66 protein-coding genes, 2 tRNA genes and 2 pseudogenes (1 of these 70 only partly in view) are annotated in these 54062 nt (G+C 59.6%); 12 read left to right on the plus strand and 58 right to left on the minus strand.

Features of this window, described 5'->3' with window-relative positions; all coding sequences use genetic code 11:
- From ASC90_RS05965 to ASC90_RS06015, 11 genes are all read right to left on the minus strand, one after another.
- On the minus strand, window positions 1-197 hold the 5' portion of the coding sequence (locus ASC90_RS05965; protein WP_056536788.1) for a phosphoethanolamine--lipid A transferase. Its footprint begins 1465 nt before the window's first position; the window shows 197 of its 1662 coding nt (coding positions 1-197); it begins with the start codon at window positions 195-197; its stop codon lies beyond the left edge, outside the window.
- A gap of 127 nt (window positions 198-324) precedes the next feature.
- Entirely contained in the window at window positions 325-891 is a 567-nt protein-coding gene (locus tag ASC90_RS05970; protein ID WP_244480329.1) for a tyrosine-protein phosphatase, read from the minus strand.
- 110 nt (window positions 892-1001) lie between these two features.
- Window positions 1002-2516: a glycerol kinase GlpK gene (gene glpK / locus ASC90_RS05975; protein WP_056536794.1), complete on the minus strand. Its 1515-nt coding sequence runs from the start codon at window positions 2514-2516 to the stop codon at window positions 1002-1004.
- Between the two features lie 150 nt (window positions 2517-2666).
- Window positions 2667-4391, minus strand: a complete 1725-nt coding sequence (locus ASC90_RS05980; RefSeq protein WP_056536797.1) for an ABC transporter substrate-binding protein — start codon at window positions 4389-4391, stop codon at window positions 2667-2669.
- A gap of 76 nt (window positions 4392-4467) precedes the next feature.
- Entirely contained in the window at window positions 4468-4749 is a 282-nt protein-coding gene (locus ASC90_RS05985) for a DUF2160 domain-containing protein (RefSeq protein WP_056536800.1), read from the minus strand.
- 16 nt (window positions 4750-4765) lie between these two features.
- Window positions 4766-5593: a carbohydrate ABC transporter permease gene (locus ASC90_RS05990; RefSeq protein ID WP_056537139.1), complete on the minus strand. Its 828-nt coding sequence runs from the start codon at window positions 5591-5593 to the stop codon at window positions 4766-4768.
- 26 nt (window positions 5594-5619) lie between these two features.
- Window positions 5620-6486 carry a sugar ABC transporter permease gene (locus ASC90_RS05995; protein ID WP_056536803.1) on the minus strand — a complete coding sequence of 289 codons (867 nt, stop codon included), beginning with the start codon at window positions 6484-6486 and terminating at the stop codon, window positions 5620-5622.
- 3 nt (window positions 6487-6489) lie between these two features.
- Complete coding sequence (locus tag ASC90_RS06000; protein ID WP_056536807.1) at window positions 6490-7560, minus strand: ABC transporter ATP-binding protein; 1071 nt, start codon at window positions 7558-7560, stop codon at window positions 6490-6492.
- Window positions 7561-7571: 11 nt separating this feature from the next.
- On the minus strand, window positions 7572-8648 hold the full coding sequence (locus tag ASC90_RS06005; protein ID WP_056536810.1) for an ABC transporter ATP-binding protein: 1077 nt from the start codon (window positions 8646-8648) through the stop codon (window positions 7572-7574).
- Window positions 8649-8694: 46 nt separating this feature from the next.
- Entirely contained in the window at window positions 8695-10212 is a 1518-nt protein-coding gene (gene glpD, locus ASC90_RS06010; protein WP_056537142.1) for a glycerol-3-phosphate dehydrogenase, read from the minus strand.
- Window positions 10213-10354: 142 nt separating this feature from the next.
- Window positions 10355-11176, minus strand: a complete 822-nt coding sequence (locus tag ASC90_RS06015; RefSeq protein ID WP_244480320.1) for a helix-turn-helix transcriptional regulator — start codon at window positions 11174-11176, stop codon at window positions 10355-10357.
- A 96-nt stretch (window positions 11177-11272) separates the two neighbouring features.
- Here ASC90_RS06015 and ASC90_RS06020 point away from each other — a divergent pair, with 96 nt between their 5' ends.
- From ASC90_RS06020 to ASC90_RS06030, 3 genes are all read left to right on the plus strand, one after another.
- Window positions 11273-12499 (plus strand): MFS transporter, encoded by a 1227-nt coding sequence (locus tag ASC90_RS06020; RefSeq protein ID WP_280138313.1) that lies wholly within the window; start codon window positions 11273-11275, stop codon window positions 12497-12499.
- Between the two features lie 408 nt (window positions 12500-12907).
- Window positions 12908-13186 carry a hypothetical protein gene (locus ASC90_RS06025; RefSeq protein WP_056536814.1) on the plus strand — a complete coding sequence of 93 codons (279 nt, stop codon included), beginning with the start codon at window positions 12908-12910 and terminating at the stop codon, window positions 13184-13186.
- A 213-nt stretch (window positions 13187-13399) separates the two neighbouring features.
- Window positions 13400-14614 (plus strand): alpha/beta hydrolase, encoded by a 1215-nt coding sequence (locus tag ASC90_RS06030; protein ID WP_056536817.1) that lies wholly within the window; start codon window positions 13400-13402, stop codon window positions 14612-14614.
- A 51-nt stretch (window positions 14615-14665) separates the two neighbouring features.
- Here the strand turns inward: ASC90_RS06030 and ASC90_RS27835 are convergent.
- The 8 genes and pseudogenes from ASC90_RS27835 to ASC90_RS06070 all read right to left on the minus strand — a co-directional run.
- Window positions 14666-14838, minus strand: a pseudogene (locus tag ASC90_RS27835) (3,4-dihydroxy-2-butanone-4-phosphate synthase); the annotation flags it as partial.
- A gap of 234 nt (window positions 14839-15072) precedes the next feature.
- Entirely contained in the window at window positions 15073-15402 is a 330-nt protein-coding gene (locus tag ASC90_RS06040) for a cupin domain-containing protein (protein ID WP_056536823.1), read from the minus strand.
- A gap of 13 nt (window positions 15403-15415) precedes the next feature.
- Window positions 15416-16171 (minus strand): 2-dehydro-3-deoxy-D-gluconate 5-dehydrogenase KduD, encoded by a 756-nt coding sequence (gene kduD, locus ASC90_RS06045; protein ID WP_056536826.1) that lies wholly within the window; start codon window positions 16169-16171, stop codon window positions 15416-15418.
- On the minus strand, window positions 16168-17010 hold the full coding sequence (gene kduI / locus ASC90_RS06050; protein WP_056536829.1) for a 5-dehydro-4-deoxy-D-glucuronate isomerase: 843 nt from the start codon (window positions 17008-17010) through the stop codon (window positions 16168-16170). The genes kduD and kduI overlap by 4 nt, the downstream gene beginning before the upstream one ends.
- A 30-nt stretch (window positions 17011-17040) precedes the next feature.
- Complete coding sequence (locus ASC90_RS06055; RefSeq protein WP_056537147.1) at window positions 17041-17778, minus strand: ATP-binding cassette domain-containing protein; 738 nt, start codon at window positions 17776-17778, stop codon at window positions 17041-17043.
- Window positions 17778-18797 carry an ABC transporter permease gene (locus ASC90_RS06060; RefSeq protein ID WP_200950853.1) on the minus strand — a complete coding sequence of 340 codons (1020 nt, stop codon included), beginning with the start codon at window positions 18795-18797 and terminating at the stop codon, window positions 17778-17780. The genes ASC90_RS06055 and ASC90_RS06060 overlap by 1 nt, the downstream gene beginning before the upstream one ends.
- A gap of 70 nt (window positions 18798-18867) precedes the next feature.
- Window positions 18868-19818, minus strand: a complete 951-nt coding sequence (locus tag ASC90_RS06065; protein ID WP_056536832.1) for a substrate-binding domain-containing protein — start codon at window positions 19816-19818, stop codon at window positions 18868-18870.
- 123 nt (window positions 19819-19941) lie between these two features.
- Window positions 19942-21456: an aldehyde dehydrogenase family protein gene (locus ASC90_RS06070; RefSeq protein WP_056537151.1), complete on the minus strand. Its 1515-nt coding sequence runs from the start codon at window positions 21454-21456 to the stop codon at window positions 19942-19944.
- 126 nt (window positions 21457-21582) lie between these two features.
- Here ASC90_RS06070 and ASC90_RS06075 point away from each other — a divergent pair, with 126 nt between their 5' ends.
- Both ASC90_RS06075 and ASC90_RS06080 read left to right on the plus strand, forming a co-directional pair.
- Window positions 21583-22299 carry a GntR family transcriptional regulator gene (locus ASC90_RS06075; protein ID WP_056536835.1) on the plus strand — a complete coding sequence of 239 codons (717 nt, stop codon included), beginning with the start codon at window positions 21583-21585 and terminating at the stop codon, window positions 22297-22299.
- A 125-nt stretch (window positions 22300-22424) separates the two neighbouring features.
- Window positions 22425-23201, plus strand: coding sequence for a glucose 1-dehydrogenase (locus tag ASC90_RS06080; RefSeq protein WP_056537153.1), 777 nt, complete (start codon window positions 22425-22427; stop codon window positions 23199-23201).
- Window positions 23202-23423: 222 nt separating this feature from the next.
- Here the strand turns inward: ASC90_RS06080 and ASC90_RS29680 are convergent.
- From ASC90_RS29680 to ASC90_RS06095, 4 genes and pseudogenes are all read right to left on the minus strand, one after another.
- Window positions 23424-23648 (minus strand): annotated as a pseudogene (locus tag ASC90_RS29680) (hypothetical protein); the annotation flags it as partial.
- Between the two features lie 4 nt (window positions 23649-23652).
- Entirely contained in the window at window positions 23653-24858 is a 1206-nt protein-coding gene (locus ASC90_RS06085; RefSeq protein WP_244480331.1) for an adenylate/guanylate cyclase domain-containing protein, read from the minus strand.
- Window positions 24859-24892: 34 nt separating this feature from the next.
- Complete coding sequence (locus tag ASC90_RS06090) at window positions 24893-26509, minus strand: MDR family MFS transporter (protein ID WP_056536841.1); 1617 nt, start codon at window positions 26507-26509, stop codon at window positions 24893-24895.
- A gap of 99 nt (window positions 26510-26608) precedes the next feature.
- Window positions 26609-27787 carry an HlyD family secretion protein gene (locus ASC90_RS06095; protein ID WP_056536844.1) on the minus strand — a complete coding sequence of 393 codons (1179 nt, stop codon included), beginning with the start codon at window positions 27785-27787 and terminating at the stop codon, window positions 26609-26611.
- Between the two features lie 136 nt (window positions 27788-27923).
- Here ASC90_RS06095 and ASC90_RS06100 point away from each other — a divergent pair, with 136 nt between their 5' ends.
- Window positions 27924-28826, plus strand: coding sequence for a LysR family transcriptional regulator (locus ASC90_RS06100; RefSeq protein WP_056536847.1), 903 nt, complete (start codon window positions 27924-27926; stop codon window positions 28824-28826).
- A 567-nt stretch (window positions 28827-29393) separates the two neighbouring features.
- Here the strand turns inward: ASC90_RS06100 and ASC90_RS06105 are convergent.
- A tRNA-Arg gene (locus ASC90_RS06105) sits at window positions 29394-29470 on the minus strand.
- A 46-nt stretch (window positions 29471-29516) separates the two neighbouring features.
- Window positions 29517-29822 carry an ETC complex I subunit gene (locus ASC90_RS06110; RefSeq protein ID WP_056536850.1) on the minus strand — a complete coding sequence of 102 codons (306 nt, stop codon included), beginning with the start codon at window positions 29820-29822 and terminating at the stop codon, window positions 29517-29519.
- 422 nt (window positions 29823-30244) lie between these two features.
- On the opposite strand from ASC90_RS06110, the gene ASC90_RS06115 reads away from it, so the two are divergent.
- The 3 genes from ASC90_RS06115 (at window position 30245) to ASC90_RS06130 (ending at window position 31518) form a co-directional block, all read left to right on the plus strand.
- Window positions 30245-30321, plus strand: a tRNA-Pro gene (locus ASC90_RS06115).
- 154 nt (window positions 30322-30475) lie between these two features.
- Entirely contained in the window at window positions 30476-30727 is a 252-nt protein-coding gene (locus tag ASC90_RS06120; RefSeq protein WP_056536853.1) for a hypothetical protein, read from the plus strand.
- Window positions 30728-30927: 200 nt separating this feature from the next.
- A complete protein-coding gene (locus ASC90_RS06130) occupies window positions 30928-31518 on the plus strand; it encodes a hypothetical protein (RefSeq protein ID WP_056536859.1) in 591 nt (196 codons plus the stop codon).
- A 6-nt stretch (window positions 31519-31524) separates the two neighbouring features.
- Here ASC90_RS06130 and ASC90_RS06135 read toward each other — a convergent pair whose 3' ends face one another.
- From ASC90_RS06135 to ASC90_RS29060, 7 genes are all read right to left on the minus strand, one after another.
- Complete coding sequence (locus tag ASC90_RS06135) at window positions 31525-31875, minus strand: DUF982 domain-containing protein (protein WP_056536862.1); 351 nt, start codon at window positions 31873-31875, stop codon at window positions 31525-31527.
- Window positions 31876-31956: 81 nt separating this feature from the next.
- Complete coding sequence (locus ASC90_RS06140) at window positions 31957-32469, minus strand: hypothetical protein (RefSeq protein WP_156392850.1); 513 nt, start codon at window positions 32467-32469, stop codon at window positions 31957-31959.
- A gap of 38 nt (window positions 32470-32507) precedes the next feature.
- On the minus strand, window positions 32508-32771 hold the full coding sequence (locus ASC90_RS06145; RefSeq protein WP_056536868.1) for a hypothetical protein: 264 nt from the start codon (window positions 32769-32771) through the stop codon (window positions 32508-32510).
- Window positions 32737-33099, minus strand: a complete 363-nt coding sequence (locus tag ASC90_RS06150) for a hypothetical protein (protein ID WP_156392851.1) — start codon at window positions 33097-33099, stop codon at window positions 32737-32739. The genes ASC90_RS06145 and ASC90_RS06150 overlap by 35 nt, the downstream gene beginning before the upstream one ends.
- Window positions 33096-33374 (minus strand): hypothetical protein, encoded by a 279-nt coding sequence (locus ASC90_RS06155; protein ID WP_156392852.1) that lies wholly within the window; start codon window positions 33372-33374, stop codon window positions 33096-33098. Before ASC90_RS06155 ends, ASC90_RS06150 begins: the two co-directional genes overlap by 4 nt.
- A gap of 15 nt (window positions 33375-33389) precedes the next feature.
- Window positions 33390-33815: a M15 family metallopeptidase gene (locus tag ASC90_RS06160; protein ID WP_056536877.1), complete on the minus strand. Its 426-nt coding sequence runs from the start codon at window positions 33813-33815 to the stop codon at window positions 33390-33392.
- Window positions 33816-33841: 26 nt separating this feature from the next.
- Window positions 33842-34345 carry a hypothetical protein gene (locus ASC90_RS29060; RefSeq protein ID WP_056536881.1) on the minus strand — a complete coding sequence of 168 codons (504 nt, stop codon included), beginning with the start codon at window positions 34343-34345 and terminating at the stop codon, window positions 33842-33844.
- 74 nt (window positions 34346-34419) lie between these two features.
- On the opposite strand from ASC90_RS29060, the gene ASC90_RS06170 reads away from it, so the two are divergent.
- On the plus strand, window positions 34420-35646 hold the full coding sequence (locus tag ASC90_RS06170; protein ID WP_056536884.1) for an acyltransferase: 1227 nt from the start codon (window positions 34420-34422) through the stop codon (window positions 35644-35646).
- Here ASC90_RS06170 and ASC90_RS06175 read toward each other — a convergent pair.
- The 11 genes from ASC90_RS06175 to ASC90_RS06225 form a co-directional block, all read right to left on the minus strand.
- Window positions 35585-35938, minus strand: a complete 354-nt coding sequence (locus ASC90_RS06175; protein WP_056536887.1) for a hypothetical protein — start codon at window positions 35936-35938, stop codon at window positions 35585-35587. The two genes, ASC90_RS06170 and ASC90_RS06175, sit on opposite strands and share 62 nt — an antisense overlap.
- Window positions 35935-36747, minus strand: a complete 813-nt coding sequence (locus ASC90_RS06180; protein WP_156392854.1) for a hypothetical protein — start codon at window positions 36745-36747, stop codon at window positions 35935-35937. The genes ASC90_RS06175 and ASC90_RS06180 overlap by 4 nt, the downstream gene beginning before the upstream one ends.
- Before the next feature lie 72 nt (window positions 36748-36819).
- Window positions 36820-37743 (minus strand): hypothetical protein, encoded by a 924-nt coding sequence (locus ASC90_RS06185; protein WP_056536893.1) that lies wholly within the window; start codon window positions 37741-37743, stop codon window positions 36820-36822.
- Window positions 37744-37759: 16 nt separating this feature from the next.
- Entirely contained in the window at window positions 37760-38560 is an 801-nt protein-coding gene (locus ASC90_RS06190; protein WP_056536896.1) for a DUF2612 domain-containing protein, read from the minus strand.
- Complete coding sequence (locus ASC90_RS06195) at window positions 38560-39450, minus strand: hypothetical protein (RefSeq protein ID WP_056536899.1); 891 nt, start codon at window positions 39448-39450, stop codon at window positions 38560-38562. The genes ASC90_RS06190 and ASC90_RS06195 overlap by 1 nt, the downstream gene beginning before the upstream one ends.
- Entirely contained in the window at window positions 39447-39812 is a 366-nt protein-coding gene (locus ASC90_RS06200; RefSeq protein ID WP_056536902.1) for a hypothetical protein, read from the minus strand. Before ASC90_RS06200 ends, ASC90_RS06195 begins: the two co-directional genes overlap by 4 nt.
- The gene (locus tag ASC90_RS06205) at window positions 39809-40471 is read right to left on the minus strand and encodes a Gp138 family membrane-puncturing spike protein (RefSeq protein WP_056536905.1); all 663 of its coding nucleotides are present in this window, start codon (window positions 40469-40471) and stop codon (window positions 39809-39811) included. The genes ASC90_RS06200 and ASC90_RS06205 overlap by 4 nt, the downstream gene beginning before the upstream one ends.
- Window positions 40471-41355, minus strand: coding sequence for a hypothetical protein (locus tag ASC90_RS06210; protein WP_056536908.1), 885 nt, complete (start codon window positions 41353-41355; stop codon window positions 40471-40473). Before ASC90_RS06210 ends, ASC90_RS06205 begins: the two co-directional genes overlap by 1 nt.
- The gene (locus tag ASC90_RS06215; RefSeq protein ID WP_056536911.1) at window positions 41355-41675 is read right to left on the minus strand and encodes a hypothetical protein; all 321 of its coding nucleotides are present in this window, start codon (window positions 41673-41675) and stop codon (window positions 41355-41357) included. The genes ASC90_RS06210 and ASC90_RS06215 overlap by 1 nt, the downstream gene beginning before the upstream one ends.
- Complete coding sequence (locus tag ASC90_RS06220; RefSeq protein ID WP_056536914.1) at window positions 41672-42250, minus strand: phage baseplate protein; 579 nt, start codon at window positions 42248-42250, stop codon at window positions 41672-41674. The genes ASC90_RS06215 and ASC90_RS06220 overlap by 4 nt, the downstream gene beginning before the upstream one ends.
- Entirely contained in the window at window positions 42250-43893 is a 1644-nt protein-coding gene (locus ASC90_RS06225) for a tape measure protein (protein ID WP_056536916.1), read from the minus strand. Before ASC90_RS06225 ends, ASC90_RS06220 begins: the two co-directional genes overlap by 1 nt.
- A 56-nt stretch (window positions 43894-43949) precedes the next feature.
- Between ASC90_RS06225 and ASC90_RS06230 the strand changes: the two genes are divergently transcribed.
- Window positions 43950-44276: a hypothetical protein gene (locus ASC90_RS06230; RefSeq protein ID WP_056536920.1), complete on the plus strand. Its 327-nt coding sequence runs from the start codon at window positions 43950-43952 to the stop codon at window positions 44274-44276.
- A 174-nt stretch (window positions 44277-44450) separates the two neighbouring features.
- Here the strand turns inward: ASC90_RS06230 and ASC90_RS06235 are convergent, their stop codons facing one another.
- The 15 genes from ASC90_RS06235 to ASC90_RS06300 are packed head-to-tail and all read right to left on the minus strand — an operon-like array spanning window position 44451 to window position 53830.
- Window positions 44451-44888, minus strand: a complete 438-nt coding sequence (locus tag ASC90_RS06235; RefSeq protein ID WP_056536922.1) for a phage tail assembly chaperone — start codon at window positions 44886-44888, stop codon at window positions 44451-44453.
- On the minus strand, window positions 44881-45318 hold the full coding sequence (locus tag ASC90_RS06240; protein WP_056536925.1) for a phage protein: 438 nt from the start codon (window positions 45316-45318) through the stop codon (window positions 44881-44883). Before ASC90_RS06240 ends, ASC90_RS06235 begins: the two co-directional genes overlap by 8 nt.
- An 11-nt stretch (window positions 45319-45329) precedes the next feature.
- Window positions 45330-46472 carry a DUF3383 family protein gene (locus ASC90_RS06245; RefSeq protein WP_056536928.1) on the minus strand — a complete coding sequence of 381 codons (1143 nt, stop codon included), beginning with the start codon at window positions 46470-46472 and terminating at the stop codon, window positions 45330-45332.
- Between the two features lie 23 nt (window positions 46473-46495).
- Window positions 46496-47002: a hypothetical protein gene (locus tag ASC90_RS06250; protein ID WP_056536931.1), complete on the minus strand. Its 507-nt coding sequence runs from the start codon at window positions 47000-47002 to the stop codon at window positions 46496-46498.
- Entirely contained in the window at window positions 46999-47331 is a 333-nt protein-coding gene (locus ASC90_RS06255) for a hypothetical protein (protein WP_056536934.1), read from the minus strand. The genes ASC90_RS06250 and ASC90_RS06255 overlap by 4 nt, the downstream gene beginning before the upstream one ends.
- Window positions 47328-47801 (minus strand): hypothetical protein, encoded by a 474-nt coding sequence (locus ASC90_RS06260; protein WP_056536937.1) that lies wholly within the window; start codon window positions 47799-47801, stop codon window positions 47328-47330. The genes ASC90_RS06255 and ASC90_RS06260 overlap by 4 nt, the downstream gene beginning before the upstream one ends.
- Window positions 47801-47998, minus strand: a complete 198-nt coding sequence (locus tag ASC90_RS06265) for a hypothetical protein (RefSeq protein WP_056536940.1) — start codon at window positions 47996-47998, stop codon at window positions 47801-47803. The genes ASC90_RS06260 and ASC90_RS06265 overlap by 1 nt, the downstream gene beginning before the upstream one ends.
- 14 nt (window positions 47999-48012) lie before the next feature.
- Window positions 48013-48681 (minus strand): DUF4054 domain-containing protein, encoded by a 669-nt coding sequence (locus ASC90_RS27840; protein WP_082519831.1) that lies wholly within the window; start codon window positions 48679-48681, stop codon window positions 48013-48015.
- 2 nt (window positions 48682-48683) lie between these two features.
- Window positions 48684-50237: a hypothetical protein gene (locus ASC90_RS06275; protein WP_156392855.1), complete on the minus strand. Its 1554-nt coding sequence runs from the start codon at window positions 50235-50237 to the stop codon at window positions 48684-48686.
- 9 nt (window positions 50238-50246) lie between these two features.
- Window positions 50247-50624 (minus strand): hypothetical protein, encoded by a 378-nt coding sequence (locus tag ASC90_RS06280; RefSeq protein ID WP_056536946.1) that lies wholly within the window; start codon window positions 50622-50624, stop codon window positions 50247-50249.
- Window positions 50625-50639: 15 nt separating this feature from the next.
- Window positions 50640-50816: a hypothetical protein gene (locus ASC90_RS28685; RefSeq protein ID WP_156392856.1), complete on the minus strand. Its 177-nt coding sequence runs from the start codon at window positions 50814-50816 to the stop codon at window positions 50640-50642.
- A gap of 51 nt (window positions 50817-50867) precedes the next feature.
- Window positions 50868-51269, minus strand: coding sequence for a hypothetical protein (locus tag ASC90_RS06285; protein WP_056536949.1), 402 nt, complete (start codon window positions 51267-51269; stop codon window positions 50868-50870).
- 12 nt (window positions 51270-51281) lie between these two features.
- Window positions 51282-52235, minus strand: a complete 954-nt coding sequence (locus tag ASC90_RS06290) for a major capsid family protein (RefSeq protein ID WP_056536954.1) — start codon at window positions 52233-52235, stop codon at window positions 51282-51284.
- Window positions 52236-52250: 15 nt separating this feature from the next.
- The gene (locus tag ASC90_RS06295) at window positions 52251-52688 is read right to left on the minus strand and encodes a capsid cement protein (RefSeq protein ID WP_056536957.1); all 438 of its coding nucleotides are present in this window, start codon (window positions 52686-52688) and stop codon (window positions 52251-52253) included.
- Window positions 52688-53830, minus strand: a complete 1143-nt coding sequence (locus ASC90_RS06300; RefSeq protein ID WP_056536960.1) for a DUF2213 domain-containing protein — start codon at window positions 53828-53830, stop codon at window positions 52688-52690. The genes ASC90_RS06295 and ASC90_RS06300 overlap by 1 nt, the downstream gene beginning before the upstream one ends.
- A 32-nt stretch (window positions 53831-53862) precedes the next feature.
- Here ASC90_RS06300 and ASC90_RS06305 point away from each other — a divergent pair, with 32 nt between their 5' ends.
- Entirely contained in the window at window positions 53863-54045 is a 183-nt protein-coding gene (locus ASC90_RS06305; protein ID WP_056536963.1) for a hypothetical protein, read from the plus strand.
- The last annotated feature ends 17 nt before the right edge of the window (window positions 54046-54062 follow it).

Genomic DNA, 54062 nt, shown 5'->3' on the forward strand with positions numbered 1-54062 from the left:
GCCATGCTCAACGCCGATATCGCGGCCACGAAGAGTATAAATGCAAGGCGATCTGCCGCAAAATAGCCTGACGCCTTGATCCAGAACGAATGATTGGTGACGAGAAGAAGATAGAGCGTTGTGACCACGCACAGTGTGATACTGCCGATTTCCGGTCGCCTGGCGAGCCAGCCGGCCTTGATGCCATTGTCTTTCAATTTGCCGTCTCCGAGCCTGGATCTCGTGCTACCACGCTGCACCCGAGCGCATGCTCAAGCCGCGGCTGGAGCAATGACCGGATTTTCTGACAGTCACCTGAACGCGCTTCCGAACGCCGCCGGTCAGTTATCCCTCGACATGGAAATGCTTCTCGAGGTCCAACCAGCTCCTGTCCATCGCATAGGTCCCGGAGAAATAGGGAACCGCAACGTGACCATAGAAGGCGGAAAGCTGACGTTCGGCGACATCCTCGTCGACACCCGCCACCTGCTGGCTATAGAGGACCGAGACAAGGCCGCTTCGGTCTGCTCCCGATTGGCAATGGATAAGAATAGGCTTTGGCGCGGCTCGCATGATCGCGAGCAACTCTTCAGCGCGCGCAGGCGTGAGAACTTTCGACGACGACATGGCGAAGTCGATGTGCCCCACGCCGAGGCTGCTGGCCGCAGCGACCTCGTCGGCATACCACTTCGCATGGTCCTTTTTACCGCGCAGATTTATGATCGTCTGAATGCCGTGATCCCGGACATAGGATTCGAGTTGCGCTGGCGAAGGCTGTGCCGAGCGGTAAAGCTGGTCCGCAATCACGGTGTGAAAATTGCCGCTTATCTGTAGATACGCCAGATACCCACCGACCGTGCACGCAACTGCAAGCACGCCCGCCGCGAGCCATCGAAAATTCCTGATCCTGATCACACGCCCCTCGACATCCACCGTGATGCAATGAGGTTAGGAATGAACCTGCAGGCTGACATCCACCTGAATGGCGGCGCCAATCGGCGGCTGACAGCCAATCCAGCTTTTCACGCAATTTGAGCGCCATACGATGCCCCGGAAAGGGTGCGAGACACAGCACTGCGCCAACCCGCGATTTTGCTCTGGCGTTCGGTTTCCTCCATGAGAGGCTGAAAACGCCGACTGCAGGCCCAGGCTTGCGCAAATTGCTGCCGATCCGGCCAGACACCGGCTCTTGATCCGGCGAGCCAGGCGGCACCCAAAGCGGTTGTTTCCAGCACTGCCGAGCGATCGACTGGATTGGCAACGACATCGGCAAGGCGCTGCATCGTCCAGTCGGAACTCGCCATGCCGCCGTCGACGCGCAACACGGTTTCAATATGATGGTCGCCCCAATCCTTCCGCATCGCAACGAGCAGGTCGAGCGTCTGGTAGGCCACGGATTCGAGAACCGCGTGGGCGAGTTCGGCGGGACCGCTGTTTCGGGTCAGGCCGAATATTGCGCCTCGCGCTTCCGGATCCCAGTAAGGCGCTCCGAGCCCGGTGAAGGCCGGCACCACGTAGACCTGTTGCCCGGGATCGGCGCTCAGCGCCAGCGCACCACTTTCCGAAGCTTGTGAAATGATACCCAGACCGTCGCGCAACCACTGCACCGCCGCGCCGGCTATGAAGATCGAGCCCTCCAGTGCGTAAGTCGTTTCACCGTCGAGCCGATAGGCGATTGTCGTAATCATCCGGTTGGACGACGCAACCCGATCCTGGCCGGTATTGAGCAAGGCGAAGCAGCCGGTCCCGTAGGTGGATTTCATCATGCCGGGGTCGAAACAGGCATTGCCGATGGTGGCCGCCTGTTGGTCGCCCGCAACGCCAAGGATCGGGATTGCCGCTCCGAACAAATCGGTATCCGTAACCCCGAATTCGTCGGCGCAATCCTTGACCTCGGGCAGCAGAGAAGCCGGAATCCTCAGGACGCCGAGCAACTCCTCGTCCCACGCACCGGCCGCGATATTGTAGAGGAGAGTCCGCGAGGCGTTCGTGGCGTCCGTCGCGTGCATGCGGCCGCCTGTCAGATTGAAGATCAACCAGCTGTCGATGGTACCGAAGCACACCTCGCCGGCTTGCGCACGGCCGCGCAGCCCATCGACGTTGTCGAGCAGCCATCGCAGTTTGGTGCCGGAAAAATACGGATCCAGCAGCAGACCTGTCTTGGCGCTGAACAGCTTCTCGTAGCCGTCTGCCTTCAGGCTGTCGCATATTTCGGAGGTTCGCCGATCCTGCCATACGATGGCATTGTGCAACGCCCTGCCCGACTTCCTGTCCCAGACCACGGTGGTCTCTCGTTGATTGGTGATCCCGATTGCGGCTATTGAGGCGGGCGCAATGCCCGCACTGGCTATTGCCTGCCGTACCGTCTTGACAACGCTCTCCCATATTTCGCGGGGATCGTGTTCGACCCAACCCGGCTGGGGATAGTGCTGCCTTATCTCCTCCTGCGCCGAAGCGACTATGCCCATCCCGCCATCGAATATGATCGCACGTGATGATGTCGTACCCTGATCGATCGCGAGAATATAACCGCTCATTGTCTTCCTCGAATGCAAAAGAATACTGCTCCCGCCGCGGGAGCAGCAGGTCGTGCGATGCGTTTTGCGAAAAATTGGAGCCGGCGACCGCTTTCGCATGGCGCCGGCAAAGCGATCGGCCGGGACATCAGTCCCGGCCGTGACGGTCCGTTAGTTGGACTGCCAGCTCTTGACCAGCTCGTCGTAGTTGACGGTAACCGGCTTTTCCTTCTCGTTCTCGATCTTCAGCTGCGGAGCAAGGTTGCCCTTCTTCACCGCATCCGCGTTCCAATAGGCGAGATCATGCTCTTCGGCGAGCTTCGGACCGATATCGCCCTGCACCTTGGCACGCTCCAGACGCTGCAGGACCTTTTCCTGCTCTGCGCAAAGCGAATCCATGGCTTCCTGAGCGGTCTTCGCGCCCGACGACGCATCGCCGACGGCCTGCCACCACAGCTGTGCCAGCTTCGGATAGTCAGGAACGTTGGTTCCCGTAGGCGACCACTGCACACGGGCCGGCGAGCGATAGAACTCGATCAGACCGCCGAGCTTCGGAGCGCGCTCCGTGAAGCTCTTGTCGCGAATGGTGGATTCGCGAATGAAGGTGAGGCCGACATGGCTCTTCTTCACGTCCACGGTCTTCGACGTCACGAACTGCGCGTAGAGCCACGCGGCCTTGGCGCGATCGTCAGGGGTCGATTTCATCAGCGTCCAGGAACCGACGTCCTGGTAGCCGAGTTTCATGCCGTCCTTCCAGTAGACGCCGTGCGGGCTCGGTGCCATGCGCCATTTCGGCGTACCGTCCTCGTTGACGACAGGCAGGCCGGGCTTGACGGCATCAGCCGTGAAGGCGGTGTACCAGAAGATCTGCTGAGCCACTTCGCCCTGCGCCGGTACAGGGCCGGATTCGGAGAAGTTCATGCCCTGTGCAGCCGGCGGTGCATAGGCCTTCAACCAATCCAGATACTTCTGGATCGAGTAGACGGCAGCCGGGCCGTTGGTATCACCACCGCGTGCGACGCACGAACCAACAGGACGCGAGTTTTCATCGACCTTGATGCCCCATTCATCGACGGGAAGGCCGTTCGGCAGGCCCTTATCGCCGTTGCCGGCCATCGAAAGCCAGGCGTCGGTAAAGCGCCATCCGAGCGACGGATCCTTCTTGCCATAGTCCATATGGCCGAAGACCTTCTTGCCGTTAACTTCACGGCCAGTGAAGAATTCGGCGATGTCCTCGTAAGCGGACCAGTTGACCGGGACGCCGAGATCGTAGCCGTACTTCGCCTTGAAGTCGGCCTTGTTCTTCTCGTCGTTGAACCAGTCGTACCGGAACCAATAGAGGTTCGCGAACTGCTGATCAGGAAGCTGGTAGAGTTTCTTGTCAGGCGCGGTCGTGAACTTGGTGCCGATGAAGTCGTTGATGTCGAGTCCCGGGTTGGTGACATCCTTGCCTTCGTTCGCCATCCAGTCAGTCAGCGAGCGGGCCTGCTGGTAGCGCCAATGGGTGCCGATCAGGTCCGAGTCGTTGACATAGGCGTCGTAGATGTTCTCGCCCGACTGCATCTGTGTCTGCAGCTTTTCGACGACGTCGCCTTCGCCGATCAGGTCATGGGTGATCTTGATGCCGGTGATTGCCGTGAAGGCAGGCGCCAGTACCTTCGATTCATATTCATGCGTGGTCAGCGTTTCGGAAACCACCTTGATGTCCATGCCGGCAAAAGGCTTGCCCGCATCGATGAACCACTGCATTTCCTTTTCCTGGTCAGCACGGGAAAGCGTCGAAAGATCGCCGACTTCCTTGTCCAGGAATGTTTTCGCCTCGTCCATGCCGGCATAGGCGGAACCCGCCATGGCCAGCAGGATGCCTGCTGTTGTCGCTAGTAGATGCCTTCGCATAATATCCTCCCAGGGTTTGCGATTGCAGTCTTCACGTCAGGCGGCCAGTACCCCCGGCCATCTGTATCTCCTTGACCTAAACGTAGCGGAACACGCCGATGGCGTAGACTACGGCAAGGCCAAGAGCCCACCACAGGTTGGGTCCGACAAGACCCAGCCATGCGAGATGAATGAACGCTGCTCCGAGCAGCGATATGAAGAGACGGTCTCCCCGCGTGGTCTCGAACCTCAAGACCCCCACACGCGGGGAGCCGCCCGGCGCCAGATACTCCCAGATGCTCATGCCGATCAGGAGCATGAGGATCGTCAGGAAAAACAATGCGGTCGGCAGCGTCCACGCCATCCAGGAAAAATGCATGAGTGGTCCTCCCTTGTCAGACGCGACCGAGCGCAAAGCCCTTGGCGATGTAGTTGCGGACGAAATAGATGACGAGCGCGCCAGGAATGATGGTGAGCACGCCGGCCGCCGCCAGCACCCCCCAGTCCATCCCCGAAGCAGACACGGTTCGCGTCATGATCGCCGAGATCGGCTTTGCCGCCGTGGTCGTCAATGTGCGGGCCAGCAGCAGTTCAACCCACGAGAACATGAAGCAGAAGAAGGCCGCCACGCCGATCCCCGATGCCACCAGCGGCATGAAGATGCGCACGAAGAAGCGCGGGAACGAGTAGCCGTCGATATAGGCCGTCTCGTCGATCTCCTTCGGCACGCCGGACATGAAACCTTCGAGGATCCAGACCGCCAGCGGCACGTTGAACAGGCAATGCGCCAGCGCCACGGCGATATGCGTGTCGATCAACCCGAAAGCCGAATAGAGCTGGAAGAACGGCAGCGCGAAGACGGCGGGCGGCGCCATGCGGTTGGTCAGCAGCCAGAAGAACAGGTGCTTGTCGCCGAGGAACCGGTAGCGCGAGAAGGCGTAAGCCGCCGGCAGAGCCGCAAGCACCGAGATCACCGTGTTCATGACCACATAGGTGATCGAGTTGATGTAGCCGTTGTACCACGACGGATCGGTGAAGATGATCGTGTAGTTTCTGAGCGTCGGATTGAGCGGCCAGAGCGAGAAGGTGCCGGTGATCTCCGCATTCTCCTTGAAGCTCATGTTGACCAGCCAATAGATTGGCAGCAGCAGGAAGATGATGTAGACGGTCGAGACCACCCAGGAGAAGTTGCCGGCCGGCTTGTATTTCATTGTCTGTGTCATGAATTGTGCCATTTTCCTCTCCTTTCTCACGCGTTCTCGTCGCCGATGGTCATCACGGTGTAGAAGATCCATGAGAGCAGCAGGATGATCAGGAAGTAGATGATCGACATCGCAGCCGCCGGACCGAGGTCGAACTGGCCAACCGCCATCTTCACCAGGTCGATCGACAGGAATGTTGTCGAGTTACCAGGCCCGCCGCCGGTGACGACGAAGGGTTCGGTGTAAATCATGAAGCTGTCCATGAAGCGCAGCAGCACGGCGATCAGCAGCACGCGCTTCATTTTCGGCAGCTGGATGTAGCGGAACACCGACCAGCGCGAGGCGCCATCGATCTTCGCCGCCTGGTAATAGGCGTCCGGGATCGACACGAGGCCGGCATAGCAGAGCAGCACGACGAGGCTTGTCCAGTGCCAGACATCCATGACGATGACGGTGATCCAGGCATCGATGGGATCGCGAACGTAGTTGTAGTCGAGCCCCAGCGCCTCGAGCGTGTGCCCGAGCAGCCCGATATCGACGCGCCCGAAGACCTGCCAGATGGTGCCGACGACGTTCCACGGAATGAGCAGCGGCAATGCCATCAGCACAAGGCAGACAGGCACGCCGAGCCCCTTCTTCGGCATGTTCAACGCGATGAAGATCCCGAGCGGGATCTGGATCGCCAGGATGATCAGCGAGAAGGCCAAGTTGCGCTGCAACGCCGCCCAGAAGCGGTCGGAATGCAGTGTCTGCACGAACCAGTCGGTGCCCGCCCAGAAGAATTCATTGTTCCCGAACGTGTCCTGCACCGAGTAGTTGACGACCGTCATCAGCGGGATGACCGCCGAGAAGGCCACCAGCACCAGCACCGGCAGCACCAGAAACCAGGCTTTGTTGTTCCACGTCTTGTTCATGGCTCAGGCCTCCCTGCCAACGCGCCAGGAATTGGCGTAGATATTGATGGCAGCGGTATCGAAGGTCACGCGCGCTTCGGACGGGACCTCTGAATCCTCGGTCACAACGATGGCGATCGGCTGGCCCGCGAATGTCGCGCGAACAATCTTCTGCCGGCCGATATCCTCGACCCGGTTGATCGTCACCGGCATCCCCTCGCGCCCGATGCGAATGAATTCCGGCCGAATGCCGAGTTCGGTCTTGGCACCCGCTGCCGTCTTCGGCGCATAGTCGAGCGCCAGCGTTTCACTGCCGACGGTGACGCGATTGCCGTCCAGCTTTGCCGGAATGACATTCATACCGGGAGAACCGATAAAATAGCCGACGAACGTATGGCTCGGTCGCTCGAACAGCTCCGCCGGCGTGCCGATCTGCACGATCTCGCCCTCATACATGACGACAACCTTGTCTGCGAAGGTCAGCGCTTCTGTCTGGTCGTGGGTGACATAGACCATGGTAAAGCCGAACTGCTTGTGCAGCCGCTTCAGCTGCGAACGCAGCACCCATTTCATATGCGGATCGATGACCGTCAGCGGCTCGTCGAACAGGATGGCGTTGACGTCGTTGCGCACCAGCCCTCGGCCGAGCGAGATCTTCTGCTTCTGATCGGCCGTCAGTCCCTGCGCCTTGCGCCGCGCCATCGGCGCCAGGTCGATCACCTCGAGCATCTCGCTGACGCGGCGGTCCACCTCCGGCTCGGCCACGCCGCGGTTGCGCAGCGGGAAGGCCAGATTGTCGTAGACGGTCATCGTGTCGTAGATCACGGGAAACTGGAACACCTGCGCGATGTTGCGCGCCTGCGTCGCAAGGTTGGTCACATCCTTGCCGTCAAACAGGATGCGGCCATGCGAGGGTTGCAGCAGCCCCGAGATGATGTTGAGCAGCGTCGTCTTCCCGCAGCCCGATGGCCCGAGCAGCGCATAGGCACCGCCATCGTCCCATTCGTGATCGACTTCGCGCAGCGCATAGTCCTTGTCGGATGTCGGGTTCGGCCCGTAGGCGTGGCGGATGTGGTCGAGCGTGATGCGTGCCATGTCCTTGCCCCCTACGCCTGACTGCCGGTCGCGATGGCGCGACCGCTGGTATCGAATGCCATCAGATGCCGTATATCCAGGAACACATCGATCTCCGTATCGGGGTCGATGTCGTGAATGCCGTGCGCAAGCATGACCCAGCGCACGCCTTCATAGTCGAGATACACGAAGCTTTCGGAGCCGGTGATTTCCGAAAGTTGTGTCCTGGCCCCGAGCTTGGCCGCATTCGGCGTCTGTGCTGCCAGCCCAAGGTGGTGCGGGTGGAATGCAACCGTGACCGGACCGTCTGCCATGCCGGCAAGATGGCCCGGAACGGAAAACACGTCGGCGCCCTCACGCTGGAACACGCGGCCGACCTTCACCGCCTCAATGATATTGAGCGGCGGATCGGCGAAGGTCTTGGCGGTAATTAGGTCCAGCGGCTTGCGATAGACGCTGATCGTCGGCCCGAACTGGGTAACGCGCCCTTCGGAGAGCGTCGCTGTATTGCCACCGAGCAAAAGCGCCTCGGAGGGTTCCGTCGTTGCATAGACGAAGATGGCGCCGGACTGCGCGAATATCTTTGGCAATTCCGCACGCAGTTCCTCGCGCAGCTTGTAGTCGAGGTTTGCCAGCGGCTCGTCCATCAGAACGAGGCTGGCGTTCTTGACGAGCGCCCGGGCAAGTGCCGTTCGCTGCTGCTGCCCACCGGACAGGTTGAGAGGCGTACGATCAAGATAGGGCGTCAAACGCAACAGTTCTGCGGCCTTGCGCACCTCGCGATCGATGGACGCGGCATCCTTGCCAGCAATGCGCATCGGCGATGCGATGTTCTCGTAGACCGTAAAGGCCGGATAGTTGATGAACTGTTGGTAGACCATCGCGACATTGCGCTTCTGCACCGGCATGCCGGTCACATCGATGCCATCGAAAAAGATGGAACCGCTGCTCGGACGATCGAGCCCGGCCATCAGCCGCATCAGCGACGTTTTGCCCGACAGCGTCGGCCCAAGCAGCACGTTCAACGTGCCTCGTTCAAACGCAAGATTGGTCGCGTGGATATGATACTCCCCGCCCACCATCTTTGCGGCGTTGCGCAATTCAAGCATTCCTGTTCCCGTGCCTCCTCAACAGCGGGGACGACATACTGCAATCTTACCCGGCCATCCGAGCCGGTAGCGCAGCCATGTACTCCTCCAGTCGCGTAGCCTGTTCCTTCGTAAGGCGCAGGCCCTCCTTAGTTCTCCTCCAGAGCACGTCTTCGGCGCGCCTGGCCCATTCATGGTCGATCAGATAGCGAACCTCGGCTTCGTATAGGTCGCTACCGAAACAGTGTCCAAGATCGTCTGCGCTGCGCGCCTGCCCGAGCAGGACCGCAGCCTTCGTGCCATAGCGCCGGACCAGCCGACGCGCATGCGCGTCGGCCAGAAAGGGATAGTTGACCTTCAGCTTGCCGACTTCCGCTTCATATCCCTGTGCGGGAAAATCACCGCCAGGCAGATGGCTCCTGGCTGTCCACGGCGCCCCTTTCGCGCCGATCGCAGCGCCGATCTTCTCCAGCGCATGCTCGGAGAGCCGGCGATAGGTCGTCAGCTTGCCGCCAAAGACGTTGAGCAACGGCGCACTTTCGCCCTCGCCTTCCATCTTCAAGACGTAATCGCGGGTCGCCTCCTGCGCCTTGGAAGCGCCGTCGTCGAACAGCGGCCGAACAGCCGAATAGGTCCAGACGATATCCTCGGCAACCACTGGCTCCTTGAAATACTCGCTCGCCGCCTTGCAGAGATAGGTGGTCTCCTCGTCGGAGATCTTCACATCCTTCGGATCGGCGGTGTAGTCGCGATCGGTGGTGCCGATCAGCGTGAAATCCTGCTCGTAGGGGATTGCGAAGATAATGCGATTGTCGGGGTTCTGGAAGAAATACGCGCGGGGATCGTCGAACTTCCTCTTCACCACGATATGACTGCCTTGAACAAGGCGAACATGCCGCGCCTCGTTCTGGCCGAACGCGGCGCGAATGACATGATCGACCCATGGCCCAGCCGCATTCACCAGCATGCGTGCCTGAAAAGTGGTGCCCTGCCCCGTTACGGTATCGACCGTCTCGATCGACCAGAGCTCGGTCTCGCGGCGGGCTGAGACAACCTTGGTTCGCGGCATGATCAACGCGCCGCGATCAGCGGCGTCGCGCGCGTTCAGCACGACCATGCGCGCATCGTCGACCCAACCATCGGAATACTCGAACGCCTTGGTGAATAGCGCCTTCAGCGGCTTTCCTGCCGGATCTTTGCGCATGTCGAGCACCGCCGTCGGCGGCAGAAGTTTGCGACCGCCCAGGTGATCGTAAAGGAACAGCCCGAGACGTATAAGCCATGCCGGTCGCACCCCGCCCTTGTGAAACGGCAGGACAAAACGCATCGGCCAGATGATGTGCGGCGCCATTGCCCAGAGAATTTCGCGTTCCATCAACGATTCGCGCACCAGACGGAACTCGTAGTGCTCCAGATAACGCAAGCCTCCATGGATGAGCTTGGTCGCACCAGAGGATGTGCCCGATGCGAAATCGTTCATCTCCGCAAGGGCAACGGAATAGCCGCGACCGATCGCATCGCGTGCGATTCCACAGCCGTTGATGCCGCCCCCGATAATGAAAAGATCGTGAATCCGACGGTCCACGTTGCCCCCGAGCCAAAAAATGCCGCATCGCAACATGTCTGAGCAGTTGCGAAACTAAAACTAGTTAAAACGAAAAGAAACCGAATGTCAAACGAATGCTCTCCGAAGCGAACAACTCTTGGGGAACCACCGCCGGCCGGCTCTAGACACCGTCCGACGACTTGAAATAGGCGCGCGGCGCGGCACCCAGCATTCGCCTGAACATCGTCGTGAAAGCGGCAACGCTGTCGTAGCCGAGATCGAGGGCAACGTTCGTCACGGGCTCGCCCGCTGCAAGTCGCGGCAACGCCGTAAACACCGCGGCCTGCTGCCGCCAAGTCGACAGGCTGAGCCCGGTTTCCCGACGGAATGCACGCGTGAAGGCTCGGCGGCTCATGGCCAGCCGTTCGGCCCAGTCATCAATCATCACCCGCGTCGTCGGGTGCTCCATGAACGTGCGACAGAGCCCGGCGAACCGTGCATCGGAAGGAAATGGCAGACCAAGGGGGCGAACAGGGAGCCGCAGAAGCTCCTCCAATAGCAGCGCCATGACGAGGGCGCGACGACCGGCATTGTGGTCGGCAACAGGCTGCGCAACGGCTTCGACGATCAAGGCCCGCGCGAGATCCGTCAGCGCCACGACGCGTATCACTGTTGATCGATCGCTTAGCGCATCGGAAGCGATGTAGGCAGACAGCATCGTAACATCGCCCAGCATATCAACCGTGTGCTCGATGCCGGCGGGAATCCACAGGCCATGCTCGGGTGGCACCATCCAACGGCCTTGTTTCGACGAGACCATAAGGACACCCTTGCGTGCGTAGACGAACTGCGCCCGGCTATGACTGTGAGGCTCGACGTGATAGCCGCCAGGATATTCCGAAGGGATGGCATGTACCGGTTCCGACGCAGCCTCGATTGCCGCCAGTCGTTCGATGTGAAGGCGCTCGAGGTCGCTGGACGCCGGCTTTTTTTCAATCTTCACTAGATTTGGCCCAATCGCGAAACAACAAGACCAAAGCACGAAAGCGGGACACCCGCAACTGATCTATCGAGAGCTGTCAACCGACGGAGTAGAATCGTGACAAACAGTGCAGTGACGGCGGAGGGACATTCCGCGGAACAGACGGTTTTCGGCATCATCATGGCAGTGAGCTTCTGCCACCTGCTCAATGACACCATGCAGTCGCTGATCCCAGCCCTTTATCCGATGATCAAGGAGGGCTACGGCCTCGATTTCACGCAGATCGGCTTCCTTGGCCTCGTGTTCCAGGTTACTGCCTCGCTTCTACAGCCGTTGATCGGAATCTATACGGACAAGCGCCCGCTCCCCTACTCGCTTTCCATCGGCATGGGCTTCACCCTCATTGGCCTGGTGCTGCTCGCCTACGCGCATACCTACTGGGTGCTGCTGGTTGGGGCTGGCGTTGTCGGGCTGGGTTCGGCAGTCTTTCATCCCGAATCGTCCCGCGTCGCCCGCCTGGCGTCCGGTGGCCGGCATGGCCTGGCGCAGTCGCTGTTTCAGGTCGGCGGCAATTTCGGCACGGCAATCGGCCCATTGCTCGCCGCGTTCATCGTGCTTCCTCGTGGACAGGAGAGTGTTGCCTGGTTTTCGCTCGCCGCGCTGACGGGCATTGTCATCCTTTGGCGGGTCGGTGTCTGGTATAGCAATCACCGCAAGGCAAGCGCCGGTCGCAAGATTGCCTCGCATGCAGTACAGTTGCCGCGCAAGAAGGTGATACAGGCGATTGCAGTGCTGGCGATGCTGGTCTTCTCCAAGTATGTCTACATGACCAGCCTCTCGAGCTACTACACCTTCTACATGATCGAGCGCTTCGACGTATCGGTGCAGCAGGCTCAGATTCTCCTCTTCGTCTTCCTTGGAGCGGTCGCGATCGGAACCGTCGCCGGGGGACCCATCGTCGACTGGTTCGGCACAAAGTTCGTGATCTGGTTCTCGATCTTAGGCGCGTTGCCGTTCACCCTTGCCCTGCCCTATGCAGACTACTACTGGACCATTGTGCTGACATTCCTGATCGGCGTCATCCTCGCATCGGCTTTCTCGGCGATTGTCGTCTTCGCACAGGAACTGGTGCCCGGTCGGGTTGGAATGATCGCGGGACTGTTCTTCGGCTTCGCGTTCGGCATCGGCGGTATCGGGGCAGCCGCCCTCGGCATGGTGGCGGACCGGATGGGTATCGAGTTCGTCTACCAAATCTGCTCGTATCTGCCTCTGCTTGGTCTACTGACCATCTTCCTGCCGGACATCGGCAAGGGTCGCCGCCACCTAGCGAAAACCAGCCGATAGCAGTCAGAGCGCTCGCCGCCCTGAGGGTCGAGGCTCACCGCCTCGACCCTGTTCGGGAGTTCCTCTCAGCCAAGATCCCGCCCGAAAAGTGCTCTGATATTGCAACCGCCGCATAGTAACCTTACCGGCTAACCACTTGGCCAGCTTTCAGTTGTCAGCATCATGGTGCAAAGGCATGCATACCGGCAGCGGCCCACCATCGGCTGCGGTCCGGAGGGGTTCGGGCCGGTAGGGTCCGCCCCGAGGGGCTCGGGGCGGACTTTCCAGCGGTGTCTCGACGCGCTTGTGCGGCGATTGATGACCGCAGGATGAATACAGAACTCAGTCGACATTCATGTGCCAATTGTAGTCTGCGTACCCGTAACCGTCTTAGGGCGTTGGGTCGTTGGGTAGTGAAGGAGACCGACCATGAGAAAGTTGATTATCGCCGTGGCAGGGCTCGCCACGTTGCTCGTGACCGCCCCCGCTTTCGCGGACGGCGTGTATTTCGAATTCGGCTCGGGTGGGCCCAGATATTATGATGACCCGCCACCACCTCGTTACAGGCAGGCACCTCGTTATGCATATGACGATGACCGCTATGAACGTCCTCGCCGGGGCGGCTATCGGGAAAGATGCTGGGAGCAGCCCTACGAGCAGCGGAGCCACAATCACTACATCACCAAGTATAGGACCGTATGCAGGTAGAAGTGCCCGCTCGTCGGAGAGACGGCTTCGCTGCCCGCTGAAGACGGGCAGCGTTGGCTGTTTTTCAAGAGCACCACCGATATCGATGCAGATCATGCGGGCGAACGTGCCATTTCGGTCTCATCCGCCTTAAAAATTTGCCTCTTGCCTCAGCATGCTTTCTTTCTCGCGTTTGTTCGCTATCGTCCCTCCGATCCAACCGTCGGAGTGTACATGCCGAGAAAAATCCTCGTGGTCGCACTTGCCCTGCTTTCCGGCTGCGGCCACCCGAACGGCGTGATGACGCCTGTAGCGCTGACGGCTACGACGCCGAAGACATCCCAGGTCAACATGCTGGTGGCCACGACGCGAGAGCCTACCGATGATCCCGCGACCCTCTTCAACGGCGAACGCAGTCCAAAGCCTTACCTGACGGAGATCTCTGTCTCCATCCCGCCAAACCGCGAGCCTGGAACCATGCAATGGCCGCGACGCCTTCCGCCAAACCCCGCCACGGACTTTGCGGTGACCAGCGTCAAACAGGTTGCAACGGCCGCCGAAGCCCGCGCCTGGCTCAGTCAGCATATCGAAGGCGGTCATGCGCTCGTTTTCATCCACGGCTTCAACAACAAGTACGAGGATTCCGTTTTCCGCCTGGCGCAAATCGTCCAGGACAGCGGCATGCAGGCGACACCGATCCTGTTCACCTGGCCATCGCGTGCTCAACTCACCGCCTACGAATATGACAAGGAAAGCACCAACTATTCACGCACGGCGCTTGAACAGGCGTTGCGTACATTGGCAAGCGATCCCTCCGTCAAGGACATCACCATCCTTGCCCACTCGATGGGCACCTGGCTCGCAATGGAATCGCTGCGGCAGATGGGCATTCGCGACGGGCATGTAAACCCGAAGATCCGTGACGTGATCCTGGCGTCTCCGGATATCGACATTCAGGTCTTCGCCAAGCAATACGCCGAGATGGGAACGCCGAAGCCGAAGTTCACGATCTTCGTGTCGCAGGACGACAAGGCCTTGGCATTTTCCAGCTTGATAACCGGCAAGGTCTCCCGGCTCGGCGCCATAAATCCGGCAGCCGAACCCTACCGCTCCAAGCTCGAACAGGCCGGCATTACCGCGATCGACCTGACAAAGGTCAAGGGCGGCGACAGCTTGAACCACGGTAAATTCGCCTCCAGCCCGGAGATCGTCCAGCTCATCGGCCAGAGACTGATGACCGGCCAGACTCTGACCGACTCCAACGTGTCGCTCGGTCAGGGGATTACCGCGGTGGTCGGCGGGACTGTCACCACCATCGGCAACGTTGCCGCGACAGCCGTTGCAGCGCCTGCGACCATCATCGAACAACCCATTATCCATCCAAAGAAAATCAAACGCGCAGACGAAACGCTTCAGGGTGATCTCAAGCCGCAGCCGCTGACGCAATAGTGCCGTTAGGAGCGCGCCGGCGGGATCCCCCAGCGACGGTGGGACCGATGATTAGGCCCCCATCCCAGACACCCTCTGCATTCTATACGCAATAAGGTCTTCGATCGTGATCAGATGAAGACCATGGTGTTTGGCGAAGGCTTCAAGTTCTGGTAGTCGAGCCATGGTGCCGTCATCATTGGCGACCTCACAGATGACCCCGAAACGGTGAAGCCAGCAAGGCGATGCGAACCGCCACGGTGTACGGCGTGCGCTGTGTTGCCAGGCGATGTCATTGCAGAAAAATCATTCGCGTGTGTGCGTCCCTAAGAACAATCTTCCAATACATACTGCCCTTTAGGAAATCCGCGCGGGCGCGGATCCTTTGGAGTTCTGTCTGCAAAGTGATCCGTTCAGGACACTGTTCGAATTTCGCACGCTGAATCAGGCCTCCAGCGGTCGTGGCGGCGAGGTTCACGTCACAGGAAATCATCCCGTCTCGGTGTGAACGTGTCTATCAGCAGTCCATCTTCCAGTGCCACAACCCCATGGACGAGATTTGGCTCGACGATGAAGCTGCTGCCGGCAGGCAAGGTTGTGGTGACGCCATCGACTGTCACCTCGAAAACACCCTTGGCCACGTAGCTGACCTGCGTGTGCGGATGTGAATGCAGTGCGCCAATGGCGCCCTCATCGAAGCTGAAGGCGACGAGCATTATTTCCGGGCGATGGGAAAGGACGGCGCGGCGATTTCCGGGCGACGTCTCGGTCCAGGTCAGTTGGTCGGGTAGACTGCAATAATCAGACATTCATTTACTCCAGTTATCGCGCCATCCATCCGCCATCGACGGGAAGGACCGCGCCGTGCACGTAGTCCGACGCGCGAGATGCAAGGAAAAGGGCGGCGCCTGCCATATCATCAGCCCGGGCCCAGCGCCCGGCAGGAATGCGTTTCAGGATATCCGCGTTGCGTTCGGCATCTGCCCGCAACGCCGTGGTGTTGTTGGTCTCAACATAGCCGGGGGCTATTGCGTTGACGTTGATACCATGGGCTGCCCACTCGTTTGCCATCAGCCGCGTCAGACCCGCAAGACCGCTCTTTGCCGCCGTATAGGATGCAACACGAATACCGCCCTGGAAAGACAGAAGGGACGCGATGTTGATGATCTTGGCGGGAACTTTCTTCGCCATCGCCACCCTGGCGAAAGACTGGCAGAGAAAGAACGCCGATTTCAGGTTTGTATCCATGACGGCATCCCAGTCCTCCTCGGTGAAATCGATGGCATCGGCCCGGCGGATGATTCCAGCGTTATTGACCAGGATATCCAGGCGTGACCGGATGGCGGTTGCTCGTTCGATGAGGATGCGCACCTCGTCGATGCTGGAGAGATCCGCCTGAAGTGAATGAAACTCACGGCCGCTGGTTGTGACGAGGGTCGCGGTTTCTTCCATTGGCGAGCGCCCGACGCCGATAATGTCAGCGCCGGCACCGGCAAGGCCGACGGCGATCGCCTGGCCAATGCCGGTATTGGCGCCGGTAACGATGGCGCAGCGGCCGGAGAGATCGAATGCGTTCATTTCAGGCTTTCCATCGGCACCTTGTCCATGTCGGTGAAGCTCATGTTATCGCCGGCCATCGCCCAGATGAAGGAGTATCGACCGGTGCCGGCACCGGAGTGGATCGACCAACCCGGCGACAGCACCGCATCATGGCTTTTCAGCACGAGATGCCGTGTTTCTTGCGGCTCCCCCATGAAATGGAAGATGCGCGTTGCATCGTCCATGCCGAAATAGAGGTAAACCTCCATGCGCCGGTCATGCACATGCGCCGGCATGGTGTTCCAGACGGAACCGGGCTCGAACATGGTGAGACCCACAAGAAGCTGGCAGCTTTCGCAGACATCCGGATGCACATACTGGTTGATCGTCCGGGCGTTGGCCTCTTCGGCCGAGCCCGTGCGCACCTTCCTTGCCATGTCGAGCGTGATCAAGACGGTCGGGCAGACACGATGCGCGGGCGCGCTCAGGAGATAGAATTCGGCGGGCTTTGCGGGGTCGTCGCTGCGGAACGACAACGTCCCCTGCCCCATGCCGACATAGAGCGCATCCTGAAAGCCGAGCGGGTACTCGACACCCCCGACGATGACCGTACCCCTGCCGCCGATGTTGAGAATGGCGGCCTCCCGGCGTTCGAGAAACTGGTTGGTGCCGGTTTCCTTGACATGGTCGATCACGAGGTCTTGTCCCGCCGGGACGATCCCGCCGACGATCATCCGGTCCAGATGGCTGTAGGTAAGATTGACCTGGCCCTTCGAAAACAGCCCTTCGATCAGGAAGCCCTCTCGAAGGCCTTTCGTATCGCGCCGGGCGGCGTCTTCTGGGCCGACGACCTGGCGCACGTTTACGGAAATTGTCACAGGATTTGCCTCTTGGCGTTTGATGGAAGATCAGGTGAGGACGACATATTCGGTGAGTTGGCTGATGCTGGTATCTGCCTTGTTCACATCGAAGACTTTGGTCCCATGGCTCATGATCACGAACCGGTCGCAGACCTGGTAGGCGTGATAGAGGTTGTGCGTCACGAGCACGCTCGATACGCCTTCCGCCTTCAGTTTCAGCACCTGCGCCAAAAGGGCTTCCGTTTCGCGCACGGACAGCGCCGAAGTCGGTTCGTCGAGAAGAAGTACCCGGCGCTTGAAGAAGACAGCGCGTGCGATGGCTACGGCCTGCTTCTGGCCGCCGGAAAGATCCCCCACCAGCTTGTCGGGGGAATCGATGCCGGAAATATGGACGGCCTTTTCCAGCACCTCCATGGCAATGTCGCGCATCTCAGCCTGTTTCAGGAAGCCGAAGGCATCGGTGCGCTCGCGCCCCATGAAAATATTGCGGGTGATCGATAGCGAATCCACCAAGGCCGTATTCTGGTAGATGGTTTCGATGCCGGCATCGGCGGAATCGGAGCGGCAGGTGAACAGTGTCTTTTGACCATCGACGCTGAGGTGGCCGGAGGTTGGCTTGTGGATACCCGAAATCAGGTTGACGGTGGTTGACTTGCCGGCACCGTTGTCGCCGAGAAGGCCGACGACTTCGCGTGGCCCGACGTGGAAGCTTAGGTTCCTGAGCGCCGTCAGTGCACCGAAGCTCTTCGATATATTGTGCAGTTCGAGAAGATTGGGTGCGGACATCATGCGGCCCCCCGGCGTTCGATGAGATGATTAAAGGCGGCAGCGACGACAATCAGCGTTGCGATGAACATGTCGAGGTAGAAGCCTGGGGCCCTTAGCAGCAGCAGCACGTCGGTAATGGTGTGGATCAGCATGACGCCAAGGAAGATGCCGATGATCGAGCCGCGGCCGCCGCGCAGCGAAAGCCCGCCGATGACGCAGGCGGCGATCGCCTGGAGTTCGAGACCGGCTCCCTGGCCCGGTTGGACGCTACCGACACGCGCCGTCGCGATGATGCCGGCAACGGCCGCCATGCCGCCGGCGATGGCGAAGGCGATCATCTTGACGTGATCGGTGTTGATGCCGATGGCCGTTGCCGCGGCAGGATTGCCACCCGTGGCGAACACATGGTTTCCGAATCGGTGACGATGCAGCAGCAAATAGAAGCCAGCGACGAACAGTACGATCCAGATGAAGGCAGCATTGATGCCGAAGAGCGTTCCGGCAAAGAGGCTGGAAAAGATGGGCTCCGGGTCGAAGCGAACCTGGACTGCGCCATTGTAAAGCAGCACGGCGCCGCGCCAAAACAGGAGGCCGCCAAGCGTGACGATGAAGGAGGGCAGTCCGAAGCGCAGCGTGATCGTGCCGTTGAGAAGGCCGATCATCACGCCCAGCAGAATGCCGAGCGGTGCGGCAATGAAGGCGCTCATGCCTCCATCGACGAGGCTCGCCATCATGACGGCGGTCAAGGTATAGACCGAGCCGATCGACAGATCGAATTCGCCGGCAATCATCAGGATGCCGGCGCCAAGCGCAAGGCACCCGAGCACCGGAATAGCCTTCATCAGAATCGTCAGGTTCTGCGGCGCCAGATAGCGGAAGTCGTCCGGGTAGGCGAGCGCACCGGCGATGCAGACGATCTGCAGGGTTGCAAAGACCAGCAGAATGGCCCCTGCCGGCATGGTCATGATCTGCTTCAGCAGCGATTGTTTTTTCGTGCGCGATTTCGGCACGGCACTGTCGGTCATGGCGTCGGTCACTGTCGTTACTCTGTTCCAAGGATCGCGGTGACCTTCCGGCGGTTCGCCGGAAGGTCTTCAAGCGCCACGCTTATCGGTAGCTGCCGATCAGCGGCTTGACCGAGCTGATGCGCGACTGGTCGAGGAAGGCGCCCTGGCCAGTATCGACATCCGTCGGGGTCAGACCGTATTTTTTCGCCAAGGCGATCTGGGCGATTGGATAGTAGCCCTGCAGGTAGGGCTGCTGGTCCATGGTCGCGAACATGGCGCCCGATTCCACGGCATTTACGATCTCAACCGCGAGATCGAAGCCGCCGAAGGGAATGTTGATGCCGGCATCCTTGATGGCGCCTGCGCCGACCGTCGAGGTGACGGACCCGGTGCCGAACAGCGCCTTGACCGTGGGGTTGGCGATCAGGAACTGGGCGATGATGTTCTGCGCTTCGGCCGGGTCGAGGCCGGAGCGAACTGTCTCCACCTTAATGCCCTTCTCCTTCATCGCCTTCTCGATGCCGCCGCCACGTGCAACTGCGAAGCTTGCTTCGGGGATTTCGCGCGGATTGAACACGACGTCGCCGTCCTTGAGGCCGAACCGCTCGATCATGCGATTGCCAAGCTCATAACCCGAGGAGAACTCGTCCATGCCAACATAGGCCTGGCGGCAATTGCCCTTGGCGCCTTCGAGATCATCATTGTTGAAGCCGATCACAATAATGCCGGCCTTGACTGCGGCGCAGATGCTGGCGTCGAACGCGTCAGAGCTGGAGATTGCAACGGCAATGCCGTCGACGCCGCTGACTGTCGCGCTCTCGATCAGGTCGTTCTGGCGCACCGGATCGTTGTTGGCATACTGCACGTCGAGATCGACGCCGAACTGCGCGGCAGCATCTTGTGCGCCTTTTACGACGGGGTTAAAGAACTGGACACTCGGATCGAGGTAGATGATCATTGTCGCCTTGACATCGGCCGCAATCGCGCTGGATGTGAAAGCCATAGCCGCGCACGCCGCAAGCAATGCGGTTCTCAGTCTGGTCAATTTCATTTGCGTATCCTCCCTTTGGATGTGCAATAGGGTCGAAAGACCCGTGTCTCGGCTGGCGGGCTCCGACCAAAGATCGCGCCAGCCGAGATTTTCCTCCTCTGCCTCAGTGTCCGGTGAGCACCCTCACCCGAACCAAGGATCCGGCCGGCCCAAGGTCACGTGAATGCCCTTGAACTGCGAATACTCATCAAAACCGTAGCGACCGAGCTCGCGCCCGAGACCGCTCTTCTTGTAGCCGCCGATCGGCAACTCGGGTGCGCCATCTATGACGCTGTTGATCCAGCAGCGCCCGGCGCGAATGCGGCGGATGCTCTGTAGTGCATTTTCGAGATTGGTTGACCAGACGCTCGCCGACAGGCCGAACTCCGACGCATTTGCCAAAGCGACTGCCTCATCGGCCGTCTTGAACGTCAGCGTCGACAGGACCGGCCCGAAGATCTCCTCCCGGGCGATCGACATATCGGCGGTGACGCCGGAAAACACTGTTGGCGCATAGTAGAGGCCGGAACCCTGTCCGACACGCGCGCCGCCGAGCAGCAGTTCGGCGCCCTCGGCCTGCCCTGCCTCGACATAGGAATGCACCTTGGCGGCATGCGCCTCAGAGATCATGGCGCCAATCTTGGTCCGCTCGTTGAGCGGATCGCCGAACGTGACCTTGCGGGAAATATCGAGCAGACGCTCCATCAGTGCGTCACGGATACCCTCCTGGACCAGAAGCCGGCTGCCGGAAATGCAGCACTGGCCGGCATTGTGGTAGACGCCGTAGGCGATGCCATCTGCCGCCGCTTCCAGGTCCGCATCGGCAAAGACGATCTGCGGCCCCTTGCCGCCTAGCTCGAGGCCGACGCGCTTGACGCTGCGGGCGGCGATCTCTCCGAGCTTCGTGCCGACCCGGACCGAGCCGGTGAAGGCGATCATGTCAGTGCCCGGATCCTCTGCCAGGACCTGGCCGGCGGGATCGCCGTAGCCGGTGACGACGTTGAAGACGCCATCGGGAATGCCGGCCTCGCGGGCCAGTTCCGCCATGCGGATCGAGGTCCCGGAGGTAAACTCCGAGGGTTTCAGCACCACTGTGCAACCACCGCCGATTGCCCACGGCACTCGCTCCGAGGCGATGATGAAGGGGAAGTTCCACGGCGTGATGATGCCGACGACACCAACAGGCTCCCGCAGGACCAATCCAAGACGATTGTCGCCGATATTGTTGTGGGTCTGGCCTTCCAGCGCCCGCGCCTGACCGGCTGCATAGGACCATAGGTCGGCGCAGAAGGTGATTTCGCCGCGTGCCTGGGCGATCGGCTTTCCAACCTCCAGGCTTTCGATCAGCGCGATTTCCTCGACATTGGCGAGAATGAGTTCGGCCGTCTTGAACATCAGGCGCGATCGCTCAGCACCTGACATGCGCGGCCAAGGCCCCGAGTCGAACGCACGGCGAGCAGCCGCGATCGCTGCACGAACATCGTCAGCCGAGGCGTCCGGCCATGTGCCGACGACAATGCCGGCATGGCCGGGACTCACCCGATCTATGGTCTTGCCCGAGGCCGCATCGACCGACCTGCCATCGACAAGCATCTTGTACCGGGATTTACTCTGCAAACGCGGATCACTAGAGTTCGGGCTTATGAAATTGGACTGTATCGTCATCAACCAACCGGGTTTTATCGTCCCGGCTCCTCCATCCTGGCCCGGCGTATCGAGCGCCGCGCTTGTGTTGTCGTCAAGTTGTATGGTGCTGTATGGTGGTTGAAAGCGGATGTCAACGAGATGACGGTGGCGAAAAGCATGAACCTTGAAACATTGAAGATCGAGCCGACGAAGATCGAGACCGGGGAGACGACCGCAGCGCAGGTCGAGCGAGATCTGCGCGAGGCGATCATCCGTCTCGATCTCGCACCCGGCTCACGCCTGTCCGAGCAGGAGATTGCGTCCCGTCTCGGCGTGTCCCGACAGCCGGTACGGGAGGCGCTGATCGCCCTTGGAAAATCCAAGCTTGTCGAGATCCGCCCCAATCGCGGAACTGTCGTGGTTCGCATCTCGGCGCGCCAGATGATGGAGGCACGTTTTGTGCGCGAGGCCATCGAGGTTGCCGTCGCCAGGCGTGCCAGCGAAAGCTTCGACACATGGACGCGGCGAAAGATCGACAACATCCTCGAGCGCCAAAAATTGGCCATGACCGACCATGATCACAATGCGTTCCGCCGGGAGGACGAGCAGTTCCACATTGCCATCGCCGAAGGCGCCGGTTGCGGCCTCGCCTGGAATGCGATTTCAGACATCAAAGCGCACATGGACAGGGTCTGCAACCTTCAACTCCGCAACCCTGCCTCTATGAATAGCCTCATCGAGCAGCACGAAAAGATCGTCGCTGCCATTGACGCCCGAAACGCTGACGCCGCGGCGGATGCTATGCGGAGCCATCTGAACGGTATTCTGAACGACCTGCCGCAGATCGAAGCCGATAACCGGGAGTTGTTTGAATAAGGGGCAAGCAGGTCGCCTAAAATATATCGCCTGCATCGGCGCTATGGTCACCGGACGCGGCATACCAGTGCTGGCATCCACGCGCCGACGCTGCCATAAGTGAGCATCATCGGGGAGGCATCATGATGCAGAAGCATGCGCCGGACTTCAGCCTTGAAGGCAAGGTAACTTTGGTGACGGGAGCTAGCCGTGGCATCGGTCGTGCTTGTGCACTTGCCTGTGCCGCAGCAGGTTCGGATATTGTTTTGGGAGTCCGCAATGTCGCAGCGTCCGCGACCCTGGTTGCCGAGCTCGAGAGCGCAAGCGCGGGACGAAAAGTTCTCCCTGTCGAACTGGACATTCCCAACAAGGCCCATATTGCCAAAGCCGTGGATGCGGCGCTTGCCACGTTCGGTCGGATCGACGTCCTCGTCAACAATGTCGGCGTGGCTCCCGGCAATCTCGCGGAGCTTGTCGAGGAGAAGGACCTTGACGAGATACTCGATGTCAACATCAAGGGGACCTTTCTGATGATGCAGGCAGTGGGTCGTCACATGATCGAGCGCAAAGGGGGCCGGATCATCAACATCAGCTCACAGGCCGGTACGGTGGCACTGCGCGGCGAGGCAATCTACTGCATGAGCAAGGCCGCAATTAATCACCTCACACGTTGCCTTGCAGCTGAATGGGCACGCTACGATGTCACCGTGAATACCGTATCACCGACGTTCATCCACACGGATGGTACAGCACCTTATCTATCCGATTCCGACAATCACAAGGCGACGCTCGATCACATTCCACTCGGGCGGATCGGTGAAACCGATGACGTGGTGGGTGCCGTCGTTTTTCTTGCATCGCCCGCAGCGAGCCTGATCACTGGCACGAACCTGCTGGTGGACGGTGGATGGTCGGTCGCCTGAGGTCGAGGCATCCCTGCCGGTTGACATGCCGGACCGCCGCCAGACTTCTTCGATACAATCGAAGTCCGTGTTCATGCGGTCGGCGACGATTCGCGCGAAATCGGCGACCGCTAGTCCTTTCCACATTTTGCGTCGTAGACCAGCGCTTCGTGCCAGGCAGACATGAGGTTGATCCTCTGCTCGGAGAGCAGCGTCGTGGCGGGCTTGCTTCACATACATATCCAAGCAATTGGCGCAGCCGTTGATGAGCGAAGCGCGAAGCTTGATGAGTGGAGAAGACGCGATCCAAGACCGCAGCCACTGAACGAACTGATCCAGAGCGGCACGGCCTTGTAGGCTTATGGAGAGGCTTTGCCAAAGTTGAAGCGAAGTGCCATTTTTCTTTTCCCTTCTTGGCTGATTGAGATGCGCGGCCCCATGCCGCGATCCCTCGGCGCCCGACACCACTCGGTCAGTGAGTGCATGATTCCGGCGTCGTGATCGTGAAGAGTTCGATCGGGTCGTCGAATCCCTTCAGATGGTGGAATTTCGTTGTGACGACGTTCTCCGTCCCTACCCTGCGCCGGAACGCGTCCGACATCAGAACTGACTTTCCGAGCGCGCCGCAGGCGGTTTGAATGCGGCTCAGAAGATTCACGTCGGAGCCGATCACAGTGAAGTCGAGACGCCTACCCGAGCCGACGTTGCCGTAGCTCACCTTTCCGTAGTGCAATGCGACGGCGGCATCGATGCTGACACCCTCCATGTCGAACCGGGAGAGTTCATCGAGTATCTGGTCCGTCGCCGCGAGAGCCTGCTCGCTCGCCATCACGGCATCCGAGGTCGGAAAGAACGCCATCACGGCATCGCCCATGAACTTCAGCACCTCACCTCCCTGGCTGGTGATCGCCGGAACGACGATGTCGAAGTACGCGTTGAGAAGATCGAGGACCTTGTCTTCGGGCAATTTGTTTGAAAGCTCCGTGAAGCCACGGAGATCGCACAGCAAAAGTGCGGCTTCCATGGTCTCGATCTCACCCTGCCGGATTCTCCCGGCGAGGATGCGCTGTGCGGTCATCGGTCCGATGTAGACATCGAGCAGGGAGAGTTCCGCCTGACGCATGACGCGAAGCTCACAGGTGTTGCGGAGAGCCGGGAGAATGCGTTCGATGGCCCGGATCTCCGAGGTTGCGAATCCACCGGGGCGCTTGGTTCCGAACACCGCCGCACTGACGGGACCGTCGACATTGCAGAGTGGCGCGATGACGAGCTGAACCAGCCCGCGATCCTTGAATACGTCGATATGCTGCCAAGGCCACTGTTGATCGTTGGTGTCGACGATCATGGGTTCACGGCTATCCATCACCTTGCGAAGAGGGCTGGTCGCATAGGCAAGCTTCATCCCGTGCTCGCGATCGTGGATCTCGATCGGCTCGGAGGGCGCCCATGCCAGGGTGCGGCCGAGAATTTCTGGATGCAGGGTCATGAGATGGAGCGTGAGCCTGTCTACCGGGAGGCCGATCTGGCGTAGTCTGCGCCCTAGTCCGGAGATCAGTCCGGCCTCGTCGATCGCGTGGCACTCGTCGCCTGAAAGCCATTCGAGGACCGAGAGGATGGAGCCCGGATCCATGGACCGCCCCTTCTCCGCGCGCTGCCGGCGTGACATCGGCTGTTGCATGATCGTGTTCATCGACGTGCCTTTCGATTGCGGATTAGTGGGCGCCAGCGCCGGAAACCTGACCCGGTTTTTTCAGAAGAAGCGAAGCAACGAGGGCGACGACAAGAGCGACGCCGAGTAGGAAGAACGTGTCGCTGAAGGACATGATGTTTGCCTGCTTGCGGACACTCGATGCGATGGCGACGATTGCCTTGTGGGTCGCCGTGGCTTGGTCGCTGAAACCGTGGTTCATGAAGTACGTCGTCAGTTTTGCGACACGGGTCCGGGTGGCCTCCTCGAAAACGCTGACGGAGTTCGTCAGGATGTTCGAGTGAAACTGCTCGCGCTTCGACAGGAAGGTCTGCAGCGAGGCGATGCCCACTGCGCCGCCAAGATTGCGCATCATGTTGAAGAGCGCGGACGCGGAGCCAGCGTTCTCCTGCTCTATGCCAGCCGTGGCGATAGCCGAGAGCGGCGTAAAGACGAGGGCCTGACCGACAGCACGCACGACGTTCGGCCAGAATAGCTGGTCGCTCGCATAGTCGCCCGTCATGAACACGTTCATAAAGTTCGAGGCGGCAAACAGGGCAAATCCGACGATGATGAGCAGGCGGACGTCAAAGCGCTTCATCAGTCGCGGCACCAGCGGGATCAGCAGAAGCTGCGGGATACCCGTCCAGGCAAGAACCATCCCGATCTGTTCCGAATTGTAGCCTTGGATGCGTGACAGGTAGATCGGAAGAACGAAGGCGGAGCCATAAAGTGCGATGCCGAGCAGAAAATTCGCGACGATCCCGAAGCCGAAGTTGCGGCGCATCAGCAGGCGAAGGTTGAGCAGCGGATGAGCGGCCTTCAATTCGATGATCAGGAACACAGTCAGCGAGACAGCGGCGATGACTGACAGGCGGACGATGAAGTCGGAACCGAACCAGTCTTCCTTGTTGCCTTCCTCGAGGACGGTCTGAAGTGCGGCGAGACCGATAGACATGGTGACAATGCCGGGCCAATCGCCCTTCGCCAGCAGGCCGAGGTTCATCGGTGCGCGGTCGAGCGACAGCCAGAGCATTGCGACCATCAGAGAACCGGGCACCAGGTTGACGTAGAAGATGAACTCCCAGCCGTAGTTCTCGGTGAGGTAGCCCCCGATGGTCGGTCCGATCGCCGGAGCGAACGTGGCCGAAAGCGCGAAGAGCGCGAGACCGATCGGCTGCTTGGGCTTTGGCAGAAGCGTGATGATGATGGTGAAGGCCATCGGGATCAGAACGCCGCCAGCGAAGCCCTGGATGGCCCTAAGCACAATCATCTGCTGCAGGTTGACGGCGAATGCGCAGGCGATCGAAAAGACCAGGAAGAGGATCGCGTTGACGAGAAGGTAGTTGCGCACAGAGAAGACCCTTGCCAGCCAGCCGCTGAGCGGAATGACTACGATCTCGGCGATCAGGTACGAAGTCGAGATCCAGCCGCCATCGTCCTTGCCTGCGCCGATCGCGCCTTGGATGTCTGCGAGAGAGGCATTGACGATCTGAATGTTGAGGACCGCCATGAAGGCGCCGAGGGTCGAGCCGACGACGGCGCACCACATCCGGAACGAACTCATTTCGGACTTGGTAGGCTGCGCGAGGGCCGCCTTGGCCTGCTGGTTGCTGTTTGCTGCGATCTGAAGCGTAGCCACGACTTATCTCCTTCCGGCTGATGCGGAATGTCTCATGACGATGGGTTGCCGATAATCGGGAAAGGAACGGAAGGATTATCCGCTGAGAGCGGGTAATCCCTACTTGCGTTCCGAAAGCTGGGCTTCCTTGGTGTCGATATCGGGTTCAACGGACATGCCGGAACGCAGACGGCCCTGGAGTTCCTCGTCATCGATGACGATCTTCACCGGAATGCGCTGGACGATCTTCGTGAAGTTGCCCGTCGCGTTATCCGGAGGCAGAAGCGAGAACTCAAGACCGCTGGCAGGCGAGATGCTGTCGACATGGCCCTTCACTTTAAGGTCGGGAAAGCTGTCGACTTTGACTTCGACTGTCTGGCCCGGCTTGACGAAAGTGAGCTGTGTTTCCTTGAAGTTCGCGACCACGTAGACCGAGTGGAGCGGCACGACGGCCATCAGCTGCGTGCCCGACGTGACGAACTGGCCGACACGGATCGAGCGGGCGCCGACGGTGCCGTCGACTGCGGAAAGTATGTTGGTGTAGGACAGGTTCAGTTCGGCCTGTTGGGCCGCTGCGGCCGCCCTATCCCTCTGGGCGACCGACTGGTCGCGCTGCGTCTTCAAGACGGGCACCTTGCTCTGGGCCGCGACGAGGGCAGCCTGGTCGCGCTCGACGGCAGCCGACGCCTGATCCATCAGCGACTGGGTCTGCTCGGCCTTCGACTGGCTCCCTGCCCCGATGACGATGAGGCGGGCGTTTCTGGCCGCCTCGGACTTTGCGAAGACGAGTGAAGCATTCGAAGCGTCGATCGACGCCTTGGCCTGACCGATCACCGATTGCTGGAGGTCGATCTGGGCATCGACATTGGTGATGGCGGCTTCCGCGGCCTTCACGTCCGCCTTCGCCTGGTTGGACGCAGCCTGGAAGTCGCGATCGTCGATCCTGGCGATCACCTGTCCTGCCTTGACGACATCGTTGTCGTTGACAAGAACTTCCTTGATGTAGCCAGCGACCTTCGGGGCTACGGTCGTGTAGTCGGCCTTTACGTAGGCGTCATCGGTGGACTCGATGAAGCGACCGACGGTCCAGTAGTTGTGACCGAAGTGGACGCCGTATGCAGCACCTGCCAGTAAAACCGCAATCAGCACGCCCTTCTTGACGACACTCTTGCGTGGCTTGGCCGCTGGAGCAGACTGTTCGGCAGCGGGCTTTTCGACAGGAGACGAAGGCACGTCCTTGATCTTCCGATCGGCTTCTGCGGAGGTTTCGAAAATTTCCTTGCGGGGCAGTTCGACCATTTCAATTCTCCTGTTAGTCAGCGCGCCCAAGGCGCAGCCGTGGTTGGATGACGCTAGGATGCCCTGCTATTCACCGACTGATAATCCGCGTATATTGGTAAGGATCATACGCTGAGAGCGGATAATAGAGGTGCGCATGGATCGGCTGACGAGTCTTGCGGTCTTCGGAAAAGTGGTGGAATGCGGCGGTTTCACCGCGGCGGCACGGCGGTTGAACATGTCGGTCACGATGGTGGCGACGCATGTCCAGTCGCTCGAGGAGAGGCTCGGCGTCCGCCTTCTAAATCGCACAACGCGCAAGGTCAGCCTTACCGAAACGGGCAAATTCTACTACGACCGTTCAGCCCATATCCTTGCCGACCTCGACGAGGCGGATCGTGCTGCTGGCGCGCTGACCACCACACCGCGTGGCGTCCTTAAATTCAATTCCACGGCGGCCGTCGTGAGGTTTCTTCTTCCGGTCATGGATGAATTCCTCCAGCTCTATCCGTCCGTTTCCCTTGATCTGAGCATTACCGAGCGGATGGTCGACATGATCGAGGACGGGTACGATCTGTCGATCCTAACGACGCCAGCCCGGGACACCAGTCTTATTGCCCGCAAGCTCACCCCATGGCGGCATATCCTCGTATGCTCGCCGTCCTACCTCGACGCCCACCAGCCCCTGTCGGCGCTGGCCGACCTCGCGGGTCACGACTGCACTCGCTACACCTACTATCCCTACGGCGACGACTGGACCTTCGAGGTGGACGGCGGGAAGAGAAGTCAGGTCAAGGTCGGTGGCTCCGTTGTAACCAACAGCGCCGAGACGCTACGCCACATGGCGATCAACGGACGGGCGATCACCCTCGCCCCCAGCTTCCTCGTCTCTGAAGATCTAGCGGAAGGACGTCTCCTCCGCCTGCTGCCGGAATACCGGGGGGTGGAATTCGCAATCAATGCGGTCTATCCGAATAGAAACCATCTTCCGACCAAGGTCCGTCTGTTCATCGACCTGCTTGCCGAACGGTTCATCGAGCATCGTGTCTGGATGAGCTAGGTGCTTGATCCCAGGTTTTGATGGTGCAATCTTTTCCATTGAATGGAGGGAAGCGCTATAGGCCGTGATTCTTCACGGAAGCTCCACCACGACGGAAGGGCACCTCAGAAGGCTTGGCCGATCCCGGCTCCGCATCAGAACGACGAATGACCAATCCTGCAAGCCTTTGCGCGCATTTAAACATCAAGAACGCCGAGAGTCCGCGCCGTCGACTCTTCAGAACTATCTTCGACGGGAAGCCACCAGCTCTTGCCCGTCGGAGACTCAGCGCGCACCGATGCTCTTGGCTTCGTCCTTGCGTGCGTACAAGACCGCGAGAGAGATTCGCGCCCCCTCCTGCGCGGATCTAGCCCGTACACATCGAGTGGAACCAGCGACAAAAGCGCTATCCAGCGACTGCTCGCGGTGCCTAGGAACCGCGGCGTGCTGCTGCCCAGTTGGCCGGCCTTGGCGTAAATATTTGAAATCTCTGCTATTTATGCTATGATCTTTGTCCGCGGGGGAGATATCTCTAGCCGCCGAGCAACGGCGCAATCCGGGCATGCCCGCGGCAAGTCCCTAAAAGGTTGGCGACCCCTGCAGGAATCGAACCTGCGACAACCTGCTTAGAAGGCAGGTGCTCTATCCAGCTGAGCTAAGGGGCCGTTTGACCGCCGCTCGGCGGCGTCGGTCCGGTCGGCATGTCTGGACTCAGTGCGTCCAGGGCTGTGTCCGCGTATAGCGGAAATTGTCCGGATAGGCCACCGTCTGACGCTGAGGATCCTTCGGCGGTATCACGCGATACTCGATGGCGTTACGCTTTGCGTAGGCCTCGGCGAGCTCCTGGGTTTCGAACGTCAGCCTGACCTGCTGGCGCATATCCGAAGACGAGGTGTAGCCCATGATCGGATCGATCGTCCGCGGCGTCTCCTGATCGAACTCGAGCACCCACATATTTGTCTTTGCCTTGCCGGACTGCATTGCGGTCTTGGCTGGACGGTAGATCTTGGCAGACATTGCTGCAACGCCTCCGAATTAGCGGGCTTCACACTCAAACTTTTGTCCGGCCCCGTTATGAGGCCTCCTTCGCTGCAACGTCGCATGAAGAGATGAATTTTGCTTAGCCGCGAATCCCAACCTTTTCAAGCCATAGCTACGCGAGACGTTAGACTTAGACGTTCATACTCGCCGCCAGGCCGCATCGGAGGCTGCTTGGCACACACCAAAGCGAAACGAACTTAGCGATCGATCAGGCGTAGTGCCGCGACCTAGACCAGGCAGAGAAAACTCGAGGTCCTGAGACCCAGATCTGCCCCGTGCATCGCCAGGCAGTTCACAGGGATCCGCAACGCTGCCTTATGTCCAACGATCAAAATGGGGATAGACGATTTAGATATTGCAGGCTCGGGATGAACCGTGTATTGCGCTCCTCGTCGGCACGGAGTGTAGCGCAGTCTGGTAGCGCATCTGGTTTGGGACCAGAGGGTCGGGAGTTCGAATCTCTCCACTCCGACCACCGACAAAGCATTGAAACGTATGAACGATTTCTGCTTTGTCAAACCCACGGATAGAGGCTCTTGTGAGAGCACTGTGGGAGAAATACGCTCCGGGCGGGAGCAAACACCCACAACCATCGACATGCGGCTGTCGATCCTTACGAGGATACCCGCATGGTCAAAGACCCGAACGTCACCCTTGGAATATTCCGGCTGAAGCGTATCGAGGTGTTCTGCCCGACGTGCAGCCGACGAGGCTTCTACGACCGAGACAGGGCGATCGAGCGGCATGGCGCCGATTGTACCATGTTCAACTTCTTCCAGGCTGTGGCGAATTGTTCGAATCCGCGATGCTTGGTGGGTTGCCCGGACCTCCTATACATGTTCATGGACGTGCGTGAGGTAAAGCAGAAATGGGAATACTGATGGGCCTAGACGACAAGACCAAGCCAGCCGACAGCGTCCATGTGAATCACTACTGCTGCATTGAGGGATGCGGGAAGTGGGGAGGATTGGGGTTTGCCTCATCCAAAGCGGTGGATACGCAATGGTGGTGCTCGGAGCACTATCCTCACGGGGATGCGATGAAGGATCGAGACAGCACTTTCGCCGGGAGAGGATGACAAATGGATGCCAAATCGGTGCTATCACATTATGCGGATGAGCTTCGCCGGATCTACGGTCTAAACTGTGAGGTAGATGCGGCATTTGGAAAATGGGTGGATTTTCTGAAAACCTGCGACCTTGAAAAGCATATGATCTTTAGCGTCGGAGGAGACCCCAACGACAAAGACACTACATTTCAATACTGGGGCATCATGGGTGATCTGGCTGCGAAGGCGGCGCGCGATGGAGAAAATTCCAAACGACTACGCAGGATGGCTGTAGCGTTTGCATATTCATTGTGGGAAGCAGAGACCCGCGCTAGCCTGGCAGCGTTATGCGGTCTATCCACAGAAGAAATAACGCATCCGGCCTTTGGCGACCTGCGCAAACTCCGACATGCTGTCATTCATGTTAATGGCCGGCTCGACAAGGACTTGGAAGTGATGACCTTCTTGCAGAAGGGCGATATTGTGGATCTAACGAACCTCCAATTCCACCAACTCTTCAAGGCGCTAGTGATGAGCCTGAACGAAATTGGCGAGACATACTTTGATCTCCAACCGCGCTTCGAATTAGATAAGAAATTCCAAGCAACACAAAGTCCTGAATAAGCCGCGTCACACACGCGTTGACGCTGGCGACCTCTGCCCGCGCTTGTTCTTCGCCGGCCGCTTTTCGGGGCGCTGCTCGATGTACTCTTCCTTGACCATCAGCATTTCAGCCGCCTTGGCTGCCGCGACAAAAGCCGCCCTAGCCTGCTCAGGATCTCTGAGCCCTTCCATGGCTTCAAGGCACATCGTCTGTGCGACGATCCATTCCTTGCCGCGATGATCCTCCGGCCAGCGGTACAGAAGGCTATAGGCCAGGTCTTCAAGGGTGGTGTGCCGGCGCATGGTGACGCCCCTGGTCTTCTCGACGCAAACGATGGCGTCTCGAATGCTGATGTGTTCGCCGATGTATTGGGCCATGGATCACCTCCGGAGAACGAATCAGGTGATGATTAAATTCGGCCCGTCAAGGTTTGTTTTTAAGATTCCTCTAATTTGCTATTAGGGCTTGTAGATCGGTGTGCGATACGCCGATTTGTCGCTCTTGCCATTCGCGTCGATCTTGCTGCCGAGGACTTCCACACGGGTAGCCACCTTGTTGATAGTGTCTATGAGGGTGTCAAGTTTTCCGCCAACTGATTCAACAACCCGATCGATCCGCTTGTTTGTCTCGACGACGGCCATCTTATTCTCTGATCCCTGCTCCACAGCGCGCTGCAGGTTGAGCGTGAGGGGGGTAATCTCCCCTATCCTGCTCTGCATGCCGTCTAGCGTTGCCTGATAGCCCCGGAGCCGGTCCTTGCGGTCTTCGGCGTCTTGAGTCAATCGGCCCTTGATGTCGAGGATTTGCTCCTGCAGATCCTTGTTGTCGTTTCTCATGTTGGCGTAGGTCACACCCCATCCTATCGATGTGACGACAAGGCCGCAGATCACGCCGAAGATCGTGACCCCGGTGTTAAAGTTCCACTCTAGCTTTTTGCTACGCTCTGGAAATTGCATCACATCCTCGCTCAATCCCCTGCCCTTTCAAATGCACTGCGTGCCGCATCGTTTCAGCGTGAGCCGAACTTGGTTTTGATGTCATCGTAGAACGCCCCGCAGCGCCCCGTCCGCGCGTTCTGGCGGTCTAAGGCGTTCCGCTCGCGAACAAGCACTGAACGCAGTTCTGAGCCAACCTCGACCGAAGCGTGAGGCTCCAGCTTCTGGCAGTCGTCCGGCCATGCTGGCAACGCGATCCCGGCCTGTATTTTCCCCTGCGCCGTCGCGGCTTTGTTCAGCCGCTCAGTGGTGTTGCAGGAAGAGACGATCAGCGTCATCGATAAGACAAGCGCGGTTCTTTTCGCTAAGGATAAGCTCATTGGCTCGGATCTCTTGTTCGAGGGTGTCTTTCGCCGCCTGCTCGGATGCTTCGGCTGCAGCCAGGCGCTTGCGGTGCTCGTCGAGAGCCTGAGACGCCGCGTTGCGCTGGCGTTCCATTTCAGTCGCCTTGGCCTCTGCCGCGGTCTTTTCGGCAAGGAGGACATAGCCGGAGAGAACCGCCTTATCGTGAGAGGAGAGCCACACACGGAAGCCGAGGAAGACAGCGACGACTATCAGGGCAATCCCTGCGAACTTGCCAAGCGGGCTCAAGAGGAATGCCATCATGACTTCACCTCGACCGTCGTATCCGCCTCGCCTTGGCTAACCGCCTGTTGGGCGACATCTGCTTTGCGCTCGTTCTTCCGGTCCCACACCGCGCCGAAGATGTAGCTGCCGACGGTCCCGCCAAAGAGCGAAGCGAGGTTGATGATCGCGACCTCGGCTATTGCATTGGGACGAGGAAACACCACCAGGAAGGTGATGAGGACCGCTTCCCAGATCAGGGACAGGATGATGATCCGGCGACGGACGGTCCAATCCGGTGAGCCTTTGTGATCCATGAAGAACTTCATAGGTCAGCCTTCATAGAGGTTGGATTGCTTCGCCCATTCGCGCCAAGGATTCAGCTCGTAGTGAGGCATATCCCAGCCGTCGGAGAGATTGCCGTCGCCGTTCCAGTCACCGCCCCAGCGGAGCGGTATGCCCTTCTCCTTGGCGATGCGCAGGATCACCTTGGACAGGTTGATGAACGACTGCCGATTGTTCCAGTCGTATGGCGCCGGGAACAGGTCGAAGGCGATGGCCGGCACATAGTTGTGCGCCGACTGTCCGAACCGGGCTTTGCTCTTGCCTCCGGCGAATGCCCGCTCCTGATCGGCCCGCCCGCGAGTGGCGTCCAGCACTCGGAAATCGATCTCCTTGATAGCCTCATGGGCGATGATCTGAAGCTTGGGATGGCATTTCGCCAGCGCAGCCGAAGACGCTGCTCCGAAAGTGGGCATGGGAAAACTCCAGATTGTGGGGGATGTCAGATCGGCTTTGACTTCAGCAGATGCCGACCGGCATAGGCCATGTAGTTCCAGCCGAACCACTGATCGTTCTTGCCGCGATAGCCGAAGTACCGACGACCGGATTTGGTCTGAAGAACGGTCCATAGCCGGAAGTTCGGATACTCGTCGCCCTGCCGGAAGATGATGGTCGTGCCTTCAGCGGGAAGACCGAGGACGTAGGCATTGAAGCGATAACCGGGATTTCGACAGATCCAGCAGACCCGTTGCCACCAGAGTTTCAGACCGCGCGCATTGGCGTCATAGCCGGGAATGCCAGCATCAACTCCACCGTCCAGACTGTTGTCGTGGGTGTAGAAGTAGGCGAGCGGCGCGCCGACTTCGTTCTTGCCGGTTGCTATTGATATCCCGGAAATCAGCGGCGACAGCGCGTAGGAGGCGAGTGTCATCAGCCAGGATAGCAGCGCGCACGCGGGATAGATCGCGACCGAGAACGGCGCGAGCCTGAAGACTTTCCAGAACATGAGAGCTCCAGTGTGTTGAAAACTGAGACTTGCTGGCTTACTGCTTCCAACTCACAGTTGGGGAAGGCCATGCAATGAACGGTGGGGACGTAGGCCGTATTAGCTATCTGGATGCTCTCCGAGGGATTGCGGCGCTCCAGGTTCTGTTGCTGCATTTCGTGACCGGCTATTACCCCAGCATCGCCAGCCATAAATCCCCGATGGCCTTCCTGTATGACGGCGCCAGCGCGGTATTCATCTTCTTCACATTGAGCGGCTACGTCCTCACGGCAGCATTTGCCAAGACCGAAGCGCCTTTCGTCTCTCAGGCAGTCAACCGAACCTTGCGGCTCGGAATTCCGGTCGCGGCAAGCGTAGCATTCAGTGCCGTGCTCTTTGCCGTGTTTGCTGGCTACAATGTCGCCGCTGGTGAAATAACCGGATCGGCATGGCTTTCGACTTACTGGAGCCCACCAATCGACCGATGGTTTGGCCGTGACGCCTTCGACGCGCTGTTCATTGGGTATGGCGAAAGCTCGATGTTCCGGTGGTTCGGCGTTTCCGCTGCCAACCTTCCCGCGCTGCCATCAGCCTTTAATGCCCCGCTGTGGACGCTCTCTGTCGAGCTTTACGGATCATTCCTGATCTTCGCCTTGAACATTGCGCAGCGCCGCAACACGCGCCTTTGGCTTGTGCTCTTGATTGCGCTGGCTGTCGTTCTCTGCCGATCGCCGCTAATCTGCTTCCTCGCCGGCCATTTGGCGGCGCGTTACCGCCTCGCAGTCATCCCCGCCTCACGCATCTGGCCGACACTGCTTATTGTGGTCGGCGTCCTCTCCTGTCTCTCCAGCATATACTGGCATCCGGAGTTTCTCGTTCGAGCGTGCGCCGCGTCCTCTCAAATCGTGCTGCCGTGCTACGGCAATCCTCAATCGCTCCAACGCATTGCCGGCTCTATCATGATTACGCTCGGCATCATGCGATCCGATGGGGCGCGGGCGCTGCTGGGCAGAGGGAGAATTGAAAGGCTAGGTGCGTTGTCCTTCCCGATCTACCTCGTTCACTGGCCGATCGTGTTCGGGCTGTCTGCCTTCGTCACCGTTTTGTTGGCGCCAATCATCGGCCCAACGACGGCAACGCTGTCGGCTGTCGTCCTTGGTGTTATCGCCACCTGGCTAACTGCCTCTGTCTTTATAGAGGTTGACGCGGTCGCCAAATTGGCAGCCCGGGCCACACGATCGGGCAAGCGCCGACAAAAAATCACGGCCATAGCATCTCAGGGAGTTCAAGAAGAAAGTCGGCGATCGTCGGCTGGGGCCTGACTCCTTCTTGCACCTTGGCAAGTTCTGCATAAGCGTACTGCCAGACGTTATCTCGCCACGCCACGAAGGCCGTCGCTTGGTCTTTCCAGACATCGACCGTTGAGCCGATATAGGACGCCAGAGTAACGCCGTCATTAAATTGCTTGGAGATCGCCGTCGCATCGATCAGGTTCTGTATGGCACCTTGATAGGCCGCAATAGTCGGGATATTTATCGTAGACTGAACATCCTCAAGCTCAATGACCTCCTCGTCCGACATTTCGACTTCGACGCCGTTCACAACCTGTTTCACGCCCGCACTCCTTCGATCATGATCAAGCCTGTAAACGTCCCCGCGCCTGGTAAAATGCGAAGTGCGTTGCGTGCCGTCGTTCCTGTATGGAAAACCCCGCTATTGCGGATCGCTCGAGTTGAAGCGCTAGCGCCGTTATCCCGCGAAAGGCCGCAGCAGATTGAGTTCTGGTTAAATTCCTCAAGTTCAGTCGCGAACGAATAGGGTGCTGAGGCATCAAGCGTTCCACCCGCGAGCGTCATGGCAGCGGATGTTCCTTGCCCTGCGGCAACTGTCGTGTTTGAACCGACAATCGCCTGTTGGACGTAGTTAGACGCCGTGTCGTAGCTAGAGCCATTATTGGTGCTGACCGTCATCGACAACGTTCCTGCAGACGAATGCGTCAGCTGACCCGAGATGCGGAGCTTTCTGAACCCTGCTAGGCCTATTTGGATCAACTGCGAGGCGGCATTGAGCGAGCTTAGCGAGATGAGCTCCCACTTGCTCAATGCAACGTCAGCGTCAGGAACCCTGATATTCCTCGTCTGCCCCGCCGTAATCAAGGCATTGTCGAACTGAACCTTTTTTGTGCTGGCGGCAGAAGGTGCAAACACTGCATTCAGGATCGCGCCCGTCATCGTGCCACCGGCCAGTCCAAGCTTGGTGGCGAGAACGCTGTCCACGGTGGTGTGGAAGGCCGGGTCGTCGTTGAGTGCAGCAGCAATCTCATCGAAGCTGTTTAGGCCAGCCGGCGCGCCAGTGATCAAGTAGTTCTCGATCAGCACCTTGATCTGGTCGACAGTCAGCTTGACCGTTAGCCCGTCCTTCATCGCCGGTATTTCATGCAGGAACGATGCGAGCGCCGTCGGATCGAGCGCGTCAATGCGGATATTGGCCATCTCTTATCCCCCGACCGCCATCACGGAAGCCTTGTAGGCAGGGCGCCCGCCCTTGTTGGTGACGTGGTTGTAGGACCACATAGAAAGGTTGACCGCATATCTCGTGAGTGTGTTGGTGTAGATGTTGGTCTCGGACCCGTCGGTATTCTGGCCTGGAGCCGTATTGATCCCGCTTTCTGCGAACGAGTTAATGTAGAACTCGGGCGTGCGAGCGAAATTGAATGGGATGATTTCCACATTCTCGGTCGTGAAGTCGCCGTAAATTAGAGCGGTCCGGCTCCATGCGTACTTGATGACGTTCTTGTTGATCAGATTGGTGATTGTCGGGACGTTGCTGGAATTGGTGACAATGCGGGCGAGCAGCATATCGTCATATTTGCTATCGAAGCTCACATCCGTTTCGGCCAGCACGCCGGGATTGTACGAGCCGGCGAGATCCTTCAGCGTGAATCCGTCCGTCGAATTCCAGCGCAGATGATATGTCTTGCTAGCGTCGGTGGCAAAGTCCGTCTGGACAGTAGTGATCGGGTAAATCCCGCGGTGCTGGAAGATAACACCGGAGGGAATCCGCACCTGACCGGTAGCGGGAGTGACCACGCCGAAGTGACCGGAGACGTTCTGAACCTCTGGGAAGATCGGGAGGCGTGCGCGGGCCTGTAGCATCGTCAGGTAGCCGGAAGGATCACCGCCGCCGGTGGCCGCGTCAATCAACTCCTGGATTGCCTGCAGCAACTGCGTCATGTCGGCGTTGGTCGGCGTAAGGCCAGCCTGCATGATCACCGCGTTGATTTCAGACTGCAGCGCCCAAAACATCCAGTTGAACAAAGGCAGGTTCGCGGGTCCGCAGCCGAAGCCGCCGTCCTGCTCGTCGACCGTAGGGGCGCGGCGCTCGCCGCCGTCGGCGAACGGTAGGTTGAAATCAGCCATGTTCAGGGTTCCTCAATCAGCAGGAATAGGGTTTGAGATCGATTTCGCACATCCAGTCGGCTCCACGGGTGAGCGGACCGGTGATGATGAAGTCGTCGTCTTCTGTTACGAAAAGGTCGTCGGCTTCGGTCGACAGATTGGCGCCGTCGGGAAGCCAATCCTCGCAAAAACCTCCCCAGCCCTCGCCAAATCCGAAGACGGTGAATGTCCCAAAATGCCAGCGCGTCACGATGCCGGGGGCTATCGGGAGAACTCGGGGGATAATCTGAAGGATGGCCATTTCGGCATCGTTCAGTTCCCGGAACGGTGCGAGGACAACCCGTCCATGTCCGGCGTCCAGTACCGTCGCAGTGGGGCCGTAGATGACCCGTAGCGCGTTGGTCAGGTCTTCTATGCCGTAGAGTCCCTGCATCTGGTAGGAGCGAGAGATCAGCAGCTTGCGGTAGGTTTCGTCGTCATTGATGCAGATTTCGGATATCCCGTCCTCGCCGCATCCTTCCCACGATCCGTCCTCGCAGAACCCTACAATCGGTCTGGAGCTTGGCTGATCATCACAGGCGAACCCAAACACCGGCTGGACATCACAGACACAATGGCAGCGCGGGAATCCCATGCGCTTGCCGATCAACGTGAGTTGATCGCCAACGGCGGTTTGAAGATCGAAGTATGCCGGCATATTGCAGATGGCAGCATGAGCGTCAGCAATCTGCCCGAGATAGGTTCTGATAACGTGCAGGAGCTTCGGGCTCTCGCGATACTGGGTGAGGACGCGGTCGACGCCGGCCTCGATGAATTCTTCCCTGACGATGCAGCTCATCAGGTCACCACGATCGTCACGTCTTCGGAAGACAGAGACGCCCGCTCGATGAAGGCGATGTCAACGGCAGCATTGAGGGCCTGATCTATGCCGTCACGCATCCCCAGTATCGAGACCACCTCGACATTCGAAAACATGCTCTCGATGATGGAACGCACCCGGTAGTATGAGATGTCATCACCGTTCAGCAGATACAGCGAACTGAGCAGTGAAGACTTGATCGCGCTGGCGGAGGGCGGCGGGCATCCCATCGCATCTTTGAACGTTCGCACCGTCACGACGAGATCGACAGGAACATCGATCGGCCGAAGGATTCGGAATGTCCGGCAGTATCCGTCGATCACGCTTTCGATGCTGGTCGTGCCGAACACGGTAACACCGGGGACAATGTATCGTCGGATCGCTTGAGCGATCTCGTTATCATCGCCGCCCGTAACAGCGATGCAGATTGACCCACCCGGCATGCCATTGGCGTCCATCGCGTCGGTATCGTTTACCCAGACATGAGAATAGGAGACACCGTCGAGCTGAGCGATTGCGCGGCTGATATCCTGCAGATCGATCCTCGCCTGCCCCTGGTTGGTGATTGCTCGACGGAAGGTCGCGTCGGTATCCGCGGACGCTCTCGACATGAGACGGATGGAGGCAAGGGTATCGAGCCGCGTTCCTTCCGCCTGATCCGGGTCGTAGGACTGATAGATGTCCTCGGCGTTCTCCCATTCCTTGGCAACAGCCTCGGCGAAGATGCCGTTGATCTGGCCAAGCGGGCTCTGCGGGGTCTGGATGACACCCGGACCGAACTCGGTGATCAGCGCGGCCTCGATCTCGGCCAGGATGAGGGAAAGTGGCTTGCGCGAGAAGCCCGTCGAAACGACTCCATAGTCCGTCATACGGTTACCTCAGTGTCGAAGATTGTTCCCGCCTCGACCGATCGGATGATCAGGCCGCGGGTGTTGCGGTCGAAGCCGACCGAGAACGATGTGATTTCAGTTACGCCGTCGGTGTCCAGTATCTCTGCCTTGACCAAGGACTCCGCGAGCGCCGGGTCATATGCCCGCCCCAGGATCTGATCGAGCCATGGGACGCCGACCGTTGTGTCGAGGAACCATTCTCCAGAGAACGTGGAAAGCCGCTGGCGCACATGTTGCCCGACAGCGTGTGCGTCACTCACCGTAGCGAGATTGCCGTCAGCGGTCAGATATAGGTCATTGGTGGCCTGATCGATTGCCAAGCCCAAGCGAACCGAGGTCATATCTGCATGCTCCTCAGTTTCGAGGCGATCTCGGCAAGCTCGTCGCCGATCTCGTCATAGCGTGGCGAGTGGTTCAGCCCCTCGGTGCCGAGCTTCTTGAACCCCTCCGAAGTCAGGTCGAGGTGTTGAATCAGGAGGTCGAAGATACTGCCCTCGCTGCCGATCAGGTCGAACTTGCCATCGGGCGAACCCTTGATGCCGAATTCACCTGCTGCATCGAAGCGGATATGCGTGTTTTCCGGGTCGACGTTTACCAAGGGAGACGAGACACTGTCACCGCCAACGATGGTTGCGCGCATGTCGGCGAGATGGAACGAACGGCCATCGAATGGCGCGCCGTCACCGTCCGCATCGTAGTTATCCATGCTCCGCATCATCGGCGACAGCATCACCCGCGTGCCGGCAGGGATAGGAAACGTGATCCCCGCGTTGCCGGTCCGCGGCAGATCGAGAGGAACCTCGAACAGTTGCGGCATTGCCACCGGCTGCCCGTTGTGGATCGGCTTGTAGAGCGGCTGTACGGTCGCTGTCTGGCTTGCTGGATCAAAATCCACGATCTCGCCGGGGATTGGTCCCCACATGGCTTCCCGCTCGCTCTGCGCCTGCTGGCCGGTGATATCGCGCGGCTGGTTGGTGCGCTTCCCGAGATAGCCCACCATCAGCGCTTGATCCCCTCGTCCACTTTGCCGCTCTTCACCGATTCACCGGTGATATCGACCTTGAACTCGCCGTCCATGTTGTTGCCGGAGTAGGTCACCGAGGTGACTCGATACATGCCGTCATCGCCGTTCATCTCGAGCGTGTCGCTCTTCAACTGCACCCGGCGGTTCGGGCGGATCTCAGGGTTGAGCAAAGCCGAGACACGGACACCGTTGTCAGTGATCGCAGGCGTCCCGATCATGCCCGTCTCAGGAGTGATCAGCGCCACACCGCCGACAAAGCCGTCGCCTGGCACGATCTCCATCGTCTCGTTCTGAAGCGACCAGTAGAAGTTATTCCCGCGCCCGATCGTATCGAGCTCGCGGGAGCAGGAACCGCAGACCGCATAGGGCCGCTTGAACGTCTTGTTCTCGACGTCCTCCGGGAACCGCCACTCGCCTCGGTTCACACCTTCCTTTTCAAGTTGCTTATAAAGATCCTCGACTACGTCCTTGACCGGAGTGCCTTTTGGGAAGCTCTTCGAGATCGTCGCGCGGCGCAGAGCCTTGGAACCATCCCCGCATGAAATGATCGTCAAGATGTTCGGCCCTTCGCGCCTATGCTCGACGTCGCGCACCGCGCCCTTGAAGATGATCCCGACATTGCCGGAGCCATCGGGCGGGATGTACCCTGCCTCCAACGTGATGTTGTCGAACTCCTTGCCGACGCTGTTCCGGTGGCTCTCGGAAAGATTGAAGATCGTGATCTCTGCCGAGTTCGGCGAAGACGATGCATCCTTGTCGATCGAGAACTCGATACGGATATCGTGCGGGTTGATGCCGCCGGGATTGATGATCAGCCCGCCGTTGAAGACAGCGCGCACTTTCCTCATGAATTGAAGCATCAGGCGGCCGCAGCCTCTACTTCTTCGTCCGACGCCTGAAACAGCAGAACCGTACCGGCGGGCAGCGCAGCGCGATCAGGCACGGCACCCGGCGTCACGGCGACGGCAAAGATTGCACCAAGCCCGAAGTTGAACGGCTTGAGCAGATCGACACCAGTGACGATGCGGCGGCCGGTCAGCACCGGCAGATCATCGATCGATAGATCGAAGCTCCACCGGTCGTTCGTGCCGTTGTAGCGAAGGCGGATAGTCACCCGACGTCCGTTGATGATCGTTCCGAACTGCTGGTCGGCGTAGTCGACGACGTTGAAAACGTTCATCGCGCGATGCCTCCCGTGATTGACTGCAAGATGGACTGGTTTTGAGGAGCCGGCGTTACACCGGCATCCCCGCGTTGCTGTGTCGCCGTGGCCCGATCGGCCGTCGCAGCGTCACCAGAGCGTTCCGTTGATGGAGGTGCCGCCCGGGTGCTCTTCTTGCCCCCGGCCTTGCCACGCTGCCCGGTGCTGTCTCCATCAGGTGCGGCAGCATAAGCCGTCCCGACGATGATGACCTCCTGCAGGTCGCATCGGCAGCGAAGGATTCGCGAGAACTGCGCATCCCTGTCCGCGTCGATGCGCTTGATCAACAGGTTGCTGTAGACCGTCAGGCCGGTAACCAGGGTGAACGGTACACGGCTCTCCTGAAAGGCGACCAGAGCGGCAAAGGTGGCCGCGGCACCACCATCGGCAACGTCCAGCGTAAGCCGCTTCGGAACGATGACGGCATGGTCAGTTATTTTAGCGCCGGTCTCGATCGGGATCTCGGTGATGTCGAGCTCGGAACTATGCCGCTCGGACAGCACACAGTCGATTCCCACCGGGCCGATAGCGCTGTTGAAGGCGATCACAGACATCAGAATGCATCATCCTTCTCGAAGCGTGCCGCGCGTGCCGCGCTCTGGCCGACAGCATTGCCCACCGCGCTACCGACTGCCGCGCCGGCACCCGGAGCACCATTGACGGTGACGCCGCCGACGTTGACCTGAACTGACTGATCGCGATTGTCCTGCTTGTTGTCGTTGACCACGGCGTTGGCCGGACCGCCGCCGCGCATCTTAAGCGCGTTGCCTTCGGCGTTCTCCATCATCGTCTTATAGTCGAGCGCGTCTTGCGTCATGTCGCGTTCGAGGCTCGGCGGCCGTGGCTGGTCGACGACAGCAGAGCCTTTCATGTAGATGCCGCCCATGCCTTCGACGTAACCAGGCTGAGCACGAGGGTTGCCAGTTGCCTTGGTAGCCTCGACCTTCTTGTCGAGTGCCGTCTTGGCCACACCGAAATAATCGAGCGCGACCTTTGCCCCAGCGAATGCCGTTCCCAAAGCGAGCAGCGCCGCGGTGAGCGGGTTAAGCGCAGCTGTCAGGAGCCCCACAGAGCTTGCGGCGGCTGCCAACGCTGTTGCACCAGCCAATGTCGCAAGGATGGTCTCCAGTTTACCAGCGTCGATCCCGGTCAGCTGAGACAAGGCCTCGGCAAACTTTCCGATCACGCTATCCCCACCTTCCATCCATGACAGGATATCCTCAAGGATGAGCAGAGCAGAGATGAACGGGAACTTGACCGCAGCGATGAGTCCGAGACCGGCGGCAATGGCTTTGAAGAGTTCTGGATTGACCGAAAACCAATCGGTAAGGAACTGAAAGTGACGGCGAAGGCGGTCGATCAGGAAGACCGCGGCATTGACGCCACCTTCCAGAGCCGCGCTCAGCCCCTTGGCGAACTTGTCTAGCGCTCCGCTCTCGCTCAGTCGGCCGAAGAAGTCGAGAAGCCGTCCGAGCTGGTTTTTGACCGCCTGGAAGAAGCCTGCATCACCGATCTTGCGAAGGAACCCGGTCCACGAGTCCCCAAGATTGGAGACCATGCCGTTCCACGTCTTCGACTGGCGAAGCATGGCTCCATTGAAGCGATCGCCGAAGTTCTCCTTCAGGAACTGGATGATCTCTGTGCTGTTCTTCTTGACGGTTTTCGACAACGCTTTGCTGTTTTTCGTCCAGTTGAACGTGACCTTGTCGCCGGCAACCTGAGTGGTGATGCCGAACTCCTTCAGGCGTTCGAACTCACCGGTGGCCGCGTCAGCGATAGCCTCGACGCCCTGCATCAGGGTTTTGCCCATGGCGCTCGATGCATCGCCGATGGCTTCCAGCGCGCCCGTGGTCGGGTCGATGCCGTATGCCTTCAAACGGACGAACGCTTCAGTGACTTCGCCCACCTCATAAGGCGTCTTGGCGCCGAAGGTGGACACCCAATCGAGTGCCTTCTGAGCCTTCTCAGCGCTGCCCTCGATCGTTTCAAGCGTTGCGGCGTAGCTCTCAAACTGCGCCGAAGTGGTGATGACGGACTTGCCGAGAGCGGCCAAAGCACCGACGGCAGCAGTTGCGGCGGCAGCGGCAAACAGAGTGAGGCGCTTCGCGGTCTGATCGATTGACTGCTGAAAACGCTTCAGTTCGCCTTCGCCCTTGGTCTCATAACCGAGGACTGCGATCAGTTCGTCTACGATCATAGATTGAAATCCGATTGGAACGGGGCCACATTCCTGTCCTCATCGGAGGATTCGGGATGCGACTGTTGCTGGGTGCGTTGTTAGTCATGGCTGCCGGCGGGACATCATTTGCCCAAGACTTCAATCAGAAGGACTTCATGCTCGCGAATGAGGCAGGGCAGATAATCGGAAGTGCTGATCTCTGCGGCTACAAGCTCGACGACGCGAAGCTGACGGCCTTCATGGAGAACACGATCGCCAATCTCGATGATACTTCGCGGATGCACTTCACGAATGCCAGAGGCGCCCAGGTCCAGTTGGCGAAGATGATGAGCGACACTGAACGGAAAGCTCAGTGCGCTCTTCAGGCCAAGCTTGCTCAGAAATACGGGCTCACGCCGTAGTGTCTGCCTCTGCGAGCGCTGACTTCAGATCAAGCGCTTCATGAGCATCCATCACATCGCTCAGCGTCACCCACGTTTGCAGATCACGCATGGTGTAGATTGGCGGCTCGGATAAGATCGGCCGCCAAAGCCACATATTGAGGTTGGGGGCTACCCTGTCGATCTCGCGTTCACTCAGGCCTTTGCCGTCATTGCGCGACGTCCATTCGCCAGGGCGCCGGAGAAAAAATCCCCGAACTGCTCCGACAGAACGAAGACGGCAACAGGGATGATGTCGCCCAGCCGGCCGGCGAAGTCTCCATCGAGGTCAACAGGATCATATGCACCCGACGGGCGCTTGACCTTGGCTATCTCGACGATGTCCTGAACCAGTGACGCGTACTCTTCAGGCGCTATGGCGTTGAAGATCGACGTGATGGCAACCAGTGCCTCCGCATCGGCCAGTGCCTTTTCCTCGATCGAGGCGCCTTCCCTGCGCGAAGCAAGGATCGTCGGTAGCTTGGATGCCAGCGGACCAGCCGCGCGCATCAGGCGGGCTTGCAGGATCAGCGCCTTGCTGGCGAGAAGCGGATCAACCCGATACTCCACGCTGTTGATCTTCTTCTCAGCCATTGTTCGGGATCTCCGGGTTCCAGTCAGCGGTCCAGAGAACCCATTCACGAACGACTGCGTTCTTGCCCTTGCTGTCCGTGGGACGCGTCTGGATAAAGCACTTGTCAGCCGAGCCGCCTTCCCCTGAACCCGCATCGATGAACGAGAACGGGAAAGCAGCTCCTATGCTGCCCAAAGACTGCTGCCGCTTTAGCTTCTGAGACAAAAGCCGGTGGGTCGCGCTGGTGTGCATCAGTTTGATGCTGATGCTCGCCGACTTGTCGGACGAAATCGAGAAGATGCCCGATCCATCCGCCCCGATGAGGCCTGTACCGGCGTCTGCACCCTGGGTGACGACAAGTGCGTCGTCGCCATCCCATGCGCCCTGTACCTGCTGACCGTCCACCGTCGCCGAAACGTTGATGAAGCTGTATGCCGAGGTTGTAGCCATGTTTCAGCTCCTTAGAACGTCATGGTGTAGTTGATGGTGGTGTAGTGAATCGCCCCCGCGTAGCGGAACCGGACCGAGATCGCCGGAGCGATGCGGGCCTTGCGCTGGCTTTCCGGCACATCGAACACCGAGGGGACGGTGATCTCGACGGCGGGCGCATATTCGCCAGTCACCGGGTCAAGATCATTGGCAACCAAGCCTGCCCGGGTGGCCTGCTGCATGACCGACCGCGCCGCAGAAGCAATCATCTGCAGGCCGACGTCGGTGAATGGCACACGGGCGTTGTTGAGCAGAATGCCGAGCGCTTCTTCTTCCGTGCGGGCGATGATCCAGTCGGTGGTGTGGATCTCATCCAGGAAGACGTTGGCCGTCAGTGTCGAGCCTTCGACCACGAAGTTCCGGCTGCCGATATCGATGTAGGTGTTGGCCATGTGGCCGGCGGCTTCGGACTGGCCGACGCCGGGAGTGAAGCCGGTGATCGCCGTGATGACCGCGGAGCCGAGGTTGACCGCCTCGATGCCCTTCAGGTTCTTGAACTTGGCCGTGTAAGCGCTGTTGGCATCATCGAAATTCCGTGTCGACATCCAGCCGGCCAGAGCAGCCGCTGAGAACATCGCCGCGTTCGGATGATAGAAGATACCGGTGCGCTCGAACTCGCCCTTGTTGCGCGCTGCAATCGAGGTGGTGTCGCTCGGAGACTGAGTGGCCACCGCGTTGCTGTCGATGATCGCCAGCTTGTTCTTCGCTTCCGTCCAGGTGATCAGGCCGTCAGTGGATGCCTGGTCGCGTAGAGACGTGTCGACGGTGATGAAATACCAGTCCTGATCGGCGTCGTAGAGCGTGTTCAGCTCGGTCTGCAGTTCAGCGGCCGTCGGCGTGCCATCGCTTGCGACAAAGCCGATCTTGACCTGTGTCGGGCGCGGGTTCTGCGAGAAGGCAGACAGAGCAGCCTTGTACGCGTCGGCTGAGGTCGCAAAGTCGGCGGCTACTTCATCGATCGAGGCATAGAGCTTCGTCCGGTGCGTTGCGTCTACCTTGCCAGCCACGGCGACGGTCGTGAGGATAAGCTGAGTCCCGAACCCGCGACGGCTCGGAAAGGCATCATTGCGGGTCAACGAGACGTTGACGACGCGGTTGTAGGGTAGGATTGCCATCCTGCCGTCCTTTCGTGGTTTGGTTACTCAGCCCGAGCGATGTCGAAGCTGCTTTCGTCGATGGTGTCGATTACGAAGCCGTCGCGTGTCAGCCCGCGAACGATCAGGTCGAGTTGCCCCCGTGGCTCCCAACGGGTGTTGATGAAGTCCGGCACGTTCCGGATCTGCGAGACCTCATGGATGACAAGGCTCGGGAACAGCGGCTCCATGATCTGCATGAGCTTGGCTGCCGATACGATCGGCCGGAGAATCCCTGTCGGGGATGGGCCATAGGAGTGAATTGAGAACCGCCACTCGACTTCAATCACCGGGGCGGCGCTAATCTTGTGCTCGCCCTGGCTGTTGTCCTCGCCAGTGTCTGTGTATTCGACCGTCTGCTCGCGCTGGCGAACCTCAATCGAGCCGGTGAAATTCACCATTGCGTAGGGCAAGGCTGGGTCCGGTCCGCTCTGATGGGACTTGATTGTCACGACGTTGGTGACGGACGCGATCCAGCGAACAACTGCGCTGTGCACCTGATCGTTGGTCATTTCGTTTCCCTGCCCAATGCGGCCCGATAGAAGCCGCCTTCCATGCGCGGCCAGACGAACAGGACACGATAAAGGATGCCACCGCTGGTGATCTGGTTGTCGACAGCAACCGCCGACCGAGTCCAGATCATCCAACCAGCCTCGGTGCGGATGCCTTCGGGCATGTCGAGCAGCTGATTTCCTTTGACCGGCTGAATAGCTGCCCTGATCGTCGAGGTGGTCGGCGCACCCGGCACGAAATCACCGTCGGCGTTATATGAGCCGGTAGCTTTCGTCGTCAGCAAGACGTTGACCGCCTCACCGTCGATGGCAATGGCGACGTCGATCATTCGTTGACCTTCCACGTGACGGCACCGCGCATCTCGCCGCTTGAGATCAGCGGGTTACTCGATCCCTTGATGGCAATCGTCACCGGACTGTTCGGCGGCGACTGCAGGGATGTGATTTCGGCTTGAATGTCACCCTGAGCAGTGATTCCCAGCTTCGACAGGACCGTCCGCAAGCCAGTCTTACCGGTCAGTATCTTCGCGGCCGAAGATCGCATGGCGTCACGATACTTGCCGCGGTTCTCTCGAATGGCGTTGCGCATGAACGGTCGCTCCGGGATAGGGCCGCCCCAGCCACCGCCGGATGCTCCACCCCGTGTGCCGAACTCGTTCCAGACCGCCTTGTTGATGTTGTCCTGATCGGCCTCGCCAGCTGGAAAGCCGACCTTTACGGTCTTCGGGCCCGTCAGAGCGGCGCCGATGTTGCGGAGGACCGAGCTATTCGTCTTCCGCTTGACCTGTACCGTGAACATCAGGCCTTCTTGGCTTTGCTTTCGGCCTTCGGCTCCTCGACCACCTCGATCGTCTTGCTCGCGAGCCAGGCTTTGATCGTGTCGTTGTGCTTGAGCACATCCCAGCGATCGACGTTAAGCTCGGCACCGGGATTGATCATCACACCGAGCACTGGAACATGCAGCGGCGCATTGTGGTTCGATTTGATCTTTGCCATTGGCTTCTTCCTTTTCAGACAACGGCCACAGCCGGGAAATTCCTGCGCATCAGGGCCATGAACTGCTGCCCGTAAGTGGTTGATGCGTATCCGGAAGCGGAACCACCGCCTGACGATCCTCCAGGAGTGGCAAACTCAGTCTCGACGTCGCCAACCTTCCTGCGCTTCACAACGCCCGTCCCTGCCGTTCCTTGGCCCGTGCTGCTGCGCCCCGGCTCGCCTTCCATGGTGAGCGTGTGGGCAGTCCAGAGAAGCTGTGCTTTGAGGCGGTCGCGCTGATACCAACTCTCGCCGACCATATCGACGGCGTCGGCCAGAACCATGTTGATGAGAGTGCTCGATACCGAGGCGAACTCGGGATACCGCGCCTTGAAGGTCTGGGCATTCGGACCGGGCACGACGCCCTGCCCATCCACCACCGGCAAGAGCACGCTCTGGTCGTAGGTGCGTCCGCCCGTCGTGGTGACGCGGTTCAGCAATTCGTAGGTGACGCCACTTGTTCCGGCGGATAGCCAGACCGTTGACGACTTAGGATCGTTGCTTTGAACGCCGATCGTCAGGCCGACCCCGGAGACGATGCTCCATACCGACGTGGCGAGATCGTCGTCGCCGAGCTGAGCACCCCAATCGAGCCGATAGTCCTTCACTTCGTCCGGATCTTTGGACGGCCAGTCGAGTACCATTTCTATTCCTCTTCGGAGGGTATGATTGCGGAGCGAGACAGGCCAGTTACAGACAGCGTCCTAGAGATGAACGGCACGGCGACACGGCGCAGCTCATTGACCACGCTCGCTACCCGCTTTGTCGCCGTCGCCGGAGCGTTGCCGAGGATGCGAATGATATCGGCCAGCGTCGAAGCTGAGACTGCCAGCGCCTTCGCTATGACCTTCCCGAGCAAAACCGAGGCGGTTGCCCCAGCCGATACCCGGATAGCCATCCCTCGCCTCACAGTGACCGAGGCAGAGGATACGACAGCCACCGAATGCACTACGGCTTTCCGTATCGTGACCGCCGCGCCGACCGTAGTATTGATGACGACTGTGACCGCGTTCATGACCGCGACAACAACCGCCGTCGTCGACGAGACGCTGAACCGCTTGAGTATCTGCTTCCCTAAGCTGACGGCACCCGACGATACGACCGAGAACCGACGACCGACAGCCTTGGTCATCGTCACAGCACCGGCCGCCGAGAGACTGATGACCTTGCCCGCATGTTTCGACAGCGAGACGGTGCCACTTGCCGTGACACTGATCGTTTTCAGAAAGGCCCTCGTTGCATTCGCTATGGTGGAGGTTACCGAAGTGACCGACATCGCCTTACTGACTGTTTTCGCCAGGATGACAGCGCCAGACGACGCAGCAGTAACTACCTTGCGCGCCTGCCTGCTTGCGCTCGCCACGCTTGTCGACGTCGCAATTATGGATTTAAAAGCCTGCCGTGCCGCGACGGTTGCGGTAGCGGAAGCCGTAGAGACCGCCTTGTTCGATCGCTTGACCAATGCGGTAACATCGGCACAAGCAGCGCTGATCACCTTACCGCCGACCTTACGCAGCGTGACGCCGGTCGAAGAACCAACGGTAACCGTCTGCGGCGTCGAACTACCTCCACCCACTGCAGGCTTGAGTGCAACAAGGAATGCAGCCCACGGATTATTAGAGGCCAGTGTTTGCGTCTTGTTGCCACTCGCGCCCGCCGATGCCTGCGCAACGTCAGCGAAGTAAACGAGACCGTCAAAGCGCTCGGTCATGCCGGTTGGCGGGGTCAGCGTCCCGCTCGCGTCCCAATTGTGCGCCGCCAGGATAAGCAAATCATCGGCGACGGTAGTTGTGACGCCTGTGGCCGTCAGCGTGGTACCGGGACTCAATGTCCCTGAATTCTGCGACGAAACATCGACCGGCGAACCGGAAGCAAGAGCACCGCTATAGACGGCAATCGCCGCCTGCGTTGAAGCAGTCGAGTGCGTGAACGTGTAGGGACCACTCTCCGACGCTGCCCGCTTCCAGAAGACACCGAAGCGAGCACTGAAGCTCGACCCCGATTCGGTAACAGTCGTATATGTGCCGACCTGCGTGAAGCCGCTTGGCGCGGTAGGCGCAGCCGGAGCCGTCCCGCCGGACTGCCCCAAGAAGATGATGGCAATCAGTATGTCGCCATTGACGATACCGGCTGGCGCGCTGACGGCGGTATTGGCTCGGCTCGCGTAAGACGTGCTCGCTACCGAACGAAACGCTGCCACCGCCATTGCTTAGGAGAACGTGACGTTGATCGTGAACGCGATGCTGTCGCCCGATGCCAGGTTGATCGCCGAAAAGTCGCCATAGACGTCCATGTTCCCGCCCGTCGGGGGCGAGCCGGAGCCGACAGCGTCAAAGACACCAACTTCCGTGATTGCGCGCGTGCCGGCAGCCGTAAGCGTGCCGGTGAACGTGATCTTGTCGTTGGTGACGGTCGTGGTGCCCTGCGCAGGCGTAGCGGCTGCACGGGCCTCTGTCGTCGATGTGGTGGTGACAACGTTCGCAGTCTGAGCAGCTGCCGAACCGGTGCCCCACTGAAGCCACCAGGAGGCAGCGGCGAGAAGCTGTGTGATACGCGCCAGACCGGCGTTCTGAACTCGTGCGACCATCGCGGCGTGCTCCTGTTATGCCTTGCGGCCGATGAGATGTTGACGGATGCGCCATGCCAGACGGCGCAAGGGATTCCTATGCCAGTAGGTCAGCGTGCCGAGTTCCTCGACCGTGCCGTCTGCGCGTGTGATCACTGCGGTGATACGGGCCTCGCGCATCTTCGTGTTGGTGAGCATTCCGCCGCTGATCATGGCCGTTCTCCCGAAATGAGGAACCCCGGCAGTTGCCCGCCGGGGTGTTGATTACGAAGCGAGCTTCGCGTCGATCAGCTCTTTCAGCTTCACGTTCGAGATGTTGCCGGGAAAGTCGGTGATGCCGAGTTCGGCGGCCTGCTTCTTGAGGTCGTCTCGCTCGGAGGAGCCGCCAGCCTTCAGCTTTGCCAGTTCGGCATCGCGTGCGGCCAACTGCTTCTTGAGGTCGTCGATCTCGTTTGCCGTGTCCGCTGCGACGGCCTTGAGTGCAGGGCCGGACGTTTCCGGGTCATCCGTGTAGGAGCCCTCGACGTTGAACCAGCCGGCAGCCTCGATGTGCTGCTGCTCGCGAGCGTATACTTCGACCTCGACGGCCTGACCCGGATCGACAAGAACCGGACCAGAGATAGCATTCAGGCCGCGCGGGCCTGGCTGGGTATTGGTGAACTTCATGGCTGGCTCTCCTCAGATGCCGTCGAGGTAACGGACGGACTTCGGACGGCGGATATCGACCCCACCGACACGGAAGATACCGGGAACATCGAACTTGATCGGACCCGTCTGCCAAGCCGGCAGGAAGCGGAAGGGCATCGGCAGATGCATCTTCACGACTTCAGGCGAACGACGGTAGGCGACCATGCGCTTCGTGCTGCCGGAACCGGCGGTGTCGAGGTAGCCGAACATGCCGCGGATGGTCAGAGCCTGACCGGTCGTGCGGGTGTAGATGTTGTTCCGTTCGACCCATTCCAGAATGGTGGTCTGGTTGACAGCATCGATACGGCGCGTCGACAGATCGAGAAGCACCGCATACGGGAGGAGGATGGTATCCGCGATCTCAGCACCGAGCGTACCGGTGAAGATACCGGTCAGCTGGCCGTTGATGTCGCGAAGAACCTGGTCGGGTGTCTTGCTGGCGAAGGTGGTCGCCGAACCGGTGCCGTCTGCCGGAGCAGTGGTGGCCGTCGGTGTCGAAGCGTTCACCAGGCCCGTGAGGCCCTTCGTGGTGTCACCGATGAAGGAGACGCTATCGATCTTCTCTTCGGCAATGCGACGAGCCAGCGAAGCCTTGTCTGGCGACAGGTTCATGCCGAGCAGCTGGGCGGTGCCAAGCTCCTCGAGATTGTACCCGTAGCCGATCGCAGCCATGCTGACGCCGGTTTCGAACTTCTCGCGGGTCAGTTCGACCTTCGGAACGTCCTGGGCGTTGCCGTTGAACCACTGCGCCTGGCCGACGCCGTCCATCGAGAAGTAGGTGACGGACTGGATCCACTCAGGGGCGGAGGTGTCGACGGGGATCAGGGACGGATACTGGATGTCCTGATACCGGATCGCATAGACCGTCGGCTCGATGAGCGAGGCCTGACGGATAAGGAAGCTCATCGCGACCTGCTGAGCGTCCTGCATGATGTGTGTATTCATTGGAGATCGCTCCTGTTAGCCGAGACGCAGAGCAGCGAGGGCAGCACCGGAAGTGCTGGTATCCCACTGAGCGCCCGCGATGAGGGTGTTGCCGGATGCGGAGTTCGTCAGAACGCCGGTAGCCGGGACGTAGTAGACGGGGTCGCCGACAGCGACCGCGACCGATGCCTGCACGACGATGACACCCTTTTTCATCAGGGCGACATTCGAGTACTGCTCGTACTTGCCGGTGGGCTGCGTCGTGTCGAGCACAGCGATACCTGTGAACTTGACCGTGGCTTCGGAGTCCACGACCTGGTTGTCAGCGGTGCCCTGCACGCCGACCTTGCCGAAGCCGATGCCCTCAACGTCTTCCGCAACGCGGGTAACGATGACGTTCGGCTCCATGTTGAGGACCATGCCCTCGATCCAGCGGGCGTGCTGGGCTGCGTAAGTGGTCTGAACTGCAGGCATCAGGCTGCTCCCTTCGACTGGTTGCCCATCCATGCCGTGGACATGTCAGTGACCATGGAGGTGTGAGCGGCGTTGCTGGTGTTGTCGGTCGGCTTGGGGCCGTCCTTCATGACTGTGGCGAACGGATCGGCCGTCTTCTTCGCGTCCTCGACGAGAAGGTCGAAGCGAGCGTCGATGTAAGCCTCTGCCTTGCCGGCAATGGCTGCGTCACCGATCTTGGCGACGACGACAGCCTTGCGGATGTCAGCGTCAGAGAGACCTTCCGTCTTCACGTCCTTGGCGATTGCCTTGGCGGCGGTGACGAGGTCGGCGCGAGCCTGTACCCGCTTGTCGAGATCGGCGTCGGAGAGCACCTTGGCCTTCATGGCGTCGAGTTCGGCGTCCTTCTTGGCCATTGCAGCGTCGTGAGCCGCAACAACTGCCTGGTGCGCCTTGTCGGCGTCGGCGAGCTTGGTGTTGGCATCAACAAGCCGGGTCTGCAGCGTGCCGATGACTACGGCGCCCTGGTCGGTCACCTCGACCGGGATTCCATCGACGGTTACCGTCTTCAGGGTCATGATCTTTTCCTCTTTCGGTTTCTGATCACTGGTGATGGGGGAAATCCCCCAGGCAGTCGCACCGTCGCCGATGCGGACTTTCGAACCGGCACGCCCCGCCGCTACGATAGCGACGTGGTTGATCCGGATATTCTTCTGAATGGCGTCGTAGGCCTCGCCGTCGGGCGTCTTGCCCGCCGTGAAATCGAGATCGCAGGTGTATCCGGCGGACAGTTCCTGCTTGCCGGACTCGATGTCCTTGATGGTCGCCTCGTCGCTGACCATGAGCGGGACGCGGAGATAGATGCTCTCCCCGACGATCTCGTCTCCGGTCTGGCCGACTGCGTATTTCTTCCAGTTGTCGGACGTGACCAGTTCCGGCGGGTGATCATTCGTCACAGGGCGGTGAGCGGCGCTCTTCAGCGTGTCGGCTGCGAACACCTCGACACCGGGGCGATATACCTTGACCACGCCCATATCGGGCTTGCCGACTTCGGAACCGAGATAGGCCTGTATGCCGGTCCGCGCGATGCGAGCGTCGGCGATAAGGTAGCCGTCTCCGGTCCGGCGCGTTCCTGCGACGGTTACAGCATCGGTGAATTGCATTATGTTACCTATCTGGATGGTGGGAGGCGCAGATGCAGGCGATGTTCAAGGTATGCGAGCGAGGAAAGACCGGTCACGTGCTCGGCCGAGTGACGATAATGTCCGGCGGCCACACACTTGATGAACAGGTCTCCGAGGCGCGCCGCGTCGCCATAGAGCAAGGGATCGTCAAGAAGGACGACCTCGACAAAGTCGTTTTCGTCTACGTCGACTGAGTATTGCCAATCTTCGC

The sequence above is a fragment of the Rhizobium sp. Root1220 genome, from assembly GCF_001426265.1.
In the GTDB taxonomy this organism is placed as follows: Bacteria; Pseudomonadota; Alphaproteobacteria; order Rhizobiales; family Rhizobiaceae; genus Rhizobium.

Bases quoted from the DNA above. Each gene is read 5' to 3' on its own strand.
- glpK (WP_056536794.1), bottom strand. From the start codon at position 2,516: ATGAGCGGTTATATTCTCGCGATCGATCAGGGTACGACATCATCACGT.
- ASC90_RS05980 (WP_056536797.1), bottom strand. From the start codon at position 4,391: ATGCGAAGGCATCTACTAGCGACAACAGCAGGCATCCTGCTGGCCATG.
- ASC90_RS05985 (WP_056536800.1), bottom strand. From the start codon at position 4,749: ATGCATTTTTCCTGGATGGCGTGGACGCTGCCGACCGCATTGTTTTTC.
- ASC90_RS05990 (WP_056537139.1), bottom strand. From the start codon at position 5,593: ATGACACAGACAATGAAATACAAGCCGGCCGGCAACTTCTCCTGGGTG.
- ASC90_RS05995 (WP_056536803.1), bottom strand. From the start codon at position 6,486: ATGAACAAGACGTGGAACAACAAAGCCTGGTTTCTGGTGCTGCCGGTG.
- ASC90_RS06000 (WP_056536807.1), bottom strand. From the start codon at position 7,560: ATGGCACGCATCACGCTCGACCACATCCGCCACGCCTACGGGCCGAAC.
- ASC90_RS06005 (WP_056536810.1), bottom strand. From the start codon at position 8,648: ATGCTTGAATTGCGCAACGCCGCAAAGATGGTGGGCGGGGAGTATCAT.
- ASC90_RS06025 (WP_056536814.1), top strand. From the start codon at position 12,908: ATGAGAAAGTTGATTATCGCCGTGGCAGGGCTCGCCACGTTGCTCGTG.
- ASC90_RS06030 (WP_056536817.1), top strand. From the start codon at position 13,400: ATGCCGAGAAAAATCCTCGTGGTCGCACTTGCCCTGCTTTCCGGCTGC.
- ASC90_RS06040 (WP_056536823.1), bottom strand. From the start codon at position 15,402: ATGTCTGATTATTGCAGTCTACCCGACCAACTGACCTGGACCGAGACG.
- kduD (WP_056536826.1), bottom strand. From the start codon at position 16,171: ATGAACGCATTCGATCTCTCCGGCCGCTGCGCCATCGTTACCGGCGCC.
- ASC90_RS06055 (WP_056537147.1), bottom strand. From the start codon at position 17,778: ATGTCCGCACCCAATCTTCTCGAACTGCACAATATATCGAAGAGCTTC.
- ASC90_RS06065 (WP_056536832.1), bottom strand. From the start codon at position 19,818: ATGAAATTGACCAGACTGAGAACCGCATTGCTTGCGGCGTGCGCGGCT.
- ASC90_RS06075 (WP_056536835.1), top strand. From the start codon at position 21,583: ATGACGGTGGCGAAAAGCATGAACCTTGAAACATTGAAGATCGAGCCG.
- ASC90_RS06080 (WP_056537153.1), top strand. From the start codon at position 22,425: ATGCAGAAGCATGCGCCGGACTTCAGCCTTGAAGGCAAGGTAACTTTG.
- ASC90_RS06085 (WP_244480331.1), bottom strand. From the start codon at position 24,858: ATGCAACAGCCGATGTCACGCCGGCAGCGCGCGGAGAAGGGGCGGTCC.
- ASC90_RS06095 (WP_056536844.1), bottom strand. From the start codon at position 27,787: ATGGTCGAACTGCCCCGCAAGGAAATTTTCGAAACCTCCGCAGAAGCC.
- ASC90_RS06100 (WP_056536847.1), top strand. From the start codon at position 27,924: ATGGATCGGCTGACGAGTCTTGCGGTCTTCGGAAAAGTGGTGGAATGC.
- ASC90_RS06110 (WP_056536850.1), bottom strand. From the start codon at position 29,822: ATGTCTGCCAAGATCTACCGTCCAGCCAAGACCGCAATGCAGTCCGGC.
- ASC90_RS06120 (WP_056536853.1), top strand. From the start codon at position 30,476: ATGGTCAAAGACCCGAACGTCACCCTTGGAATATTCCGGCTGAAGCGT.
- ASC90_RS06130 (WP_056536859.1), top strand. From the start codon at position 30,928: ATGGATGCCAAATCGGTGCTATCACATTATGCGGATGAGCTTCGCCGG.
- ASC90_RS06135 (WP_056536862.1), bottom strand. From the start codon at position 31,875: ATGGCCCAATACATCGGCGAACACATCAGCATTCGAGACGCCATCGTT.
- ASC90_RS06145 (WP_056536868.1), bottom strand. From the start codon at position 32,771: ATGACGCTGATCGTCTCTTCCTGCAACACCACTGAGCGGCTGAACAAA.
- ASC90_RS06150 (WP_156392851.1), bottom strand. From the start codon at position 33,099: ATGATGGCATTCCTCTTGAGCCCGCTTGGCAAGTTCGCAGGGATTGCC.
- ASC90_RS06155 (WP_156392852.1), bottom strand. From the start codon at position 33,374: ATGGATCACAAAGGCTCACCGGATTGGACCGTCCGTCGCCGGATCATC.
- ASC90_RS06160 (WP_056536877.1), bottom strand. From the start codon at position 33,815: ATGCCCACTTTCGGAGCAGCGTCTTCGGCTGCGCTGGCGAAATGCCAT.
- ASC90_RS29060 (WP_056536881.1), bottom strand. From the start codon at position 34,345: ATGTTCTGGAAAGTCTTCAGGCTCGCGCCGTTCTCGGTCGCGATCTAT.
- ASC90_RS06170 (WP_056536884.1), top strand. From the start codon at position 34,420: ATGAACGGTGGGGACGTAGGCCGTATTAGCTATCTGGATGCTCTCCGA.
- ASC90_RS06180 (WP_156392854.1), bottom strand. From the start codon at position 36,747: ATGAAGGACGGGCTAACGGTCAAGCTGACTGTCGACCAGATCAAGGTG.
- ASC90_RS06185 (WP_056536893.1), bottom strand. From the start codon at position 37,743: ATGGCTGATTTCAACCTACCGTTCGCCGACGGCGGCGAGCGCCGCGCC.
- ASC90_RS06190 (WP_056536896.1), bottom strand. From the start codon at position 38,560: ATGAGCTGCATCGTCAGGGAAGAATTCATCGAGGCCGGCGTCGACCGC.
- ASC90_RS06195 (WP_056536899.1), bottom strand. From the start codon at position 39,450: ATGACGGACTATGGAGTCGTTTCGACGGGCTTCTCGCGCAAGCCACTT.
- ASC90_RS06200 (WP_056536902.1), bottom strand. From the start codon at position 39,812: ATGACCTCGGTTCGCTTGGGCTTGGCAATCGATCAGGCCACCAATGAC.
- ASC90_RS06205 (WP_056536905.1), bottom strand. From the start codon at position 40,471: ATGGTGGGCTATCTCGGGAAGCGCACCAACCAGCCGCGCGATATCACC.
- ASC90_RS06210 (WP_056536908.1), bottom strand. From the start codon at position 41,355: ATGCTTCAATTCATGAGGAAAGTGCGCGCTGTCTTCAACGGCGGGCTG.
- ASC90_RS06215 (WP_056536911.1), bottom strand. From the start codon at position 41,675: ATGAACGTTTTCAACGTCGTCGACTACGCCGACCAGCAGTTCGGAACG.
- ASC90_RS06220 (WP_056536914.1), bottom strand. From the start codon at position 42,250: ATGTCTGTGATCGCCTTCAACAGCGCTATCGGCCCGGTGGGAATCGAC.
- ASC90_RS06225 (WP_056536916.1), bottom strand. From the start codon at position 43,893: ATGATCGTAGACGAACTGATCGCAGTCCTCGGTTATGAGACCAAGGGC.
- ASC90_RS06230 (WP_056536920.1), top strand. From the start codon at position 43,950: ATGCGACTGTTGCTGGGTGCGTTGTTAGTCATGGCTGCCGGCGGGACA.
- ASC90_RS06235 (WP_056536922.1), bottom strand. From the start codon at position 44,888: ATGGCTGAGAAGAAGATCAACAGCGTGGAGTATCGGGTTGATCCGCTT.
- ASC90_RS06240 (WP_056536925.1), bottom strand. From the start codon at position 45,318: ATGGCTACAACCTCGGCATACAGCTTCATCAACGTTTCGGCGACGGTG.
- ASC90_RS06245 (WP_056536928.1), bottom strand. From the start codon at position 46,472: ATGGCAATCCTACCCTACAACCGCGTCGTCAACGTCTCGTTGACCCGC.
- ASC90_RS06250 (WP_056536931.1), bottom strand. From the start codon at position 47,002: ATGACCAACGATCAGGTGCACAGCGCAGTTGTTCGCTGGATCGCGTCC.
- ASC90_RS06255 (WP_056536934.1), bottom strand. From the start codon at position 47,331: ATGATCGACGTCGCCATTGCCATCGACGGTGAGGCGGTCAACGTCTTG.
- ASC90_RS06260 (WP_056536937.1), bottom strand. From the start codon at position 47,801: ATGTTCACGGTACAGGTCAAGCGGAAGACGAATAGCTCGGTCCTCCGC.
- ASC90_RS06265 (WP_056536940.1), bottom strand. From the start codon at position 47,998: ATGGCAAAGATCAAATCGAACCACAATGCGCCGCTGCATGTTCCAGTG.
- ASC90_RS27840 (WP_082519831.1), bottom strand. From the start codon at position 48,681: ATGGTACTCGACTGGCCGTCCAAAGATCCGGACGAAGTGAAGGACTAT.
- ASC90_RS06280 (WP_056536946.1), bottom strand. From the start codon at position 50,624: ATGGTCGCACGAGTTCAGAACGCCGGTCTGGCGCGTATCACACAGCTT.
- ASC90_RS28685 (WP_156392856.1), bottom strand. From the start codon at position 50,816: ATGATCAGCGGCGGAATGCTCACCAACACGAAGATGCGCGAGGCCCGT.
- ASC90_RS06285 (WP_056536949.1), bottom strand. From the start codon at position 51,269: ATGAAGTTCACCAATACCCAGCCAGGCCCGCGCGGCCTGAATGCTATC.
- ASC90_RS06290 (WP_056536954.1), bottom strand. From the start codon at position 52,235: ATGAATACACACATCATGCAGGACGCTCAGCAGGTCGCGATGAGCTTC.
- ASC90_RS06295 (WP_056536957.1), bottom strand. From the start codon at position 52,688: ATGCCTGCAGTTCAGACCACTTACGCAGCCCAGCACGCCCGCTGGATC.
- ASC90_RS06300 (WP_056536960.1), bottom strand. From the start codon at position 53,830: ATGCAATTCACCGATGCTGTAACCGTCGCAGGAACGCGCCGGACCGGA.
- ASC90_RS06305 (WP_056536963.1), top strand. From the start codon at position 53,863: ATGCAGGCGATGTTCAAGGTATGCGAGCGAGGAAAGACCGGTCACGTG.